Raw genomic sequence first — 55401 nt, forward strand, 5'->3', positions numbered from 1 at the left:
TTGCGCAACGTCAACGATGAGTTGATGCGCGAGTTGGGGATGCGTGTCCTGGGCAAGCCGGGAGGCCGTCAGGGAGGCAATGGAAGCAAGCCGATAGGTAGCAAGCCGAAAGACAGCAAGCCGATAAAGCCGGAAATATCGCTACTTCCTGCCGAGCGCAGGGCACGCAAAGAGGGCCAGTCCACCGACTCGACGGGCCTGGGCGTGGATGAATTAACAGCAATCACCTGGGCTGATTTTGCTCGCAAGCGCATAGATGAGCTGTGTGCTGATGAACGAGTAGCCGATGCCGAGGACCCGCTGACCAAGGCGCTAGAGGTTGCTGGCGACTACAACCTGTCCCTAAAAGTGCAGCCTAACTCAAAGACCGAGGGTGAATCGTTAACCGTGGCCCTGGTCGATGATGACGGAGAGGAGGCCTATTTCACGAACACCACGAAGGCAGGGCGTACCCGAAAGCGTAAAGCAGCTAAGGCCGGCTCGAAATTAGGCCGCAGCTATTCGCTAGAGGGTGTGACCGAGCGCGTTAACGAAGCTCAGGCAGCTCTCGTTGCGCGACAGGAGGTGGAACTCCAAGCTGATGCAATTGACGATGACCTGGAGGCGAAATACGGCTCCAGCCTTCTCGATGACGAGGAGGAAAACTACTACTCCCAGGAGGGATTTAATTATGGTCTCAGTGACCGAGATGACACAGATAGCCCAGGCAGCAGCGAAGGGCAAGATGGAAAGCGTCTTGAAGGTTTTCCATCCACGCCTGAACAAAGTGGAGAAGGCTATCAAGGCGACGCAGGAGAAACTGAAGAGTCTGCCGGAGAACGCGGGGGAGATTATCAACAGTCTGCCCAGCGACTTCTCGACGCGATTAGCGAAAGTGGAGACCGAATTAGGAAGCGTAAGGGGCAGGCTCGCCGAGAACAAGAACTACGTGAGCAGCAGTCACTTCCAGGAAACGATGATGGGAGTGCAACAGATGATCACCGGCCTGATAAAGAATATCGAGGCACTGCCCAGCGGCATGGACGGGGTCAAGGGAACTCTACTCGAGCTAAATCAGCAGATGTCGCAGCTCGTAAAGCTACAACGGGAGGTAATCAGGGCAGCACAAAGTCCCATCCAGCTCGACCGGTCTTCCAGCCAAGCAGTAGCCCAGAGCCTCAACAACCAGATGACGGCCAGCCTGACTACTGACCTGGAGCCACTGGTAGCAGTAGCGGTCTCCGAGGCAATGTCGAAAGAGTCGGAAAGCCTGCACAAGGCAGCAAAAGCCTCTGACAAGGCCCGCAACGCCTTGCTCCAGGAGAAGGAGGCCAACGAGAAGCTGCTGGAGGATATACGAGCAGAGCGCAAGAAGTATAACGAGGACATGGCAGCATCTAACAGGCACTTTATTAAGGCTTGCCAGTCTGCCGCGTGGATTGCAGCCAGTGTTCTCTTCGTTGCTATTGCACTCGTTGCTGTCGGAGCCTTGGGGAAGGGGCTGCTAAGTATGCTCGGCATACCCGACGGCGTGTCTGCCTTGTGGGGTCACGTCCAGGAGGCCGAAGGTGTTGCCCCAACACTGGGCTGGTTGGCGTTAACACTTATCGTCATAGGGGTTCTTATAGCGCTTATGACCTGGATGCTGTCCCAGGCTGCGCCGGGTATTGCTCACTTGGTCGAGGAATATCGTCGCAATCACCCGAGGAAAGAAACGAACCACTAACTCGAACACGTGCACCGTAAAAAAGTAAAAAGCCCCACAACACAGCGTAGCGGTTAACCGCTACGCTTCTTTTATGCTCTCTCTGGTGCTGTTGCAAAGTTGGGGCAGTAGGAAGGGCGACGTGAAATAATCACAGCCATGGGTATCTTCTCCCGCCGTCATTTCCCCCCGTGGCATCATTCTGTGGGCAGTAGGTGGTACTGCCGCTACGGGGTGAGCTACCGCGATCTGGAGGAAATGATGACTTCAACGGGGCGTGCCGGTTGATCACACCACGATCTACCGCTGGGTCTAGAAATACGCGCCTGAGCTGGATAAGCAAACACGGTGGTACCGACAGGTACCTGACTGGCAGGCCAGTTCCTGGCGGGTGGATGAGAGCTATATCCGGGTCAGCGGCAGGTGATGCTACCTCTATCGGGCGATCACCGCCGGTGGCCAGACCCTAGACTATTACCTCTCTCCGAAGCAGAACGTGGCCGCAGCGAAGCGTTTCCTAGCCAAGGCCGTCAGATCCAATGCGTCAGCCGGGTATCCCAGAGTGATCAACGGCGGTAAAGCACCCTCCCTAGTCAGGGCAATCGCCGAGTTGAAGTCAGTGGGAATCTGGCCGGCAATAGTGGAACACCGGCAGGTGAAATACCTCAACAACATCCTGGAAGGCGACCATGGTCGACTGAAGCGGATCCTCGGGCCGAAAGACGCGTGGGCCTGACCCCCGGAAAGTGGACACGTCGGGGGTTAGGCCCCTCGAATACGGGAACTATCGTAGACGACGATAAAACTTACACTGCGACTGTTAACACTAAACCGTTTAGAGAAGCATGCAAGGTTTAATAGGTAGAATCTTAAACAACAGTAACCAGGCTAGAATCTTTGTACTCTTTGCGCGTACGGACGCTACGTATGACGAGGAATTCGTCGGAATAGCTTTAACTAGGGAGCAGGAGCGTGCCATGGGCGAGCATGTTGATTCTTCAGATATAACCTGTTGGACTGAAGAAGTTCCCCTTCAAGGCTGGAAGGGGGAACTAAACAAGTGTCGTTTCCCGAGACTTGTTTATCTCGTTTTTAGGGAAGGGTATGCGCAACATTCCTCCGTGCGCTACCAGGAAATAGGCCCAGATATATTGGCCGCATTTACCACACGTGAAGCAGCTCAAGCTGATGTTGTTTCTCGGCAGAAAAAGGAGCCTGCATTCTTGCCGAGTGAGTTTCATATATGGGAAGTCGAGTTCGGGGCTTTGACCGAAAACTTCCGTGGCCAAGGTCCAGAAATCCCCATGTACTGAGCAGTCCGTCTCGGCGGCTTTAGACTCTGTTGCAGGGAAGAACGTAAGCATCTATACCGCTGCGAAATGGTGGAATGGACTTTGATAGAGGTTAATATAGAGCGCGCTTAGTGGGCCCTTGGAGTCGCGTATCTAGGGTGCGTAGGAAAGTACCAGAACGCAAAGCTTAAAAATTTATCTTAGGCTGTATACTGGTGAGACTTCAACAGTTGTGACTCTCTTGAATCAAGGCAGCGGTTTTATGCGTTGATTGGTATTAAGGTAAGGACTGACGAAGGAGAATGGCTCAATGAATTCCTATATCAGAATTGGGTTATCCGCAGTTTTAGGGATATGTCTTGTCGCCCTCTTAGCTCAATTTGAAGTGATTAGCTGGGGAAGCGGGGGGACGGCTGGAATATCAGCCATAGCAGTAGCAACACTTATAAATTTGCTCCGATACAGGTAGAAGCCTAAGCCCCGCCGATATCCGCGCTAGATACGATCCGTAGAAATACTGTCGGATGCGAAAAGTATCGCGTATACATTCCCTCCGCGCTCCGTCGCGTCTACGCGTTCTTCAGCGCCCGATACACCGTAGGGCGAGTGACCCCAAACTCCCGCGCCAGCGCTGCCTTCGCCTCCCCTGCTAGTGCGCGCTGCTTAATTTCTGTTACTTGGTCTGGGCTAAGGGCGGGTTTGCGGCCTTTGTACTTGCCGGCCTTTTTCGCCAACGCAATACCCTCCGCCTGGCGCTCGCGGATAATGGCCCGCTCAAACTCCGCAAACGAACCCAAAATACCCAGCATAAGATCCGCACGCGGATCCGCGGTGTCTTTTGTAAAAGTGAGATGCTCGTGCAGGAAGGTAACGGTTACGCCCTTGTCGACGAGTTCGTCGACAATACCGCGTAGATCTGTTAGTGAGCGGGCGAGGCGATCAATCGACGAGACGACGAGTTCGTCACCGTCGCGCACATAGGCCATACACTCCCTAAGCCCAGGGCGCTCGGTCTTAGTGCGGCCGGAAATCTTGTCCTCAAAGAACCGGTCAATACTTCCAGACACGGACAGTAGTTCTTTCTGGCGCTGATTATTTTGCTCCACCGTTGAAACGCGGATATACCCCACCCGCTGCCCACGCGAACCAGAACCACTAGCCGTCGACACCACAATCACCACTTTCTGTATAGATACGGCCTAGACCCCACTATACAAGTGTAAAATAATGCCCAAATCTACCTTATTTTACATGTAACTTACTGCCATAGGCGCACGTAACAATAGGGTGTACCCCAGGTGCCCCTACCAGCGCCCGCAGTTGAAGGCTTCACCTACCAAATGGTAAAGTTAGCTATATGCGAACCAGTCAGCGCTCCGAGATCCTGGAAGCTGCCCTCCGCGTCATGAACGCAGCGGAGGGTGGCGACATTACCCTTGACGCAGTGGCCCACGAGGCCGGGCTCACCAAACCGGGATTGCTATATCACTTCCGCAACCGCGACGTACTGCTCGCCGCGATCGTCGACCACGCTGCGGCCAACGTCGAGAACGACATGACTGCCACCCTTGGCAAGCCCCTCGAGAACGCCAACGCCACCGAGCGGCTCCTGAGCTACGTTCACGTCGCCGCCCACGGGGTCGCCAAGCGCGCCGAGTTCATCATCTGGGGCCAAGCGACGTATCGGCCCGAACTCACCGAACCGTGGACTACGCGGATGGGCCGCTGGCTCGAACTCCCGGACGATCTCGACGCCGCCACCCGAGCCAGGCTGACCACCGCCCGACTCGCCGCCGACGGACTCTGGGGCGCCCAGGCCACAGGTGTGTCCACCCTCCACGGCGCGGATCTCGAAGCCGTCGTCTCCAGCATTCGCTCCCTGATCGAAGGAACAACCCCATGAAGCAGTGGTTCCTGCTCGCTGGCGCCATCACTACCGAAGTGGCGGCGACGCTGTCTCTCAAGGCGGCGCTCAATCACCCATCCTGGTACATCGTGGTTGCTGCCGGATACATCGGCACTTTCGTCTTCCTCACCTTCTGCCTGCGCGAAGGAATGCAGATCGGCGTCGCCTATGGCATCTGGGGAGCCAGCGGGGTCGTGCTCGCCGCCGTGCTATCCGCCGCGATTTTCGGTGAACCTCTGACCGCTGTGATGGGTCTTGGAATGGTTGCGATCATCAGCGGTGTCCTCACCGTCGAACTCGGCTCCCAGAAAGCTCAGCAAACCGCAGCCCAGGAAGCAGGAGTCAACTCATGAGATGGATCTTCCTCGCAGGCGCCATCTTGTCCGAAGTCGTCGCGACCATGTCGCTACGAGCCTCCGACGGTGGCCGGGTGAAGAAATGGTTCATCGGCGTCATCGCGGGGTATCTCGTGGCGTTCGTCGCCTTAAGTCTCGCCTTGGCCGACGGCATGGCCCTTGGCGTCGCCTACGGCATCTGGGCAGCATCCGGCGTAGCTCTCACCGCGATCCTCGCCCGGGTCATCTTCCACGAACCCCTCACCCGAACCATGGCCCTCGGCATCCTCCTCATCGCCGTCGGAGTTCTCACCGTTGAACTCGGCGCCAACTTGGCGAACTGACGCATTTCCGCAGGTAAACCAGGCAGATTGGTGTGCTGCACCACGAGGCGCACAGACAAAGGCTCCCCAATGAGCGCCTGTGGGCCTAGCGTTGTGGATGTGATCACCTGTGTCGTCCACTACACCATCGACCCCGACCAGATCGCAGCCTTTGAACAGTTCGCCCGCGCTTGGATGCGGCATGTCGACGAACACGGCGGCACCCACCACGGGTACTACCTACCCGCGGAAGGTGTGAGTGACCGTGCGGAATCCCTGTTCAGCTTCCCCAGCCTGGCTGCCTACGAGCAGTACCGCACCTTGTTCGGCACCCACTCGGACTTCATCGCCGCTGACCGGATTCGAGACGAGTCCGAGTGCGTCCTGCGGTACGAGCGCACCTTCATGCGGCCGCTCCTACCCCAGGGACACTGAAAGGGACTCCGGCAGCACGCTCGGCACAACCCACAACGCCGCAGGTCAGCGCGTACAGATGGGTGTACTCTATCGGACTTTTATACTATGGTTCGGGGTCTTCCTCCTTAGTGAAAGTCGCACCTAAATCTTGTAAGCGTTGTTTCTGTTGTGGAGTCAACGCCAAGTTATCCTCTGGAAGAATGGTCTCGTGCAAAGTTGCAGTTTCAAGAATTGAAAGGTCTGTAGGAGTTCCCGATAGGTCCGCGTTGCTTAGATCCGCACCACGCAAATCGGCACCCCCTAATTGTGCTAGTTCAAGGATTGCACCTTGTAGATTCGCGTTTCTTAGATTCGCGCCGTCAAACTTCGCCTCTATTAAAACTGCGTTGCTTAAGTCTGCCCCTTCGAGGTTTGCTCCACTAAAGTTTGCACAATTAAGCCAAAGACCACTCAAATTTTGTTCCTTTAGGTCAAAGTCTTTAAAAGGCAGTTCAGGAATGGAAGGGTCTGGTTTATCTGTGGAAGATTTCGTAGTGGGCGTACCAGGGGTAAATATGGTCCCGTCAGCTGTTAGACAATGGGGTGATAGGTTAGCTGACGTCGCAACTTGAGCCCGATCTCGAACGTATCGCAGATTTTCGAGTCGCTCTGCTGTGTCTGCCTGATTGTTAGAGTCCCAAATCTGCGTCACCATAAAAATGGATCCCACCACTGTGGAGGCAATGAATGGTATTCCAATGTCGCGGAGCCATTCGGAGCGGGCAGGCGAAGCAGAACTTGTGCTTTGGGTGACTTCTTTTTCCTGTTCGGTATGGCTCTCTATAGAGGGGTTCCTATCTGGTGCATCTTGTTCTTTCGGAGAAGCGTCTTTTGGTGTGTTTTCTTCGTTAGGTGTATTTTTGCCATAACCCATTCATAAAGAATATGTATAATGTCGGGGTTTAGCACGCGTTGTCGTTGGTCGGAGGTTAAGGGGGGTAAAGGAATGGCTGACATTATTCATGAAGCCCAGGACACGCACCTGTGCGCGTTGTTTATTGGGGCGCACGGGGATACTGGAGACTACAAGTACGCACTAGACGCCGCCAACAGTGCCGCCAAGCACCTACAGGTAATACAAGCGGAGTTGCCTGCCACTTCCCCACTGGCCCGCGACGCCGGCACACTCGCCAAGTTCGTACGCGCAGCACAGAGGAATCTGTCCCAACAACGGCCCGCAGATAACCCAGACGAACTTCTAGACTTAGCCACCAGCCTCAAAGAACGACTGGAAGCTACACACTAAAGGAAACTCCCCTAGTGCTTCTCGTCGTTGGAAGCACTAGGGGAGAAGCCACCTGCGGGGGTGAACTGGCCCCCGAAAGTTGGACTGGTTTAACTCTAGGTGGTTAGGACTTCAAGGGTCTGATTTCGATATTGCATCGGGGTCAGGCCCTTGAGTCGTTGTTGGATGCGTTCGGTGTTGTACCACTGGATGTAGTCGTCGATCGCCTGGTTGAACTCTGCGACGGTGTCGAAGACTTCTCCGTGGTACATCTCGGTTTTCAAGTGGCCGAAGAAGTTCTCCATGACCGCGTTGTCGTAGCAGTTAGCTTTACGCGACATCGACTGAACACCGCCGTTGTCATGAATGAGGTTGCGCCAGGACGAATGCTGGTACTGGAAACCTTGATCGGTGTGCATCATCCACCCAGTCTCAGGCGCACACATTTTAATCGTCTGAGTTAAAGCATCGGCGGTAAAGGCTGTCGACGGTGATGTAGCCACGGTGTGGGCAACGATTGAACGGTCGAACAGATCCATCACCGGTGACAGGTAGACTTTGCGGCCTGCGATCCTGAGCTCGGTGACGTCGCTGACAAAGACGGCGTTTGGCTTATCTGGGGTGAACTTGCGGTCAAGTGTGTTCTCGGCAATGTGGCTGATCGTCCCGTTATAAGAAACATATGGCCTGCGCTGGCGGACCTTGGCTCGACGCCCCAACTCGCACATGAGTTTGTAGACGAGCTTGTGGTTGACCACCCACCCCTGGTTGCGCAGGTCAAGTAGCACTCGCCTGTAGCCGTAGCGATGCTTGTTACGTTCGAAGCTTTCCCGGATCGGGTCTTTGAGCGCAGCGTGCTTGTCCGGCTCGCTGAGTCGTTTCTGGTGGTAGAAGAACGTCGCTCTCGGCATGCCTGCCGCATCCCAAAGGTATTGCAGCCGATGCTGTGACTTGAGGATGACAATCGCCTGGACTTTCAGGCGTGTCCCTGATTTCTCAAGTCCCGCAATTTTTTTAAGTAAGCGTTTTCCGCTTCCAACCGCGCGATCTGGCGACGCAGCTTGTCCTCCTCCGTGAGCAGCTTCGGCGCGGCCAAACCTTTAGGCCTGCCTTTCGGCTTCGGTTTTAACGCGTCATCGCCACCTTTACGCCATTTCCACGACCACTGGCTGACTAGCTGCTCTGATGACAGGCCAAATTCACGCGCGAGATCCATCGCTGTCTCACCAGCAAGGTGGCGTTGGACAACTTCCTTCTTGATTTCGAACGAATACTGCTGCTTAGTCGGTTTCTCCACGAGACATAGCCTGCCATGCAGCGTAAACCGACGATAGAGCATACGGACGGCGTATTTGGAGACATCAAGAGCAGTGGCAGCAGCCTTAAAGCCCATGCCTTGCTCAAAAAGTTCAACCAACTGCTCGCGCTGATGCTCACTCAGCGAACTTCGAGCTCTCAATGAAAACTACCCCCCACTAGTCGGTAACTGATTTTCTCAGTCCAACTAATGGGGAGCAGTTCACCCTCGACCGCCCCTCGATCCTCGTCGCCGCGGACCTCGCCCCCGCGGAAACCGCCACCCTGGACCCGGCCCGGGTCCTCGGCATCGTCACCGAGGCCGGCGGCGCGACCTCCCACACCGCGATCCTCGCCGCCCAGCTGGGCATCCCTGCCGTGGTGCAGGCCAAAGGTATCCTCGGGGTCGCACCCGGGAGCTTTGTAGCTATCGACGGCACCTCAGGCGACGTCATCATCACCCCCAGCGACACTGACACCGCCGCCCTGGCCGAGCGGTCGCGCCGCCGCGCGGCTGCTTTGGCGGGCTCCACGGGCTCGGCGGAGCACAACCACAGGGTGACGCTGCTGGCCAACATCGGCACCGTCGCAGACGCCGCCGCAGCGTCCGGCCTGGACCTGGAGGGCTGCGGCCTGCTCCGCACCGAGTTCCTCTTCGTGGACCGGGAGAGCGCGCCGACCGTGACGGAGCAGGCGGAGATGTATGCGGGCGTGCTCAGGCGTTCGGGCGCCGCCGCGTGGTGGTGCGCACCCTGGACGCCGGCGCCGACAAGCCGCTGCGCTTCGCCGACCTCGGCGCGGAGCCCAACCCCGCCCTTGGCCGCCGCGGGCTGCGCCTCTCCATGGCGCGCGAGGCGGTCGACGGCTGCGACCTGCGGGTCATGGCCCCTATGGTGGCCACGCAGGAGGAGGCCGAGTGGTTTGTGCGCCGCGCCCGCTCCTTCGGCCTGCCCCAGGTCGGCGTGATGGTGGAGACCCCGGCCGCTGCCTTGACCACCGAACAGCTCCTGGGTGCGGCGGACTTCGCCTCCATCGGCACGAACGACCTGTCCCAGTACACGATGGCCGCCGACCGCATGCAGGGCGAGCTCGCCCCGCTGCTGTCCGTGTGGCAACCCGCCGTGCTCGCTATGATCCGCGCCGCCGCCGAGGGTGGCTGGGCCGCCGGCAAGCCAGTCGGGGTGTGCGGGGAGGCGGGCGGGGACCCGCTTGCAGCTCTGGTGTTGGTGGGGCTCGGGGTGGCGTCGCTAAGCATGGCCCCCTCCAAAATCGGGCCGGTGCGGGCCGCGCTCCGCGGGCACGACCTGGATACGTGCCGCGAGATGGCGCGCCGGGCCCTCGCCGCGCCCACGGCGGCGCAGGCCCGCGACGCAGCGCACGACCTACTCTGATATCCGAGGGCAATTGCTGTAAGAATAATCACCCTCTCGCGGTGCCTGTGGCGCATGGTGGCGGGTTTACACTTATTCCTGTACCGACCACTCGCCTGGGACATTCGCCCCGGGCACCTAGCCAGGGAAGGACTAACACCGTGACCACGGCAGCTCCCCAACAACAGGCCCCTGAGAAGAAGAAGAAGTTCGAGTTCCCGTCGGCCTTCACCATTCTCTTTTTCCTCACCGTCATCGCGGTGCTCTGTACCTGGTGGGTGTCAGCCGGCTCCTACTCCAAGGTGGAGTACAACGAGGGCGCCAGCGACCTCGTCGTCACCGCGCCGAGCGGCGAAACCAGCGACATGCCCGCCACCCAGGAAACCCTGGACCAGCTGGGCGTGCCGATCAACATCGACAGCTTCACCGGCGGGGACATCACCAAACCCGTCTCCATCCCTGGCACCTACGAGCACGTTGACCCGCACCACGCCGGCTTTATGGACATCCCGCTCAGCATGGTGCACGGCACCATCGAGGGCGTGGACATCATCGTGTTCATCCTGGTGCTCGGCGGCCTCATCGGCGTAGTGCGCGCAACCGGGGCGTTCGAATCCGGCTTGTTCGCGCTGACCAAGAAGACGAAGGGCCGCGAGTTCATTCTCGTCGCCGCGGTGTCGATCCTCATGGTGATGGGCGGCTCCTTCTGCGGCCTCGAGGAGGAGGCGGTGGCGTTTTACCCCATCCTCGCCCCCATCTTCATCTCGCTCGGCTTCGACGCGATCGTTGTGGTTGGCTCGGTGTTCCTCGCCGGCTCCATCGGCTCGGCATTCTCCACCATCAACCCGTTCTCGGTCATCATCGCCTCCAACTCCGCGGGCATTAAGTTCACCGAGGGTATCGGCTGGCGTGCCGCCGGCGCGGTGGTGGGCGCGATCGTGGTGATTACCTACCTGTACTGGTACGCCAAGAAGATTAAGAAGGACCCCTCGGCCTCCATCGCCTACGAGGACCGCGAGAAGTTCAACGCGCAGTGGCAGCTCGACACCGCGGAGGAGGACATCCGGTCGTTCGACCTGAAGCAGAAGGTCATCCTGATCCTCTTCGCCGCGGCCTTCCCCATCATGGTGTGGGGCGTGATGAGCCAGGGCTGGTGGTTCCCCACCATGGCAGCGTCCTTCCTCATCATCACGATCATCATCATGATCCTGTCGCTGTTTGGCAAGCACAAGCTCAGCGAGGGCGAGGTAGTTGAGGCCTTCTCGCAGGGCGCTTCCGAGATGGTGGGCGTGGCCCTGATCATCGGCCTCGCCCGCGGCATCAACTTGGTCCTCAACGAGGGCATGATCTCCGACACCATGCTCGACGCCGCCACCCGCCTCGTCTCCGGCATGCACGGCCCCGTGTTCATCCTGATGCTGATGGTGGTGTTCTTCTTCCTCGGCTTCGTGGTGCCCTCGTCCTCCGGCCTCGCCGTGCTGGCGATGCCGATCATAGCCCCGCTCGCGGACTCCGTGGGCATCCCCCGCTTCATCGCCGTGTCCGCCTACAACTGGGGCCAGTACGCGATGCTCTTCATCGCCCCGACCGGCCTGGTTATGGCCACGCTGCAGATGCTGCATATCAAGTACTCCCACTGGTTGAAGTTCGTCTGGCCGATGGTGGTGTTCATGTTCGTCTTCGGCGGCGCGATGCTTGTCGCGCAGGTGCTCATCTACAGCTAGGGCCGGCGCCCTCCCCCCGCCCTCGGCGGGGCAAGGAGTGGTTCACGGAGACGTACCGGCTACCGTCGCCGTAGATGAAGTGGAGGTGCGACGCCTCCCGAACGATGCGCAGGTAGCCGTCCGTCACCAGTGAATGGCACGCGGAACACAGGGGCAGCAGATTCTCCAGATCTGTGTGGCCCCGTTTTCCCATTCCTTAACGTGGTGGACCTCGATGAAGCGCGTGTGCGTGCACCCCGGCGCTCGGCACGCCGATGTTGTTGGGCAAGTAGGCGTGGCCAGGGTGGTTTTCGGGGTGGTGCGGGCGATGTGAACGATGCCCGTCAGCGCCTGCACCAGCTCCCGGCCGATCGGCAGACCGTACCCGGATACCGTCTGCCGCGGAGCGCACGCCGCCTCCGCCGCCCAGTAGCTCGTCGACGCCGTTGTACGCGATCTCCCCGATCTTTAACGCCGCCGGTAGTACCCGGGTTGCTTCTCGACGTCCTCCCCGCCGGTCTCGCCGTACGCGGTCAGCGCAATCTCGAGCTCGTGGTAGCCCAGCTCCCGCTCGTTGGCATTATAAAAATGCTTCCCACAGGCTTTCTATCAGCGGAAACGGCGCCTATAACGTGCGTGTTTTTGCCCATTACGTTGTTGGCAGTTCCGCTTGAAGGAACTCAGGATTCGTACTCCTAGCCCCATGCTGGGGCAGGCTATGTTTATCTGCGTTCCTTCTGCCTTGGGGCAGTGGAACTAGTCGCTGGCTTCGGTATGGCTTGTTTTCGTCCCTGTCTGAAAATGATCCGGGGGGTGATGCCGCCGAAGGCAGTGACATACTCCAGACTGCTAATAGGAACCTGACCCGCACAGAATGTGCGAGGTCTCAAAGTAATGTGGATGCCAGCGTGAAGTATGTCCGACCACCAGCGATGAAATAAGTCCCATACTCATTCAATTCGCTAGGAGGTCTAGCATGACCTACGACTATGTCATCGGCATGGACGTCGGCAAATACTTTCACCACGCTTGCGTCTTAGACATCGACGGCACCCAGGTGCTATCTAAGCGCATCAACCAAAACGAAAAATCCTTGCGCACGCTGTTTTCAACGTTCAGCGCACACGACCACAGGATCCTTGTCGTCGTGGACCAGCCAAATAACATTGGTCGACTAACTGTCGCGGTTGCCCAGGATATCGGAATCGACGTGCGCTACCTTCCCGGTTTGGCTATGCGTCAACTCTCACGCATCCACGCTGGCAATGCCAAAACTGATATCCGGGACGCCTATATCATTGCCCACGCTGCAAAGAACCTTCCGGAGTCCCTCCGCAGCGTCGACCGTGTCGAAGAAGCTTTCCTCCAATTGAAGGTCCTCAACGGTATCGACGAAGACTTAGCGCGGTCCTACACCAGGCTTATCAATCAGATTCGAAGTGCACTAGTAGGCTGCTACCCGCAATTCGAACAGGCCCTTCGCGGTCAGATAATCCACCGCAAGTGGGTTCTGCACCTACTTGCACGCTACGGCGGACCGACCAAGATAAAACGCCTCGGAAAAGCCAAGGCAGCTGCCTTTGCTCGACGATATAAGGCACGCAATCCCGAACCTGTCCTCGATGCCATATTCGCTGCTATCTCTGAGCAAACAGTCACCATTGCAGGTGCACACTATGCCGAAATGGGCATAGCAATGTCGGCGAAAGACGCACTCTAAAAACTCGAACATCGCAAACAAATCGAGCAGGAAGTCATCGAGCTCATCAACGACATCCCCACACCCAATTCCGGCTATCGATGCCGGGAATCGGGCCAAAGACGGCTGCCCAAATTCTCATGACCGCGGGCGATATGTCCGACTTTCCGTCAGCTGGGCACCTAGCCTCCTACGCTGGCTTATCGCCCCGAACGAATCAGTCCGGAACCTCAATCATGTCGAACTCACTGAACCGAGCCGGCAATAAAAAACTAAAGAACGCCCTATGGCAATCATCTTTTGCATCCATCAGATTCCACGAGCGTTCCCGGCAATTCTATGAACGAAAGCGCCGTGATGGCAAGAGACACAACGCAGCAGTAGTAGCACTAGCCCGCAGACGACTCAACGTCCTCTACGCCATGATGCGCAACCACCAGTGCTACCGCGATCCCGCCTTACAACAGGAAGGAATCGCAGCCTAAACACCAAGAACGAAACAGCCGACTGGGAAAACCCAGTCGGCTAGCAGGCATGCCCGAAAACCACACAACCAAACAACCCCGCAGAGAGAATCCGCCCCCGATTTCTCCACCCTCGAGGTTGACAACCTATATAGGAACACCCCCTCCGCGCCTCAAACCTCCGCATTGCGGACAAGTTGGTGCGCGCCAACTATTTGGCCACGAAAAACGGGGCGCGGAACCTTTCCAAGTTCCGCGCCCCGCGATTGGGCGGCGGGCTTAGCTCTTGATGGAGGTGCCCACGGTGCCGTTCAGGGCCTCGCCGGCGTTCTCCAGCGAGGTGATGATGGCGGTCCGCCCGGCGCCGCCCTCGACGTAGGAGACGCACGCCTCCACCTTGGGCAGCATGGAGCCGGGGGCGAACTGGCCGTCCGCCATGTGCTGCTTGGCCTCGTCGACGGTGATCTCGGTCAGGTCGCGCTGCTCGGACGTGTTGAAGTTGACTGCCACGTTCGCCACGGCCGTGAGGATGATCAGGTGGCTCGCGCCAACTTGGTCAGCCATGATCGCGGCGGAGCGGTCCTTGTCAATCACGGCGGGCACGCCCTCGAAGCCGCCGCCGTCGCGGCGGACAACGGGGATGCCGCCGCCGCCGGTGGAGATAACCACTGCGCCTGCGTTGACGAGCGAGGTGATGGCCTCGCCCTCGACGATCTCCGTCGGCTGCGGCGATGCCACAACCCAGCGCCAGCCGCGGCCGGAGTCCTCCACGTACGTCTCGCCGGTCTCCTCCATGAGGCGCTTCGCGTCCTCCTCGGAGTAGAAGGAGCCGACGGGTTTGTTCGGGTTGTTGAAGGCCGGGTCATCGGCCTGAACTAGTGTCTGGGTGATCAGCGACGCCACGGGCTTGGCAATGTCCCGCTTGTGGAGCTCGTTTTCCAGCGCCTGCTGCAGGTGGTAGCCGATGTAGCCCTGGCTCATGGCGGAGCACTCGGGGAACGGGATCTCCGGCGTGCCGCCGACCTTCTCGGCCGAATTGTCGGTGGCAACCTTGATCATGCCCACCTGGGGGCCGTTGCCGTGGGTGATGATCACCTCGTGGCCGCCTTCGATGAGGTCGACCAGCGCGGTGGCGGTGCCCTGGATCAGCTCGAGCTGCTCCTGGGGCGAGTTGCCCAAGGCGTTCCCGCCGAGGGCGACAACCAAACGGTGTCCCATGTCGATTCTGATTCTCCTAGCTGAGGGTGGCGTACATGACGGACTTGATGGTGTGCATGCGGTTCTCGGCCTCGTCGAAAACCTTGGACTGCGCGGACTCGAAGACCTCGTCGGAGACCTCCATCTCGGACACGCCGAACTTCTCGGCGATGTCGGCGCCGATGGTGGTCTTCGTGTCGTGGAAGGAGGGCAGGCAGTGCATGAAGATGGCGTCGTCGGCGGCCTTGGCCATGACGTCCTTGGTCACGCGGTAGGGCTCGAGGAGCTTGATGCGGGACTCCCAGATGTCGTCGGGCTCGCCCATGGACACCCAGATGTCGGTGTAGATCACGTGCGCGCCGGTGGCGGCCGCGTCCACGTCCTCGGTCAGGGTAACGGAGCCGCCGTTCTCAGCGGCAATCTCCTTGCACTGCTCCACCAGCTCGGCCTTGGGCATCTGCTCCTGCGGGCCGCAGGCGACGAAGTCCAGGCCCAGCTTGGCGCAGACGACCATGAGCGAGTTGGCCACGTTGTTCTGGGCGTCGCCCATGAACACGAACTTGAGGCCCTTGAGGCCCTGCGGGAAGTTCTCCTCCACCGTGAGCATGTCCGCGATCATCTGGGTGGGGTGGAACTCCGTGGTCAGGCCGTTCCACACCGGCACGCCGGCGTTGGCGGCCAGGTCCTCGACGATCTCCTGGGCGAAGCCGCGGTACTCGATGCCGTCGTACATCCGGCCGAGCACGCGGGCGGTGTCCTCGATGGATTCCTTCTTGCCCATCTGCGAGGAGCCCGGGTCCAGGTAGGTCACGCCCATGCCCAGGTCCATGCCGGCGACCTCGAAGGCGCAGCGGGTGCGGGTGGAGGTCTTCTCAAAGAGCAGGACGATGTTCTTGCCCTCAAGGTAGTGGTGCGGGGTGCCGGTGAGCTTCAGATTCTTGAACTCTTTGGAGAGCTTGATCAGGTAGCGGATTTCATCGGGGGTGAAGTCTAGTAGCTTGGTGAAGTTGCGGCCGCTAAGGCTGACAGGCATTGGAAACTCCTTTTCGCGTTGGGTAGAGGACAGTGGGAATTCCGTCCACTGTCGATGGTAACGCCGGGGCGGCTGCTTGTTCTATGCCCAACGCGTATGAGAATTATCACTGTTTGCTTATCGACGATCCCCAGCGAACGTCACCTCGCCCCGCAACACCGTCGCGGCGACGCGGGTGCTAAAGGTGTGGCCGCGGTACGGCGTGTTGCTGGACTTGGAGGCGAAGCCGGCCTCGTCCACCGCCCACGTGTCGTCCTCGTTGACCAGGGTCAGGTTGGCCGGCTCGCCCTCGGCGATGGGCCGGCCCTGGTCGGCGAGGCGGGTGATCTCGGCGGGACGCTCGGACATGACCTTGGCCACCCAGCGCCAGTCGGCGAGGCCGCCCTTGACAAAGATCTCGGCGATGATGGCCAGGGAGGTCTCCAGGCCCAGCATGCCGGGGCGGGCGAGCTCGAACTCGCATGCCTTGTCCTCGGGGGTGTGGGGTGCGTGGTCGGTGGCGACGACGTCCACGGTGCCGTCGAGAAGCGCCCTGCGCAACGCCTCCACATCGGTCTCCTCGCGCAGCGGCGGGTTGACGCGGTAGGTGCCGTCGTAGGTGTCCAGCAGGTCGTCGGAGAGCAGGAGGTGGTGCGGGGTCACCTCGGCGGTGATGTCCGCGCCCTGCTGCTTGCCCCATGCGATCAGCTCGACGGAGCCGGCGGTGGAGGCGTGGCAGAAGTGGACGCGGCCGTGGTAGTCGCGGGCAAGCAGGATGTCGCGGGCCACGATGGACTCCTCGGCGACGCGTGGCCAGCCGCCCAGGCCGAGGCGGCCAGCGTTCTCGCCCTCGTGGGCGCTGGCCCCCTCGGTCAGGCGCGGCTCCTCGCAGTGCTGGGCCAGCAACACGTCGGTACCGCGGGCGTACTCGATGGCGCGGCGCATGACGCGCGGGTTGTCAACGCACTTGCCGTCGTCGGAGAACATGCGCACCTTGGCGTCGGAGCGGGCCATGAGGCCGAACTCGGTGAGCGTCTCGCCCTCTAGGCCCTTGGTAACGGCGCCCACCGGGTGCACGTCGCACAGGCCCACCTGCTGGCCCTTGTGCCAGATGGCCTCGGAGATCACCGGGGAGTCGTTCACCGGGGTGGTGTTCGCCATGGCGAACACGGCAGTGAACCCGCCGCGCGCGGCGGCGCGGGAGCCGGTCTCGATGGTCTCGGCGTCTTCGCCGCCGGGCTCGCGCAGGTGCACGTGCATGTCCACCAGGCCCGGCAGGAGCACGGCGCCCTTGCCGTCGAGCGTGGAATCCGCCTGGGCGTCCGCGCCCGCGTTGACGGAGGCGATCACGCCGTTTTCCACCAGCACGTTAACCGGCTCGCCCTCGCCGTAGGGGCGGACGTTGGTGATGAGCAGGGAAGTCATAAAAGTCGTCCTTTCGCGGCCCGGTTAGGCCAGATCCTCGTTGGCAAGAAGGGTGTAGAGCACGGCCATGCGGGCGTGCACGCCGGTGGTCACCTGCTGCAGCACGGTGGACTTGTCCTGGTCCGGCACCACGTAGTCCATCTCCATGCCGCGCAGCATCGGGCCGGGGTGCATGACAATCGCGCCGGGCTTCATCGCGGCGGAGCGCTCCTCGTTCATGCCGAAGAGCGCGGAGTACTCGTGGTTGGACGGGAAGAAGCCGCCCAGCATGCGCTCGGCCTGCACGCGCAGCATCATCACCACGTCCGCGTCGGGCAGTTCCGCGTCGAAGTCGGCGGAGGTGCGCACCGGCCAGTTCTCCACGCCCACCGGCAACAGGGTCGGCGGCGCCACGAGCACCACCTCCGCGCCGAGGGTGGACAACAGGTCCACGTTGGAGCGCACCACGCGCGAGTGCAGGCAGTCGCCGCAGATGACAACCTTCTTGCCGGCCACGTCCCCGATGCGCGAGCGCATGGTCACCGCGTCCAGCAGGGCCTGGGTGGGGTGCTGGTGGCGGCCGTCGCCGGCGTTGATCACGCTCGGGCCCTTGCCGCCCGGGGCGACAACCTCGGCCAGGTGCTGGGGCGCGCCGGAGAGCGGGTGGCGGATGATGATCGCGTCGGCGCCCAGCGCCTTCAGCGTCAGGCCCGTGTCCCGCAGGGACTCGCCCTTCTTTACCGAGGAGGTGGAGGCGGCGATGTTCATCATGTTGGCCGACAGTGCCTTGCCCGCGGCCTCGAAGGAGGAGCGGGTGCGCGTGGAGTTCTCGTAGAAGAGGTTGAACACCATGCGGCCGCGCAGCGTGGGCAGCTGGGGCACAGAGCGGCCCTCGAGCGACTCGCGGAAGCGGTCGGCGGTGTCCATCAGGGCGACGATCTCGTCCTTGGACAGGTCAGAAATGCTCAGGAGGTGCTTCACGCTTCTTACGCTTCCTTTCGAGTGAGGATGACCGAGTCGCTGCCGTCAATCTCTTCCAGCAGCACAGCGACCTTTTCTTCGGTGGAGGTGGGCAGGTTCTTGCCCACGTAGTCCGCCCGAATTGGCAGCTCGCGGTGGCCGCGGTCCATCAGGACCGCCAGCTGGATGCGCGCGGGGCGGCCCAGGTCGCGCAGGCTGTCGAGCGCGGCGCGGATGGTGCGGCCGGAGTACAGCACGTCGTCCACCAGCACAACGGTGGCGCCGTCGATCCCCTCGTCGGGGATGGAGGTGGGCTGCAGCGCGCGGTGCGGGCGTCCGCGCAGGTCATCACGGTAAAGTGTGGTGTCAAGAGAGCCGGAGGGGATCGTCTTTCCCCCGTACTGCTCGATCTTGGTGGCGAGGCGCTTCGCCAAGGGAACGCCGCCGGAGGGGATTCCCAGAAGGACAACGCGGTCAGCGTCCGCGGTCTTTTCAATGATCTGGTGCGAAATGCGGTCGAGCGTGCGGTTGATATCCGCAGCGTCCATGAGTTCTCTCATTATTCTGCTCCTTCTCCGCGTCAGTGCGCGGTCCTTAAAGGATCTGTTGTGGCACCCTTTCGGGCTGAGGGAAACGGTAGCACAATGAACTGGCCCCCGAAAGTTGGACTGGTTTAACTCTAGGTGGTTAGGACTTCAAGGGTCTGATTTCGATATTGCATCGGGGTCAGGCCCTTGAGTCGTTGTTGGATGCGTTCGGTGTTGTACCACTGGATGTAGTCGTCGATCGCCTGGTTGAACTCTGCGACGGTGTCGAAGACTTCTCCGTGGTACATCTCGGTTTTCAAGTGGCCGAAGAAGTTCTCCATGACCGCGTTGTCGTAGCAGTTAGCTTTACGCGACATCGACTGAACACCGCCGTTGTCATGAATGAGGTTGCGCCAGGACGAATGCTGGTACTGGAAACCTTGATCGGTGTGCATCATCCACCCAGTCTCAGGCGCACACATTTTAATCGTCTGAGTTAAAGCATCGGCGGTAAAGGCTGTCGACGGTGATGTAGCCACGGTGTGGGCAACGATTGAACGGTCGAACAGATCCATCACCGGTGACAGGTAGACTTTGCGGCCTGCGATCCTGAGCTCGGTGACGTCGCTGACAAAGACGGCGTTTGGCTTATCTGGGGTGAACTTGCGGTCAAGTGTGTTCTCGGCAATGTGGCTGATCGTCCCGTTATAAGAAACATATGGCCTGCGCTGGCGGACCTTGGCTCGAAGCCCCAACTCGCACATGAGTTTGTAGACGAGCTTGTGGTTGACCACCCACCCCTGGTTGCGCAGGTCAAGTAGCACTCGCCTGTAGCCGTAGCGATGCTTGTTACGTTCGAAGCTTTCCCGGATCGGGTCTTTGAGCGCAGCGTGCTTGTCCGGCTCGCTGAGTCGTTTCTGGTGGTAGAAGAACGTCGATCTCGGCATGCCTGCCGCATCCAAAAGGTATTGCAGACGATGCTGTGACTTGAGGATGACAATCGCCTGGACTTTCAGGCGTGTCCCTGATTTCTCAAGTCCCGCAATTTTTTTAAGTAAGCGTTTTCCGCTTCCAACCGCGCGATCTGGCGACGCAGCTTGTCCTCCTCCGTGAGCAGCTTCGGCGCGGCCAAACCTTTAGGCCTGCCTTTCGGCTTCGGTTTTAACGCGTCATCGCCACCTTTACGCCATTTCCACGACCACTGGCTGACTAGCTGCTCTGATGACAGGCCAAATTCACGCGCGAGATCCATCGCTGTCTCACCAGCAAGGTGGCGTTGGACAACTTCCTTCTTGATTTCGAACGAATACTGCTGCTTAGTCGGTTTCTCCACGAGACATAGCCTGCCATGCAGCGTAAACCGACGATAGAGCATACGGACGGCGTATTTGGAGACATCAAGAGCAGTGGCAGCAGCCTTAAAGCCCATGCCTTGCTCAAAAAGTTCAACCAACTGCTCGCGCTGATGCTCACTCAGCGAACTTCGAGCTCTCAATGAAAACTACCCCCCACTAGTCGGTAACTGATTTTCTCAGTCCAACTAATGGGGAGCAGTTCAGGGATTGTGGCTTTTTTATTTTCCTTCCGTCCGACTATGCGCCGGGGGAAGCGCGTTGCGGACACCCAAAACCATACCGCCTTACAGCGCGCCCGCAACCGGAGTAATAACTAGGTAAAAGAAAAGTATACCCAAAAAATACAACAGCCCCTAGTACAAGGCTAGAGTTCGTAACAACAGGTCCTCAGGTTAGGGGTGAGGAACCGTTGTCTATGTAGCCCGGCTCCTTTTCACAGACTATGTGTACGTCGGACGTATTTCTGTTAGTCACATGATCGCGCGCCTTAGTTCCGGGAACATGAGGCACCTGAGGACGCCCTATATCTCCAGGTCGGATGAGGCTCGCTCTGCCACCAAGGCAAGGTTTTCGCCCTGATAGAACCATGCGGTGGTGGCGGCAAAGTTCCCCCTAGGTACTCCTGCCCGTTTAAACAACTCGTTACTGAGCCTAGTTGCTGTCCATTCTTGTTCCGGTTCAACGCCCCACTTAAATGGCTTTTGTGAGTGCGAATTCCACGTGAATTTCTGCCGAGCAGGATCCTGGTTCAGCCATGCCTTTAAAGTGGACACACTTTCTTGATTGACCTGGCCAGAAGGATCAAAATCAAGTGAGGCTCCGTGAGGAATCAGATCATGGTCTAGAATCCTCGACACTGATCGACGGCGTCTTGTCTTCTGTTGTTCCTTCGCGGCGGTCACCCGGGGTGACTGGGCCCGAAGACGAAGCTGACTGATGTCTTCTACTGGGAATGCACGGTTGAAGCTGACAACTAGATTTGCAACAGTTTCTCCAGTAGGCACAGTGAAAAGATGATACTGGTGACACTCGATCGTCAGATCCGGGGCGACCTCATTGAGCCACTGCACGGTGGTCAAGACCTGAGCCGGAAACTCCGGAGCCACCAGCATGATTTTAGGGAGCGCGAAAGCCAACTCTTCATCAAATTCGTCATCGACCTCCAGGAAGCTTTCCAACTCCTCCTTCGCCTGGACTTCTGTCATCCGATCGGTGGGTTGGAACTGCTTGTTGTACCAGGCAGCATGCTCTTGGGCGAGGACGTCAAGGGTGAAACTCGATGCTAACGCAGCGTAAGTCAAGGCCTGGAGATGTACCGTTTTGTCCTTGACTCGCTTGAGCTCAATGACGACCAGCTCACCGGAATCTGACAACCCGACAATATCGGGGCGTTCCAAGGCCGAGCCTTCTTCGGAAGCCCAGCGGTTGAACTGGGTCGTGACGATCTTCATCTTCGGGTCGATTACCTCGGGGTGGTGAACGATCCACGCCTCAAGATCGGTGACCTCACCCAGGCCTTGTTCAATCATGCTCGTCTGTTCGCATACCATCGAGGATTTACCATCGACTTGCAAGAGTTTTACCATACTGCCAATCTAGAGGAGGGTTGTCGCCCATGCATATTGCCTCAGGGGTAGCGGTAATTCGACCATCCGCAGCTTAGGCTTGACCCTTCAGCCAGCTCCTGTCGATGACCCGGTGTGCATAGGAAATCATCGCCATGGCGTCGAGGAAATCTTGTTCCTTTTCTTCCGATCTCAGACGTGCACGATGGGCATGATCGTTACGAAGATGTCCGTAGATTCCGTTGAGTAGATGGATGAATCCGAAATGCTCCGCCTCATCTGCCGGGCTGGAGAAATCGTTTATGAATCGTGGCCCAGGGTTATTGCGTGTACCGAACACGTACTGAGTGAGCTTCTCTCCGTCAAGCGCGCATTCTGCGGGCCGGATACGTTCTATCAGTGACTTCGTCGCCTCGGTTACGGCATGGAACATCGACTGATTGATCAGTTCTTCTTCACAAAATCTCAGTGCCTCTGCATGAGTGCCACGCAAGACAAGCTTCTCTTTTAACCGCCTGGTCAGGGCGTCGGCGCCGATGACGCCTTCAAGTGCAGGGACAATGTGTCCCTCGTCGGTGACGCTGAACTTATAGGTGCGAAGGATTGTGTCGACGTCGGAGATGATCCGTTGACGCTTCTGGGGCTCCTTCAAAAACCGAGCTGGAGCTAGAGCCTCCGAGACAAAACGTGCCAGTGGCCCACTCGACTGAGCGAATTGTTGCTCGTTCATCAATGCGTGGTAGGCGATATCAGTCTTGGAGACAAAATCCTTGATCATCGTGATACCAGCCGCGGCGAAAGCGTTATGCATCTCCGTAGCTGAGATTCCCTCCCATCCGGCTACGAGTGCCTTGCAGAGCGCGCGGGTCAGAGTAGGGTTAGCAACGGGAAGGTTATTTGCAGAAGACATTCTTCAAATTTAGCCAGTGTGCCTGCAGTGGGTGTCCATGAAAAAGGATGACCCCATAGAATATTCGCTACAGTGAAAATTCATTCGTTCCTGTTTGTGCGTCGCTCACCACTTGTAGGACTCGCTGGGGTCATATCCCTGATTACGTAAGTACTCATCAAGCTGACCCTGTACATCTTTTCGCTCTTGAAGCTTCCGAGGCTAAATCCACTCATATCGGCGTCATCGGGAACGCGAAAGATCATGCCGATTCCAAATGCATGGACGCTAATATGTGCCATTCTAGGGCTCCTATCGCTTCTTAGAAGATCGATCATACAGGCGATATTGGCACACGGAGTGTTCAACGAGATGACCCACCACAGCTCCAAGAACCCTTCTTCACGTGTAAAGGTCGACCCTCAATGTGGTACCTCTGCACGTATCTACTAACACTATTCCTGAGTCTATTTGGGTGTAACCCAATTAAAAATTAACGATCTCGGACAGTTAAGATATTCTTTCCAGCGCTCGACATGCGAGGCTGCGAGAGTTGTGTCTAATTTTTCCCAAAACGCTACGGTTGAGCGGTGCCGCCCCCGAGGAACATGGACAGATTGGTTGCCAGCTCTCGCAGCACTGCCTCGTAGAAGCGCTTTACAGACAGCTACTGTAGCCAGGTGATCTTCACGCGGTGCGGGTCGAATTTCTTAGCGCCAGGCTTGCCAGGCAGGATGTGAATTTCCATTAGCAGCCGAGTCAGCCGTCGCTTATCCTCAACAGAGGCACTGCCCCACCATTTGGCAAAGTCCGGCACGTCGGCAAGTTCTACAGCAAGGGGGTCAGCAGCATGACTGGTCGTTAGTTCACGCATTTTTCCATCAAGACCTGCAATCTGAGCTTCAATTTTCTTTGACATTCGCACGAATGTTGGCATGTCAATCTCTTCATCGATAGCAGAATTTTCAATCTGCTCACGCTTGGCCAACAGCGCGTTTCGCCGTCCTGAAAGTTCTTGGAGTCGTTCGGTAAGGGTGTTGTTCTCTGGCGCCAAGGCCTTACGCAACGCATCCACGGCGTCAGGTTGCTCCATGCGTTTAAGAATGACAGCTTCGATAAGATCATCAACCTCAGCACCGATAGAGACATGGGTACCGCCCGGCTCAGAGCGCTTGCAGGTATAGAAACGACGAGGTTTACCATCCTTGTTCCGCCGGCTACGCGAATACATCGGTTCTCCGCAGGTGCAGGTCAGGACAGAAGCGAGGAAATAGCGCGGTGCGTTACCGCTATGTGAGAGCCGCCGCGACGGGTCGCGCAAGATTGCATCGAGCTTTTCACCTGTAACCTCGTCGATAATCGCAGACCAGTTGCCTTTACCAATGATTTTGCGATCTTTAACAAGACGTTTCCCCGTATCCGGGTCAGTCGGGTTGAACGTACTCAAGCCGCGCACGCGTGGGTTGAGTAAAATGTCTCGCAGCGTTGGCGCCGACATAGGCCTGCCTGAAGTCGCAGTAAGACTGCGTGCATGAAAGACCTCGCGCACGGTTTCGCGCAGAGTCTTTCCAGCAATGACCATCGCGGCGGCGTCGAGAATAGCCTTGGCCTCTTCGTTGATGATGGTCTCAGCGTCAGCCTCGTAGCCGAACATACGCCGCCCGCCTGTCTTAGGCCGCCCTGTCCGGGCCCGGTCTTCGTAGGCAGCTCGGACACGTGCAGCACGATCAATAGACTCCTGCTCAGCAATCAGACCAAGAATCACGATAGTGAGCCGCGATGCAGGGTCTGAAGGGTCAATGTTGTAGCCACGGTTCGCTTTGACGGTGACGTTGTGCTTCTCGCACAACTCAAAGAGCGCCAGTGTGTCTTTGGTGCGACGGGTCAGCCTGTCGAGTGCGTAGACGTAAACAACGTCAATCTCGCGGTTCTCGATGGCGTGAATAAGCTTGTTGTAATCAGGGCGAGGGTCGCCTGAGAAGGCGGAGATGTTGTTGTCCACGTAGGTGGCGACCACCTTAGCCTCGTCAGCCTCAGCGTGCTTAGTGGCGAGGTGAATTTGCCGCTTCACACCGGCTTCTTCCTGCTTATCCAACGAAATACGTGCGTAAATCGCCGCACGCTGTGATGTAGTCGTTGTCATACGTCCTATCGTACCCCAAACCCACATTCCTTATTGCCGCTGCCGGTAGCCCCAATGCACAAGCCATGCGGGCCCATGCCGCCGTGCGCAGATTCCTTAAGATCCACCGTGACGGGTTGGCCGACCGTATCGATGCCGATGGGCACCATGAGGCGCGCCGAGCCTTCTCGGCCATGCCACATGCCGCTGGCCGCTAGCTCCTCCACATCGCGATAGCCTAAAAGGCCCATGAGGTCACTTCCATGGCGGCCAGAGGTGCTATCGGGCCGGCGAAAGGAAGCCATGCTGCGCGCAAGCAATGTCGCAGCGGCCACGCTCATTCCATCGGGAGCCCCTAGTTCTTCCACCCCGGCTGCGGTGACTACCTGCAAGTGCTCCCCTGCCACCAGGCTTAGGCCTTCGTGCTCGGCACGTACCCCCAGCGCCGAAGACGGCGCCCCTGCGACCTCGATGATGGTGGTGTAGGAATCATCGTGGAAAAAATCCTCGGTTCCCGTTGTCAGCACGCCGTCGACAATGAGAATGCGAAAGCGTGCCTTCTCCGGCGTGCGAGCGTGGGGCAGCCACTTTAGCCATTCCCACTGCCCACCACGAGCTTCAATGCCGCAAGCTTCTGGGCCATGCGCCAATGCCATCTGGAGGACCATAGCGCGCACCATATCGCGGGCGGGATCCGCAGGCTCTTCACCTCGCGTCGACGCCGTACCGGAAACAGAAAGAAAGCGAAAAGCCTGCAATTGAATAACCACCGGCATATCGGGCACGGTACCCACCGCTTTGATGGTCTGGCGCATGCTCACTGCGCACACTGGGTCTAAGTCCTCGGTGGCTCCAGAATCCGGCACGTTGATGGGAGTGCACAGCGTGGTAGGCCCAGTTCCTACGCGTACCTCGAGGGCGTCTGAGTCATCGGGGCCGCGCTCCCACATGCGACGCGAGCCTATCAGCGCACTTAGCTCTTCCGGTGCGGGGTGGCGATAGTTCTCATGTGCGCGCTGCGCAGAAGCGTTGCATAGGGCCTTTTCCCGTAAGGCTTTGATGTGGCGCAGGTAGGTGCGTCGGGTTTCATCAGGATCCTGCCCGCTGTTATTGGGCCCAAACATCATGGCCATGCTCGCCAGCATCATCAGCGGAAACATCAAGGCCATCGGGCTTATCTGCCGGGAATCTCCCGCACCAAGCACCATAAGGGCGACCATGCCAAGCATCGCCGCAATCATCACCACCGGAAGAAGCAGCCGCACCAGCGGCACCGGTTGTGGGCGTACTGCCTCTGGGACCTCCTCGGCCTCAATGCTCCCGGCGGGCAGCGGCGGTGCAGCATCCCGCAATGGCATGGTCAACGGCTCAATTACACGGGTATCCCCGATCCCAAGCATGCTTAGGTAACCTCCCCCGAGCCACGCGCCAGCGCCCTTAGCCCCCTGCCAAGATTCCCCGCGCTGCGGTGGACACGTCGCCACTAGTAAGCCACAATATGTGGCATTGGGCAAGGGGGACGCCCACAATCCATTGACTTTCGGGGGAATAATGACTACTGCTACAGCGCACCACCTGCGCCTTACCATCCGCATTCACGCCGGTACATTCCACAAAGAGGCGGACGTGGCACTACCGTTGAGTTCCAGCGTGGGCGAGCTTTTGGCTGAAATCACGGACTTAGTGGATGCGCCCACGATTTCCGAGCCCTGGCGCGCCAGTACTGTTTCTGGCCGCGCTATCGATCTCACCGCCCCGCTGGCCGCCACTCCACTTACCGAAGGTGCCATCCTGGTTATTAGTCCGCGCGAGCGCCGCCCTGCGCCGGTGATTCGAGATGCAGCGGAATCGCTTGCCGCCGCGGCCGAGGAGGATACTACCGCTGCCCTTCCTGTTGTTTGGGCGTGGGCAGGGCTACTTGCCGCCTTCGCTTTGCTCTGGGTTAGCACCCTTCCCCTTGCGGCGTGGGCGGCGCTGGCCGCAGGAGCGCTTTTGCTCGCCCTGTGGATCCGTGCCCTGTCGCTGGTGCACCTTAGCTTGGTGGCCGGCATGGCGTGCGGCTGGGTGATAATTTCGCCCTCGCTGGATGAGGCGCCTTTTGCCGCATTTACCGCCTGTTTCACCCTGCTCATCGTGCTACTTGCCTGCCACGTCACCGGGTTAAGCACGGTTCGCACCAGCTCTGCGGCACTCACTGTCTCGGCTCTCATCTTCATCGCGGCATTGGGGTATCTGCTGCCTGGACCAAAGGCAGGACTACACGCCAGCCACGGTACGGCGGCCGCTGCCTGTGTCATCATCGCCGGCATTATTATGCTGGCCACTGCCCCTGCATTGAGCATTGCTACTGCTGGCCTCAAGGTTCCGCAGCTGCCCACGGCCGGCCAAGATCTTGCGGTATCCGATGCTAGCCAGCCGGATGTCGATAGCCGCGCGTGCCGCGCCAGCAGCGCCTACGAGGGAATGTGCTGCGGCCTGTCACTCTGTCTTATTCCGGCGCTCATCGCTCTCTCGTTTACAGGCAGTGGTCCGGCCCTATCACCGACCCATGGCGCGCCTGATTCTCTCACCGAGTACATTTCGGTGCTTTTTGGAACTGAGGGCTCCGGCGCGGGCTTCGTCCAAGCACTCTGTGTTACTTCCGCGGGTGCCGTAATTATGCACGCCTCCCGGCACGGTCGTGCGCTAGCCAGTTGGGCACTCATGGTTTTGGCAATTGCCGCGTGCCTGGCTACTTGTCTCTGTGCCACCCACGCGATAGTAGATTCCGGGCTCGCACATGCTTGGGCACCAGCCTTGATTTCCGGTCTCGTTCTCATCGCTATGATTAGTGCCCCGCTGTGGGCGTCCAAGGTGGCGGGGCTAGAGCCCACCACCATCGCTTGGTTTGAGCGCATCGAATCCCTAGCTATTGCCGCCAGCTTGCCACTCGCCGCCCACCTAACCGGCGTTTTCATGCTCATCAGGGGTATCGGATGATGCGCAGTCTACCTACTACATTGTGGATAAGCCCGGCGCTTCTTGCTTGCGTAGCTGTGGCAATACTTCCCGTTACCTTAGGTGCTGCGGCATTAGTAACCGCTCCCGATGCGACCGCACGTGAACCGGACCGCGAATGCGCAATCGCGCATTCCTCACCGCTTTCGCCCCAACCTAGCGAGGATCAGCTCAACTACCGCGCCCGTCTGCACTCCTTTGCCACCGGGGAGGGCGTAAAGGTTGCCGTTATCGATACCGGCGTGGCTACCCACGATCAGCTGCGGCACCTCAGCGGTGGCGCGGACCTTATCGCGCCGGAGGAACCGGAGCCGCACCGCGACTGCGACCTGCACGGCACCGTCGTAGCCGGTATCATCGCCGGCCACGATATCGGTATCGCGCCACGGGCGGAAATCTACGCTGTGCGCCAAACCAGCGCGCATTATCGCCAAGAGCGAGAAGACAATACCACCGGCTCGCTAGATACCTTGGCCCAAGCGATTGATGACGCCGCCGATGCCGGCGCCCGCATCATCAATATCTCCGTTGTTTCTTGCGTCCCGCCGGATGTGGCCGCCCAGGTGGATACTTCCCGGTTGGACGGTGCTTTAGCACATGCGGAAGAATCTGGATCCGTGGTAATTGCCGCATCCGGCAACGCTTCTTCCGGTAGCTGCGAGATGGGTGACCGAGTATTTCCAGCGGATTCGCCCACAGTGCTCTCAGTAAGCGCCCAAGCGGATTCGCACGAGCTCGCTGACTACTCTCTGACTTTGGCGGATGGCCCACAACTGGCCGCGCAAGGATTTGTACCACTCGCGCTCAATCCCGCCGGCGGATGGGCCGACGGCAAAGAGGGTACGGACGGCACGTCACAATTTCACGGCACCTCCTTTGCCGCGCCGGTAGTCAGCGGCACGGCGGCCCTACTGGCGCAGCGTTTCCCCGATGACAGCCCGGCCGCCCTGCGTAAACGCTTAGAAGACGCCGCGGAGCCGGGACACGGATTCGTCGACCCGCTCACGGTGCTCACCCACGTGGAATCATCCACGCTCGGAGATACCCGAGCAATGGCTATCCGCCCCGCCGAAAAGAGCACATCACGCGCACCTATGCACAGTGCATGGGTACTCGGCGGGTTGGCGTTGGCGCTAGCCGCGTGGGCAACGTGGCGCGGGCTGTGGTCTAAGAGCTGACCTGCAGCGCCTGCTCCCGGCTAAGCGCCGAGCCTTCCGGCAGCAAACGCAGAATCTCCCAGGGCACCCGCGCGCCTACACCAGTGCCCAGCGCCTCTAAGGTCTCTTTATCCTTGACCTCGTGCCGCTGACCCGTCGGTGCAACCACGTGGTAGCCATGACCGCTATCTACTCCTACGCCTCCGCCGTTGAGACCACCAAAGCGCTGCGCCACCGCCTCACCAGCCAAGGCTACGGTACCCGCTTGGGCAGGTACCACTTCCCCGCCGCCCTCATTACTCGCACACATCCAACCATCGTCTGGGCTCACAAAGCGGAAAGTGGTGGAGGGAAGGTTGAGGTTTAAGGGGACGTCGGCAAGCGCAGCAATCTCCTGGGCCGTGGATGTCGCCGTCTTGGCGCCTAATCCAATAAGCATCTGCGCCTGCGTGGGCGTAAGCTCGGCGACGCCATCGGGTGTGCGCGCCCATAGGCCCTGGCCTGTGTCTACGACCTCCGGCGGCTGCGCCGGAAAATTCAGCGGAGGCAACTCCGCAAAAGCATTGAGCAGCTCAGGCGGCATGGGCCAGGCGTGGATGCCGTCGTCCACACCAATCGCGCGACGCACCACACGCCCCTGGGTGCTAGAGGGATCAGGCAACGCCACCCGGCCGTCCTGAGTAATAAGCCACTGCGTGCCTTCGGTCTCCACCAATGCGGCGCGCTCCGGCCCCAGGCCTTCCTGGTCGGGCTCGGCAAGCACGATGACCTCTTGTGCAGCAACCTGGTGGCCGCCGATGCTAGTCGGGTTTTCCGCCCCTGAGTACTCCTCTTTACCTGCCAAACAGGCCGCCCAGCGCTGCTGCGGAGTCTCGCTGGCAGCCGCAAGGTACCCCGGGGCATCCGCGATCCCTACCGGGGACCCCAGAAGCGCGTCGTGCAGGTGTTCATCCCCTATCGCCTGAGCCTCGGCAGCCTGACCAGCGATAATGCGCGCAGACGCCAGGTTAAAGACTGGGTGGTAGGTATCATTGACATCCACAAATAGCTGGCCCTGCTCCGAGCGCACTATGGGCGCATCGCCCGGTTGCGGGCTCGGTTGCAGCCATGCGAGCATGCCAGAGCCCACCGCGAGGAAGGCTATGCCCACTCCGCCGAAAAGCAGGGCCTTGCGCCGCCTTGCCAAAGGATCATGAATCATCCTGATATCGCCCAATACGAGCCCGTGCTCGACGCGGCGGCGCAGAAATTTATGCCCCGAAACTTGGGCCTTAGTAGTAGGCAGCGGACGTGCCATGATTTTCCCCCGAAAAGTCTGTGTACACCCAGCACACAGGCTATCCCAGGTGGGCTCCCACCGCCACCTGGAAAGCTAGTCGGCGCTGCGCCGTTCCCGAGTAGCCTCGGCGCGGGCGGCCATCTGATCCGCCGCCGGGTAATCTACGGCCACCAGAGAAAGCCCTTTCGCCGGAGCCACGGGGATGCTGGAGGAGCGTTTGGTCTCGTGGAGCAGCGCTGCGGCGAAGTCGGCATCGCGGCGCCCCTCCCCTACACGCAGGCAGCACCCCACCAAGGACCTAACCATCGACCAGCAAAACGCATCGGCGCTCACGCGGGCCTCGAAGAGCTCTGGTTCCTCAGGCGTTGAAATATCCCGCCAGGAGAACTCTTGCAGCTCACGAATGGTCGTGGCATTCGGCTTAGCTTTGCAGAAGGCCGCGAAGTCATGCAGGCCTACCAACGCGGTGGCGGCCTCCTGCATGGCATCGATATCCACTGGCTTTATCCACTCGGCGGTATCCCGCGCACGCGTCGGCAAAGCGCCCCGCGGGCTGGTAGTAATCCGGTATACATAATGCCTGCGCAACGCCGAGAAACGCGCATCAAAGCCCGCGGGCGCAAACTCGCAGCTATGTACCCGCACGTCTTCAGGCAAAAGCTTTGCTAACCGACGCACCAGCTTCCCCGGTTCCCCCGCCACTGAGCGCTGCTCCAGCATCTCTTTGGGAACGTCCACGTGGGCAACCTGGCCACGCGCATGGACCCCGGCGTCCGTCCGGCCGGCAACCGTTAGCGGTACCTTTGCGCGGGCAATCATCGCGAGTGTTTCTTCCAGCACGCCTTGCACGGTGCGCAGACCGCCTTTTTGCTTCGCCCAGCCGTGGAAATCCGTTCCGTCATAGGCCAAGGCCAAGCGCAGGCGCACGAAGCCGTCTGCCGGCCCTTCTGCGGTGGTAGATGCTGCAACAGTCATGGTGGGACTCATGCTACCGGAGGCACTTCCCTCGACCAGAGCCGGGCCCAGCTCCCCGTGCACCGTTCGGAAGAGTCCAGAAATAAAAAGCCGCCGCCCTCCCACAAGTGGGAAAGGCGGCGGCAAAGCGCTAAGGCCGAAGGGGAACTACTTCTCCTCGGACTCCTCAGCTGCGGTCTCCTCAGCAGGTGCCTCGGTTTCTGCAGCCTCGTCTGCCTTAGCTTCCTCAGCCTCGGCGGCCTTAGAAGCGGCAGCGCGGGTAGCGCGGTTAGCCTCGGAGGTCACGGTCTCCTCAAGAACGAGGGAGATCTGGGACATCGGGGCATTGTCACCGGTGCGGTTGTCCAGCTTGATGGTGCGGGTGTAGCCACCCTCACGGTTCTCAAACTTCGGTGCGACCTCGTCGAACAGGTAGGAAACGACATCCTTGCGTGGGATGAGCTTCAGCACTGCGCGGCGGTCAGCAACGGTGCCGGACTTAGCCTTGGTGATGATCTTTTCGATGTACGGGCGAAGAACCTTCGCCTTAGCATCGGTGGTCTTGATAGCGCCGTGCTCGATCAGGCTGGCTGCCAGGTTGCTCAGCATGTGAGCCTGCTGCTTGGCGGAGCCGCCGAGACGGGCACCCTTCTTAGGGGTTGGCATTGTGTACTCCTCGTATGCGGTAAAAGTTGAGCGCGCGGCAATTAGGTAATTGCCGCAAGTCAGCGGGGTTCTTTACTCGGAATCCTCAGCAGCCGGGTCCTTGAAGTCACCGGTTTCTGCGTCGTAGCCCTCGAGCTGGGTCGGGTCAAAGTCCTCAGGGGTGTCCTTGAGAGCCAGGCCCAGGTTAGCCAGCTTGATCTTTACCTCATTGATCGACTTCTGGCCGAAGTTGCGGATATCCAGCAGGTCGGACTCGGTGCATTCAGCGAGCTCGCCCACGGTGTGGATCTCCTGACGCTTCAGGCAGTTATAAGAGCGGACGGAGAAGTTCAGGTCCTCGATCGGCATGCCATAAGCAGCGATGTACTCGGTCTCCTGCGGGGAGGGTCCGATCTCGATGCCTTCGGCAGCGTTGTTCAGCTCGCGAGCCAAGCCGAAAAGCTCAACCAGGGTGCCACCGGCGGAAGCCAGTGCATCGCGTGCGGAGATCGAGTTCTTGGTTTCGACGTCGATGGTCAGCTTGTCAAAGTCGGTGCGCTGCTCAACACGAGTTGCCTCGACCTTATAAGAGACCTTCAGAACCGGGGAGTAAATCTGGTCGACCGGGATACGGCCGATCTCACCGGAGGTAGGAGCGGCTGGGACGTAACCACGGCCGCGCTCGACGACGAGCTCAATGTCCAGCTTGGCGGTGTCATTCAGGGAAGCGATGTGCAGATCCGGGTTGTGGATCTCCACGCCAGCCGGCGGCTGGATATCGCCCGCGGTGACATCGCCCGGGCCCTCCTTGCTCAGGTACATAACTACCGGCTCATCAGAGTCGGAAGAAAGCACCATGCTCTTGATGTTCAAGATGATCTCAGAAACGTCTTCTTTCACACCGTTGATGGTGGTGAACTCGTGGAGAACACCATCGATCTTGATGGAGGTTACTGCTGCACCCGGAATGGAAGACAGCAGGGTACGACGCAGCGAGTTACCGAGGGTGTAGCCAAAGCCCGGCTCGAGCGGTTCGATGACGAACTTGGAACGAGACGAGTCGATGAATTCCTCGGTGAGTTGAGGACGCTGGGAAATGAGCATTGCAATTCTCCTTTTCGGCGACCGCTATTTGACGCCGGTAGAGGGGTAAAAATCTTCGGGTTCGAAGATTCCTGGTTCTCCGCCAGGCCATTAAAGGCCTCGCGGAATAACAGTTTACTTCGAGTAAAGCTCGACGATGAGCTGCTCCTGCAGCGGAATGTCGATCTGAGCGCGCTCGGGCAGCTGGTGCACGAGGATGCGCAGGGTATCAGGAACAACCTGCAGCCATGCCGGTACGTTGGCATCGATGAGGGCGTCCTGAGCATCTTCGAACCATTCCATCTTCTTGGAGCGGTCACGGACATCGATGATGTCGTACTGGGTGACCTTGTAGGAAGGAACGTTGATGTTCTTGCCGTTCACGGTGAAGTGACCGTGGGAGACAAGCTGGCGAGCCTGGCGGCGGGTGCGTGCCAGACCTGCACGGTAAACTACGTTGTCCAGGCGGGACTCGAGCAGGATAACCAGGTTATCGCCGGTCTTGCCCGGGAGGCGGTTAGCCTCTGCGTAGTAGCGACGGAACTGACGCTCCAGCACACCGTAGGTGTACTTTGCCTTCTGCTTCTCCTGGAGCTGCAGCAGGTACTCAGATTCCTTGATGCGGTTGCGGCCAGCCTGTCCCGGTGGGTACGGGCGGCGCTCGAATGCCATATCTCCGCCGACCAAGTCGACGCGAAGACGGCGGGATACGCGGGTAGCGGGGCCAGTGTAACGAGCCATTTTCTTACCTCTTCCTTTCCCTTAAACCTTGCGGCGCTTGGTCGGACGGCAGCCGTTGTGCGGCTGTGGGGTGGCATCCGTGATCGAGGAAACCTCGAGGCCTGCGGCCTGCAGGGAACGGATGGCGGTCTCACGGCCGGAGCCCGGACCCTTGACGAATACGTCAACCTTCTTCATGCCGTGATCCATTGCCTTGCGTGCAGCGTTCTCAGCTGCCATCTGAGCGGCGAACGGAGTGGACTTACGGGAACCCTTGAAGCCAACGTGGCCGGAGGATGCCCAGGAAATAACAGCACCGGTCTGATCGGTGATCGAGACGATGGTGTTATTGAAGGTGGACTTGATATATGCGTGGCCGAGAGCCACATTCTTCTTTACGACGCGACGGCCGGAACGGCGCGCGCCGGAACGAGTCTTTGGAGGCATGAATTACTTCTTCTTTCCTGCGATCGTCTTCTTCGGACCCTTACGAGTGCGCGCATTAGTCTTAGTGCGCTGGCCACGTACAGGCAGGCCACGGCGGTGGCGCAGACCCTTGTAGCTACCGATTTCAATCTTGCGGCGGATATCAGCCTGAACCTGACGGCGGAGGTCACCCTCAACCTTCCAGGTAGCCTCAATTGCGTCACGGAGCGCCGACAGCTGGTCATCATCCAGGTTGTCAGTGCGCAGGTCAGGAGAAATGCCAGTCTTTTCTAGCAGTTCCTTGGCACGGGTTGGACCGATGCCGTAGATGTAGGTGAGAGCGACCTCCATACGCTTATTGCGTGGGAGGTCAACACCAGCTAGACGTGCCATATGGCGTGTCCTTTCGGGTTGTTACGGCGGTTTTCTCCCCATCCGTCCCACTCCATGCAACGCTTCGCCCGGACCGTGCCGGGAATCCTTGGGTTACTTACCAGTGTGGGCTCAGGCCACCGTAGCCTGAGGTGGACAGGGTGAACCTGAAGGTTCACCCTTGGGTGAGGAGGCTTACAGTTTTTACTTGTAGCGGTAGACGATGCGTCCACGGGTCAGGTCATAAGGAGACAGCTCTACAACCACGCGGTCCTCTGGGAGGATGCGAATGTAGTGCTGACGCATCTTGCCAGAAATATGTGCAAGAACCTTGTGTCCATTGTCGAGCTCGACACGGAACATTGCGTTGGGCAAAGGCTCGATAATGCGGCCTTCTACCTCGATTGCGCCTTCCTTAGCCATAACCTCTACTTTTCTGGCGACGGACAAGTGTGCCGTCACCTGCATGTTTGTTGTCTACTGCGGTGGCGTATCTGCGCCAGTCTCACTGGCGTAATACACCGACTTAACAGCATACGCTGCAGCGACACGTTTTCCAAACCAGTGCGCTTTTCGACGTCGAGTTATGCGATTCCCTCTCTCCCCTAGCCTTGTGCCCACAGTCAGCATTTTAAGACCGCCAGAGAGAAGAAATCCCCCACACCGGCCCTCCTTCACGGAGAACCAACGCGGGGGAATCAATTAGCGCAGTGGCGGGAGACTTTAGTAAATGAATACTTTATCGCCGACCTGCACGTTATCCCAGTAACGCTTTGCAGCGTCCGGCGGCAGGTGTACGCAACCATTGGAGTCAACGGCCGGGTCATCCAAGTGGAAAGCGTGGCCATTGTTGGTGAAGTAGATGGAGTACGGCATCGGCGCGTTATTGAACTCGCGGGAGATTTCGTGCTCTACCTTGCGGGTGACGTGGAAGGTGCCGCGTGGGGTTTCCTGACCTTGCATGCCAGCCGACATTGCCGGGGAGACATAGGAGACCTTGCCACCGTCCTGCAGCCAGGTGCGGCGACCGTTCAAGTCAACACACACCTTGGCGTCCGCTGGGCACGGACCACGGTCAAACTCGTTAGCGCGGCGCTGTGCTTCCGCCTTGCGTGCGGCAGCCTCGGAGCGAGCCTTCTCAGCGGCAACGCGCTCGGCATTAGCGCGGGCCGCAGCCTCGCGAGCCTTGCGTGCTTCCTCATTCTTCTGAGCAATCAGGCCTGGGAAGAGGAATTCAACGGCGCCATCCACCGCAGTCTGAACGCTAGGGGCCAGCTCAGGAGAGAACTTCTCTGCCTGGTCCAAAATCTGGTTGCGGGTGTTCCACGCCTGTTCGCGGGTCTGGCCGTAGAAATTATCCAGCTGTGCCTTTGCATCAGCGGTGAGCTTATCTAGGCCGGACTGAGAAGCGAGCTGTGCGAGGTCAGAGTTTGCCTTGGAGCTGAGCTGATCCAGGTTAGGAACCTCCTGGGCAGTAGCGGCTGGAGCCGCAACGGTGGCGCTCAAGGCCATCACGCTAGCGACTGCGGGCGCTGCAACCGTGGCACGGAACTTGCGGAAGCTAAATTTAGACATGGCTGTGAGTATAAACCTTTCGGGGGGTATCTGCCTAGTACAACAGGCAATATTGGGGAATATGTGTCAGTAGCGACGGGTGAGAATACGGGGACCATCGGCGGTGGCGGCCACCGTATGCTCCCAGTGGGCGGCAAAGGAACCATCGAGGGTAACGACCGTCCAGTCATCCTCTAAGACGGCGGAATCCTCTGTACCCAAAGTTAGCATGGGTTCGATGGCCAGTACGGAACCTTCTTGAATCAGCGGGCCCCGCCCGGGCCGGCCTTCGTTGGCTAGGTACGGTTCCTCATGCATGGTGCGGCCAATTCCGTGCCCGCCGTAGCCATCGACGATAAAAAGCTCCACACCGAACTTCTCCTCAGCACGGCGGGTGGCTTGTTCGAGGGCATAGGAGACATCGGTAAGCAGATTGCCTGGAACCATAGCTTGCATGCCTTCCATAAGGACCCACTCGGTGGCCTTATTGAGGGCTTCGACATCTGAGTCGAGCTCGCCCACGGCGAAGGACCAGGCGCTATCGCCGACCCAGCCGTCGAGCGTGGCACCACAATCAATGGAAACTAGATCACCTTCGGCGAGGACGGTTTCCTGGTCTGGGATTCCGTGGACGATGACATCATTAACGGAAGCGCAAATGGAGCCCGGGAAGCCTTCGTAGCCCTTGAAAGTGGGATAAGCCCCGGCATCGCGAATGATCTGTTCGGCCACTGCATCTAACTCGAGGGTAGATACGCCAGACGCCGCAGCAGCGCGGACTTCCTGCAGTGCCTTACCGACGATCTCGCCGGCGGCCTGCATGGCGTCTAGCTCACCCGGGGTACGGGCGAGGATGCGCTTACTGCGGCGTCGAAAAGCCATGCTTACTTACCCAGTGCTTCCATCGCACGGGCGTTGATCTCCTCCACGGTGCCTTCGGCCTTGATGGGGATAATGGCATCGCCGTAGTGCTCAATGAGCGGGAAGGTCTCCTCACGGTATACACCGAGACGGGTGCGAATGGTCTCCTCGTTATCGTCGGCGCGGCCGCGAGCCATCATGCGCTCGACAACTACGTCCTCAGATACCTCGAAGTTGAGCACGCCGTCGAGCTTCTCGCCCTTCTTGGACAGCAGCTCTTCCAGGATGTCTGCTTGCTCGGTAGTACGAGGGAAGCCGTCCAGCAGGAAGCCATTCTTGGCATCGTCCTGGTTGAGGCGATCCTCGACCATACGAGCGGTGACGTCGGTAGGTACCAGCTTGCCTGCATCGATATAAGACTTTGCTTCCACACCCAGCGGAGTGCCTTCGCCAATATTGGCGCGGAAGAGATCGCCGGTGGAGATATGCGGAACGTTTAGCTTCTCGCTGAGGATAGCTGCCTGGGTGCCCTTGCCGGCACCGGGAGGTCCTAGAAGTACAAGACGCATTACTTAAGTAGTCCTTCGTAGTTGGATTGCAGTAGCTGGGACTCGATCTGCTTGACCGTAGTCAAAGCGACAGAGACCATAATCAGGATGGCCGTACCGCCAAAGGCGGAGGTACCGCTGGCAGAAGCGCGGCCCACACCGAGATCCAAGAGGATATTCGGCAAAATGGCGATAACTGCCAAGTACAGGGCGCCCACGCACAGCAGACGGTTCATCACATAACCAAGGTACTCCGCGGTCGGACGGCCCGGGCGGATACCCGGAATGAAGCCACCATACTTCTTCATATTATCCGCCTGCTCTGCCGGATCGTACTGAACCGAAACGTAGAAATAAGCGAAGAAGATAGTCAGCACGAAGTACAGCACGATGTACTGCCAGGACGATGGCGCCTGCAGGTGTGCGATGACATTGCGCTGCCACCAGTTATCGGGGGTACCGGCGGAGCCAGAGTTCACGATCTGGGTAATGAGCACCGGCATGTAGATAAGGGAGGAGGCAAAGATGACCGGAATAACGCCGGCCTGGTTGACCTTCAGCGGCAGGTAGGTAGAGGAACCACCGTACTGACGGCGGCCAACCATGCGCTTGGCGTACTGGACCGGGATACGGCGCTGGCCCTGCTCGATGAAGGTGATGCCCACAACGAGGACAACCAAGCCAGCAACGACCATGGCAAAGACGAGTGCGCCGTTGTTCTGCATGATGCTCACGCCATCGGTAGGCAGGCGGGTAGCAATGCCGGCAAAGATGAGCAGGGACATACCGTTACCAATGCCCTTTTCGGTGATGAGCTCGCCCATCCACATCACCAGCATGGCGCCCGACGTCATGGTGATGACCAAGACGATGAGGGTAAAGAAGTTACGGTCTTCTGCCAAGACCTGTACGCCCTGGCCCAGCAGCTGCTCGCGGTCTGCCAGTGCGACGATGCCGGAGGATTGTAGCAACGCCAACGCCAAGGTCAGGTAGCGAGTGTACTGGGTCATCTTGGCCTGACCGGACTGGCCTTCCTTCTTCAATTCCTCGAAGCGGGGAATGACCACGGTCAACAGCTGCACGATAATCGAGGCCGTAATGTACGGCATGATGCCGATGGCGAAGATCGACAGCTGCAGCAACGCGCCACCCGAGAAGAGGTTAATGACGGAGTAAAGGTCTCCGGACTGCTCGGTCAGCTGGCGCAAGCGGCCAGCAATTGACGCATAGTCAACACCCGGGGACGGGATCTGTGCGCCGACGCGGTACGCGATGACCATCACGATGGTGAAGATGATCTTCTTACGTAGGTCGGCATCCTTAAAAGCCTGGATAATGGCGGACACTACAAAATCCTCCTGGCCTACCGCTGCCGAACGCGAAATCTAGGGAGGGTTTCGCGCTCATACACGGAGGTGGAAACTCATCTGCCCCTAGGAAACCGCACCCCTTAAGCCGGACGGCTAAGGGGAATTTTAGGCTTCTTTCAGGGACGGTTGAACACTTATGACCCCACAACCCTACCAGCCTTGTCCCCCATAGCCACATTAATACCCAATAGTGTGACCATCATTGCTTGTTCTTTCGCACGTTTTGCCTTCGGGGTTTACCATGAGGGGGTATTGCACACATGCAATCCCCTAGTAAAGTCTCCGACCTCACCGCCCCATGCGCCACGAGGCCGTTATTGGTGTGAACCAACTATTTTCGAAAGAAGTACTTATGAAAAAGAAATTCACGCCGATGACCGTAGCTGAGATCATCGACGTATTTGTCCCTAGCCCCAACCCCTTCCGCTGGGAAGCCTTCGATGGGTCCGCAACCGGACCCGAGGATGCCCAGTACAAGGTAACTATCAACAGCCTCGAGGGCCTTTCTTTTATTGCTACCCACCCCGGCGATGTGGGATTTGCTCGCGCTTATGTCACGGACGGCATCACGGTGTACGGCGATCACCCCGCCCATCCCTACGGAATTTTTGACGCCCTGCATGCCATGTACGACAAGTTTCAAAAGCCGGATGCGAAGACACTGACGCGCGTGGTGCGCTCGCTGGCGTCCATGGGCGCCTTCCAGATCCAGCCTGTTCCCGAGGTAGAGCGTGCCTCTTGGCTGCGCCGCAAGCTACACGACGGCCTATCCAAGCACTCGAAGCAGCGCGATGCTGATGTCATTTCTGATCACTACGACGTGGGCAATGACTTTTATGAGCTCTTCTTGGGCGATTCGATGACCTATACCTGCGCCTACTACCCTTCCCCAGACGCCACTTTGGAGGAAGCGCAGGAGAATAAGTACCGCCTCATCTTTGACAAGCTGCGCCTCCAGGAGGGCGACCGCCACTTGGACGTGGGCTGTGGCTGGGGCGGCATGGTGCGCTACGCGGCGCGCCGCGGCGTGAAGTCCATTGGCGTCACCCTATCCAAGGAACAGGCCGAGTGGGGCCAGCGCAAGATTGAGGAGGAAGGCCTCCAAGACTTGGCGGAAGTACGCTTCATGGATTACCGCGATATCACCGAAGAGGGCTTCGATGCTATCTCCGCCATCGGCATTATCGAGCACATCGGTGTAAAGAATTACGATGACTTCTTCAAGTTCCTCCATGGCAAGTTGAAGGTGGGCGGCCTGATGCTCAACCACAACATCACCTACCCGGATAACCACAAGACGCCCAAGGGCGGCTTCATTGACCGCTATATCTTCCCGGACGGCGAGCTCACCGGCTCCGGCAATGTCACCAAGGCGATGCAAGACAATGGCTTCGAAGTCATCCACACCGAGTCCCTCCGGTTTGATTACATGCGCACGCTGCATGACTGGTGCGAGAACCTGAAGGACAATTGGGACGAGGCCTGCGCAACCGTGGGCCTACCCACCGCTCGCCTCTACGGCATTTATATGGCCGGATCCGAATGGGGCTTTGAGCGCAATATCATCAACCTTTATCACTTCCTCGGCGTCAAGCTGGGCGAGGCCGGCTCCCGCGCCGGTGTGCCTGAGCGCCGCTGGTGGGAAGATAGCCGCTTTTAAGGAGGGGTGCCATGACTCTCATTGATAATCTGCGCGAACGCCTCGCCGCTGCCCAACCGCGACCGGTGGATGCCATGCCCATTGAGCCGGTGGGATGGACGGCGCACCAAGAGGGCGTCGACAAGCTGCTGGCGAGTTTCCGTGCTGTCCCGGCCGGAAAGCGCGTGCGCCTAGCCAAGAAGACCTCCAATCTCTTCCGTAGCCGCAGCGAGGCGCAGGAAGGCCTCGACGTATCCGGCCTTAGCGGCGTCATTGAGGTCGATCCAGTTGCCCGCACGGCCGATGTGCAGGGCATGTGCACCTATGAGGACCTCGTCGATGCCACCCTTCCCCATGGCCTGATGCCGTTTGTGGTGCCGCAGCTGAAGACCATTACCTTGGGCGGCGCTGTTACTGGAATGGGTGTGGAATCCACCAGCTTCCGCAATGGCCTCCCGCACGAATCCGTAATAGAGATGGATGTACTCACCGGCACCGGCGAGATCCTCACCTGCTCCCGCGAAGAAAATGTCGACCTTTTCCGCCTCTTCCCCAACTCCTATGGCTCGCTGGGCTATGCGGTGCGCCTGAAGATCGAGTTAGAGCCCGTGCCCGCCTATGTGGAATTGCGCGAGGAGCGTTTCCACACCGTGGAGGAGGCGAGCCGCGTGCTTGCCGACGTCGCCTCTTCCCACACGCACCGCGGCGAGCCCGTCCATGGCCTCGACGGCGTGGTCTTCTCCGAGGACGAGGCCTACCTCGTCTTCGCCCGCTTTACCGACGAGGAGGGCCCAACCTCCGATTACACGCGGGACAAGATTTACTACCGCAGCCTCCAGCACGACTCTGGGATCCGCCGCGATCGCCTCACCATTCGCGACTATATCTGGCGCTGGGATACCGACTGGTTCTGGTGCTCGCGCGCCTTTGGCGCGCAGAACCCGAAGGTGCGCAAGGTGTGGCCGCGCGAATTGCGCCGCAGTTCTTTTTATTGGAAATTGGTCCGGCTCGACCGCAAATACGAGCTGGAATATAACTTCATCAAAAAGCCCCACGGCAAGCCACGTGCTGAACGCGTGGTCCAAGATATCGAGGTCACTCCAGAAAACCTGCCGGAATTCCTCCATTGGTTCTTTAATGCTTCCGATATCCAGCCGGTGTGGCTCTGTCCAATCCGACTTCGCGATGGCGTGGAAGAGCTAGTAGGCACCGGCGACCTCGCCTCTAACTCGAGCGACCCCTGGCCGCTCTACCCGCTTCGCCCCGGGCAGACCTGGGTCAATGTTGGCTTTTGGTCCGGCGTAGAAGGCGACCACGTCGACCCTTCCGCCCCGAATAATGGCGCTTTCAACCGCGTCATTGAATCCAAGGTCAACGAGCTTGGCGGACACAAGTCCCTCTACTCCGAAGCCTTCTATTCCCGGGAAAAATTCGAAGAACTCTACGGTGGCAACCTTCCCGCCACCATCAAAGCGGTTACCGATCCGGATGACCGCTTCCCTGGCCTGTACGAAAAAACCGTAGACGAGGCCTAGGCCTTCCCTCCCCCGCGCCTACCCTGGTTGGAAAAGCATAAAGGGTGGAACGCCCTCCCCGAGCGTTCCACCCTCTTTTTCGTCCCGAAGTCTTGGGACACTCGCGCTTTAGTAGGCCGCGGTGATGTTGTCGTAGCCGTTGATCTTCAGGGCGTCCATGACGCGCTGCACAGCTGCCTCATCCTTCTCCGGGTTATAGGTCTCCGGGAAGGTCAGGTGAGCAGAGTGGTCGTCCTTAAACTCGATGTTCATGAACTCGTGGCCGGCCTCCTGGGTAGCTAGGGCCAGCTCACGCTGCACGGCCAGCTTACCGCTCTGCAGGTTGCCACCGTTGAACCCTGGATCGACCTCTTCGGCACCCTCTGCGTCACCGTTGATGACGTCTTCCTTGTCACCGGTGATACGGCCCTTCTCAGCGTGAGCGCCGGGCTGCTGGTCCTGTGCGTTCTGCTCGCCAACTTCGGCAGGCGCGGTCTGAGTGGTCTCAGCAGGATCCGGCTGGGAGAGCTGTTCCTGGGCGTCGACTGGGCCGGTAGAGCCGGCAAATGGCATGATGGCAGCGACTGCGGTTGCGAGCAGCGAAGAAATAGACGACATGAGAGTCTCCTTAACGGTAGATGATTTTCAACTAAGATTGACTTTAACACTCATGAATATATATCGCCATACCGGCAACCTTATTTATTAATAAAGGTTTCCTGTCAGCTATTTCCAGCACCAATTGTGTCCATAACCAAGGTACTGCGCTCTATACCGGCACCAGGGCGCTTACCAAACGAAATCATCCCCCTGCTCCGCTGGTGCGGAGAGGGGGACGAAAATTTACTTGAAAGAGATTACTTGGTGTTGGCGGATCCGCCAGCAGCCTCGATCTTCTCTACAGCAGACTTGGAGAACTTATCAGCGGTGACGTTCAACTTAACGTTGATGTCACCGTTGCCCAGAACCTTGACCGGCTTATTAGCGCGGACCAGGCCAGCAGCTGCGATGTCAGCAACGGTGATGTCGCCGCCATCTGCGAACTTCTCAGCCAAGTCAGCAACGTTAACTACCTGGTACTCAACATGGTTCGGGTTCTTGAAGCCCTTCAACTTAGGCAGACGCATGTGGATCGGCATCTGGCCACCCTCGAAAGCAGCGGAAACCTGCTTACGAGCACCGGTACCCTTGGTACCGCGACCAGCGGTCTTACCCTTGGATGCCTCACCGCGGCCGACGCGGGTCTTAGGCTTGTTTGCTCCTGCGGTTGGGCGCAGGTCGTGCAGCTTGATGATATCAGCCATGGTTTACTCCCCTGCCACTTCTTCGACGGTGACCAGGTGGCGAACCTTGTGAACCATACCGCGAACGATCGGGGTGTCCTGCTTAACTACGGACTGACCGATGCGCTTGAGGCCAAGAGCCTCAATGTTCTTGCGGTGGTTCGGCTTGGTGCCCACCAGGCCCTTTACCTGTGTAATCTTCAGAGCCATTGCTTATGCCTCCTGACCTGCGCGCTTGCGCAGCATACGGGCCGGGGTGACCTCTTCGATGGACTTGCCACGACGTGCGGCAACCTCTTCAGGGCGGACCAGCTGCTTGAGGCCGTCCACGGTAGCGCGGACGACGTTGAGTGCATTGTCGGAGCCCAGGGACTTCGACAGGATGTCCTGCACGCCAGCGCATTCAAGCACTGGACGAGCAGCACCACCGGCGATAACACCGGTACCAGGTGCGGCAGGCTTCATCATAACGATGCCAGCTGCGTCGCGACCCTCAACCGGGTGGGTGATGGTGCCGGCAATCATCGGAACGCGGAAGAAGTTCTTGCGAGCCTCTTCAGCACCCTTCTGGATTGCGGCCGGGACTTCCTTGGCCTTGCCGTAGCCAACGCCAACCTGACCCTGGCCGTCACCAACGACGACGAGAGCGGTGAAGGACATGTTGCGGCCACCCTTAACGGTCTTGGAGACGCGGTTGATGGTCACAACGCGCTCGATGTACTTATCGCGCTCGTTGTCCTGGTGGTTACGACGATCGTTGCGGCGGCCGTTGCCACCGCGGTTGTTCTTGTTGTTCTCGGCGGAGCGTCCGCCGTCACGCTGTTCACGGTCCGACATTAGGCGTTCCTTCCGTTGATGTTTCCGTTGACGATGATCATTAGAACTTCAGACCACCTTCACGTGCGGCGTCAGCCAGCGCAGCGACGCGGCCGTGGTACTTGTAGCCTGCGCGGTCAAATACGACGTGCTCGATGCCAGCGGCCTTTGCGCGCTCGGCAACCAGCTCGCCTACCTTGGCAGCCTTGGCCTTCTTATCGCCCTCGAGTGCACGAACGTCCGCCTCCATGGAGGATGCGGAGACCAGGGTGTGGCCTGCCAGGTCATCAATGACCTGGACGTGCATGTGACGGGAGGAGCGGTGAAGAACCAGACGCGGTGCCTCAGGGGTGCCGCGCAGGGTCTTACGGATACGGAAGTGACGGCGTGCGCGTGCTTCGCGACGACGGGAGGAGATGTCCTTGCCGACTGGAGTGCGCTTGGTGTTTTCAGTGTTTGCCATTGCTTACTTACCCGTCTTTCCGACCTTGCGACGGATCTGCTCGCCTTCGTAGCGAATACCCTTGCCCTTATAAGGATCGTCCTTACGCAGACGACGGATATTAGCGGCGATCTGTCCGACTAGTTGCTTGTCAATACCGGTAATGGACAGCTTGGTTGCGCCGTCCACTGCGAAGGTAATTCCCTCCGGAGCCTCGATGAGGATCGGGTGGGAGTAGCCCAGGCTGAATTCCAGGTCCTTGCCCTTCTGCTGGACACGGTAGCCGACACCGAAGATTTCCATCTTGATGGTGTAGCCCTCGGTCACGCCGATAACAGCGTTGTTCAGCAGGGAGCGGGACAGACCGTGCAGAGCACGGTTCTTGCGGTGGTCATCAGGGCGGGAGACGGACAGTACGCCGTCTTCCAGGTTGATGGCGATAGGCTCTGGAACGTTAACGCTCTGGGCGCCCTTTGGGCCCTTAACCTCAACGTCTTGGCCGTTGATCTTGATTTCGACGCCGTTTGGTACGGCGATTGGTGCTAGACCGACTCGAGACATGTGTCAAACCTCCCTTTACCAGACGTAGGCGAGAACTTCTCCGCCTACGCCCTTCTCCTCAGCCTGACGGTCAGTCAGCACGCCGTGGGACGTGGAAATAATAGCCACGCCCAGGCCGCCCAAAACCTGCGGCAATTCGGTGGACTTTGCGTACACACGCAGACCCGGCTTAGACACGCGACGCAGGCCAGACAGGGAGCGCTCGCGGTTGTTGTACTTCAGCTCGAGGGACAGGGTGTGGCCCTCGACGGTGTAGTCAGCGATGTAGCCTTCCTGCTTCAAGATGTCGGCAATATTTGCCTTCAGCTTGGAGGTAGGCATCGACACGGTGTCATGGTGCGCATTACTTGCGTTGCGCACGCGCGACAGCATGTCGGCAATAGGATCAGTCATAGTCATATGAGTGACCGTGTACCTTTCTCGTTGCGGTTCCCGTGCTCACCAAAGCGTTCTCCGTGTGATTTCGGGCTACTCACGCTCCCCACGGTCAGTACCGTGAGGCACTCGCCACCCTTTAATTCAGACAACGGTCCGCTATCTACGGCGAGGGGCCTACAACAAAGTTGATGTTCAGTTCTTGCAACGGCTCGGCGCTTTCTGCAGCTCAGCGTGCCCAAATTCGCAATGATCGAGGCACGCCGAAGCCTCGGCGCAAGCACGAGGTACTATGCTACGCCATAACCTGGGGTTTTCCAAATAGTCCCGCCCAGTCATTAGAGTCAAGACCAGCACGAACATAAATAAGGAGATGGCTATGACCCAAACTCACGAGGACCCCATCCAATCCGCCCACGAGTGGCTGGAAGAAGCCGCCCGTCACCTTGGCCTCGACCCACAAGAGGCAACCGCGCTCACCCGGGAAATCCTGGACTTAACCAAAGACGTTGCACATAATCGCTCCCGCCCGGCGGCCCCGCTGACGGCCTTCCTCGTCGGCCTCGCTTCTAGCGATGTAGACGAAGCACGTAGCAATATTGCCGCCCTAAAGCAGGTGCTGCAGTAGTGGCCGGCCGCAAGAATTCCACCTTCGCCGTCACCAAGGTCCGTTTGGGAGAAAGCCTGCAGGTCGATACCCGCGCCGATACTGTCGCCGGCGAGGAGCCCCTGGAAATCCGCGTGGGCGGCCAGACCATTACTACCACCATGCGCACTCCCGGCCATGACATCGAGCTGGCGCACGGTTTCTTGCATTCGGAAGGCCATATTGCCTCGCTTGGCGACGTCACGGAGGCCCGCTACTGCGCCGGCTCCACCGTCGACGGAATGAATACTTATAACTTGCTCGACGTCGACCTGGCGAAAAAGAATGTGCTTGACCTAAGTGATCTGCGCCTGACCACCACAACTTCTGCCTGCGGCGTCTGCGGTACCTCCTCTATCGAGGCGTTGACCAAGCAAACGCGCTACCCGATTCCCCAAGTGCCGGTGGATCCCTATGTCGTGGCCAAGCTGCCCGAAGCACTTCGCGCCGAACAGAAGCAATTTAAAAAGACCGGCGGCATTCACGCCGCCGGTGCCTTCACCTTGGCCGGTGAACCGGTTGTCATCCGCGAAGATATCGGCCGACACAATGCCGCCGATAAGGTCATCGGTCACCTTCTGCTAGAAGATCGTCTGCCTGCGGACGATCTCATTTTGGTAATGAGCTCGCGCGCCAGCTTTGAGCTCGTCCAAAAGGCCGCAATGGCCGGCTTCGGAATGCTGGTTGCCGTCAGCGCCGCCTCCTCCCTAGCGGTGGAAACGGCCCGTGAGACCGGCATGGCGCTCGTGGGATTTGCTCGCGGCGACCGCTTTAATGTGTATTCCGGCGAGCTCGCCTAGTCGCGGTAGGCCTCTGGGCCACGGTTGAGCCACGAGTAGACTCCGCCCACCAAAAGGCCGCCGCCAATGAAGTTGCCGATCCACACCAGGATCCAATTGAGCGCCACGTTGCCAACAGTCAGGGTTGCCGGCACTGGGTCGGAAGCGAAGAGCGTGATGCTAAACAGGCAGAAGTTCGCAATAACGTGTTCCAACCCCAACGCTACGAAGGCACCGATAATCGGGATAATCACGAAGAACTTCGAAGCCGCATCCTTGGCAAAAATGGCTCCCACGATACCCATATTGACCACGAAGTTCGCGGCAATTGCCTCTACCAACATGCCTTGCGGGGACTTGGTGAGCTTGCCTTCAGAAACCGTCACCAAGAGGTGCGAGGGATCTAGGTCAGCGAACTTGGCAGACATCGCCATAATGGCGGCAAAAATGATCGCGCCCACCAGGTTGAAAATGGTGGTGATAAGCAGCAGGTACAGGGCCTTGCCCCACGTCACGTGCTTATTGCTGGCGGCATAGACCATGTACATCATGTTGCCGGTAGCCAGATCGGCTCCCAGGAGCAGAATGGCGAAGAGGCCTACGCCGAAAAATAGGGCGAAAGCCACGGAGCCCATTCCCGGCGCAACGCCGTTGACGGCCTGGCCTACCACACCGGCAAAGGCGGTACCGATGCACAGGTACACACCCGCCAAGGTAGCGCGCACTGCAAAGCGAGCGAAGGATTCATCTAATAAGGTGACCTTCTTGACAGCCGCCGCCTTGGCGGCATCATTGAGAGACATTTCAACCTCATTAATTAAAGAGAATTTAATTCCTCTAATCTTATCCTGACCACCCGATTCCGCGTCAATTCCGGGTATGCATGCCCCTGCGTTGTAAGCTAGAGCTTTCCTATTACCCGTAATTTCTCTTCGGAGGTCGCATGGATTCCCAACCCCGGCCGCGGAGGGAACCGAATCGGCTGCCCACTAACGGACGCCGGAGCGTTCCATCGCGATCCGCCCGCACAAATGCTGATCGCCAGTGGCGCCAGACCGAAACGCGCACCCGCCAACAACAGCGCCGCCGCCCACCACGCCTCATTGAGGACACCTCACTTCCCCGCCACCGTCGCAAACCCACCCTGTGGGAGCGAATCAAAAAGGTATGGAAGTCCTCCGGCATCCTTCGCGTGGTTATCGGCATCGTTGCTACCATGTTACTCGCCAGCACAATCAACCGCGTGGTCAACCCACCAGAGGGTCTAGAGACCAATGAGGTCACCGCAGAAGAGGCACCTGCCATCGACACTTCACCTGCGGTCGAGCTCTTCATCCCCGCTATTGAGGCCCATGCCGATTTTCAGGACGGCTCCTGCCTCGTAGCCAACGGTGCCATCAATCAGGATTCCATGAATAAGGCCTGCACCTACACTGCCGAAGACCGCCATTATTCACTGCCGGCCACGACGGCTCAAGACATCGTGGTCATCGCCAGCCATACCGGTGTGGGCGTACCGGGCGTGTTTAATAATCTCTAGATGGCTCCACGAACGAGCAAAAGGTCCATCTGGGAGACAAGCTCTACGTGCGCACGCAGAATTCCGGCCAGAACTGGCTCATCTATACCGGTACCGACTTACACGACCCAGATAAACAGGGGCTTTCTGACGACGCCTCTATTTGGGGCGAGGGCCCATGCCCGGCCGTTGTCTCACCATCAGTTGCATTCAACTTGCCAACCCTTTGGAGCCGGGAGTGCGCAACGCGGTCGTCGGCTGGCAGTATGAGGGCACTACGCACACCGAGACCGAAAGCGCCTAAGCCGCACTGGCAGGAGCCAGCGCCTTCGCCCCGTGGAATTCGAAGCGCTCGGTAAAACTACAAAATCCCAACGCCCCTTTTCGGGGAGTTGGGATGTCTTAGCGCTCTATTTACTTGAACGGGAAGCCGAGCTCGCGCAGGAGCTTGCGGCCCTCGTCGTCGTTAGTAGCGGTGGTAACGACGGTGATGTCCATACCACGAGGGCGGTCGATCTTGTCGATGTCGATCTCGTAGAACATAGACTGCTCGGACAGGCCGAAGGTGTAGTTGCCGTGGCCGTCGAACTGCTGATCAGACAGACCGCGGAAGTCACGAATACGTGGCAGCGCGATGGTCAGCAGGCGGTCTAGGAACTCCCACATGCGGTCGCCGCGCAGGGTAACGCGTGCGCCAATGGGCATGCCCTCACGAAGCTTGAAGTTCGCGATGGACTTCTTAGCGCGACGCAGCTGCGGCTTCTGACCGGTAATAGCGGTCAGATCCTCGAGTGCGCCGTTGATGACCTTGGAGTCACGTGCGGCTTCGCCAACACCCATGTTGACAACAACCTTGGTGACACCAGGGATCTGCATGACGTTGTCGTACTTGAACTCGTCATTCAGGGTCTTGCGGATTTCCTCGCGGTAGCGAGTCTTCAGACGCGGGGTGTAGTTCTCGCTCATTTTTAGATGTCCTTCCCGTTGCTACGCGCGATACGGACCTTCTTGCCGTTCTCGTCGAAACGGTAGCCCACGCGGGTCGGGTTGCCTTCGGAGTCAACGATCGCAACGTTGGACACGTGGATCGGTGCTTCCTGGGTAACGATTCCGCCGGACTCGGCGCCACGCTCGGCAGCAGAGTTTGCGACGTGCTTCTTGATGCGGTTAACGCCCTCTACGAGGACCTTGTCACGCTTTGGGTATGCCTCGATGACCTTGCCCTTCGCGCCCTTATCTGGGCCCGAAATGACGATCACCATATCTCCCTTATGGATCTTCATAAGACTAGATCACCTCCGGTGCGAGAGAAACGATCTTCATGAAACGCTTGTCACGAAGTTCGCGAGCAACCGGTCCGAAGATACGGGTACCACGAGGCTCGCTATCGCCCTTGAGAACAACCGCAGCGTTCTCGTCAAAGCGAATGTAGGAGCCGTCTGGACGACGGGTTTCCTTCTTCGCGCGGACGATAACTGCCTTTACAATGTCGCCTTCCTTGACGTTGCCACCTGGGACAGCGTCCTTGACAGTCGCGACGATAACGTCGCCGATGCCAGCGGAGCGTCGGACAGAGCCGCCGAGAACGCGGATGCACAGCAGTTCACGTGCACCAGAGTTGTCGGCGACGCGCAGACGCGATTCTTGCTGAATCACTATGGGTCTCCTGACCTGGATTGATGTGCGGTAAGATTTCCGTCCTTGCCGCACGCGGTCTACAAACTTGCGATGCTCAAGCCTTTACAACGGACTATGCCGAAGGGTCTCGGACCGGCGGTTCGGAAACGCACCACTACGGGCCGACCAGCTTTTGCAACCTGTACATTCAACCACACGCCAGCGCCCATACCAAAACGCCGGTTAGTGATTACCGACGCCCCCCCACCTCCACATATATTTCCGTCAGTACACCCACCTACCCCTCGGCCTCTTATTTCGAATACTACGACACGCATAGGCTCCAAAATCATCGCCACAATTTGCACATATGAACCACACTTTAACAACGCTCAGTGCAAAGTCCATCGCGCAGCCATTCTAATGGTTTGCTCTTTCACTGCTGTAACGCATGAGAATTACAGTTAACTTCTGATTTTCATGCAACAACTGCAAATTCTGTGACTACTGGTATTTGCCCACGAAGGACGTTTCTTTGCTCTTTCCCATATTTCCCGAAGGAGAAACACATGAAGCGTTTGCCACAGACCCTGACTGCTGCTGTACTGACCGGCGCACTCGCCTTTGGCGGCGCAGCTATTGCCCAGGCTCAGATGCCACTACCGGCTTCCATCGAGACCAATGGCATTACCTACGACAAGCAGCCCGACGGCAGCTACGCACCACGCAACCACTTTGAGAACCCAGCCGGCGAGGACACCGTACCTACCCTCACTGAGGATCAAGCTCGCGCCATCTGGGAGCGTCAGCAGTCAAAGGATGGTGAAAGCGCTGATCCTGAGTCCCCTGGAAACGAGACTGACACTGAAGGCGCAGCCGACGCCGAGGGTACTGACTCCGAGAGCTCCAACAAAGAAGGTATCCCTGCTCCAACTACGAAGAAGGACGCTGAGGGCAACGAGTGGTACCAGAGCCTGAAGGATCCGAAGGTATACGTCAACGACCCAGCTCTGGTGAATGAAGAGATCACCGACGAGATGCGCAATGCTTACGCTGAGGCGTTCCCGTCTGAGGATTCGAAGCCTGAATTCGACAAGAATAAGCTGGCTTGGTTGGCACTGCCAGCTGCACTGATCATCGGTGGCATCACCTGGTACCTCTCTCAGGACGGCAAGACCTACGTCAAGGACGAGGCACGCAAGAACCAGGAACCGACCGCTGAGGAAAAGACTGCTTCCGAGCAGATGCTGAACGCTAACAAGGACGAAGTTATCGCCCAGGTCGGTCAGCTCGCTAAGGGCGACGCTGCCCAGGCTGAGGTTCCTTCCGCACTATCTGCCCCGGCAACTGGCGAATCTGCAGACTCCGCACGTGGTATGTCCGCTGAGACCGGCTCCAACTCCGTTGCACAGGCTCTGGCTGCTCTGGCCGTAGCTGCAATGGTTGCTGCTGGCGCTTTCACCGCACGCCGCAAGTTCTTCGCTTAAGCAAGAGCCTTCCTAGTAAATAGGAAACTGAATTGAGACTGGCTGCGCCGGTCGGGCTTCGGCCCGGCCGGCGCAGTTTTGTTTCGTCAAAAACAGGATCCACGTAAACGGAAAACGAAGCCCCTACAAGATTGAAATGCCCGGACGCCGGGTAATTCTTAGTACAGTTTCCAGTATGACCTACACCAAGCGCACCCTGTGGCTGCACTCCGCGCTCTTTATCCTCGCGTTTCTCGCGTTTATCCTGCCCGTAGTCTTTGGCACCTCCGCTCTACTTCCTGTTTGGTTGACCGGCGGGCTGAGTCTGGGGCTAGCGGCTTGCGCGCTTGTCGACGCCGCCTATAAATTCTTCGCCCCTACCTCCCCTCGTAGCCTCCGCCTGCTCTCTGGTCTTGCCGGCCTCGTTCTGCTCATCGGCTGGGGCATCTGGGTCTATATCTACGGCAATATGGCGGCCGTGGGCACAGGTTCCTATCGAATCGGTACCCTTTTGCTCGGCGCGGGAAGCGTGCTCAATCTTTTTGTAGTGGCAATTTCCTTTCTAGATATACAAAGAAAGGTCAACTAGAGCGACTGGGCAACAGCCACAATTGGCAGGTTTCCACTAATGCGCCGCTACGACGCGGCGGGGAACAATGATGGGAGCATCGCCGAGCGGATCCTCCCAGGCTTCAGCCTCGATGCCATAGGCCTGCTCCAATACCTTCGGGGATAGCGCTTGTTTCGGCGCCCCGCGAGCGATAATTTTGCCGGCTTTCATCACCACCATGGAATCAGAATAGTGGCCGGCCAGCATGAGATCGTGCAGGACTACAACCACTGTTTTTCCCACCTGCGCCTGTGCGCGAGCCAACTCCAGCATGCGCATGGCATGGGCGGGGTCGAGAAAGGTCGTGGGTTCGTCGAGAAGCAGCACAGGCGTATCTTGTGCCAGTGCCAACGCCAGCCAGACGCGTTGGCGCTGCCCACCCGATAGCGAAGCGATATCACGATCGAGGAAGTCCACAATGTCGGTAGCCTCGCAGGCCTGCGCGATAGTCTCCCGATCCGTAGCGGAAAGGCCGCGCATCCTCCCCTGATAGGGATGACGCCCGCGCGCGACCAACTCGCCTACCCGTAGCCCATCGGGGGCCACGGGGTGCTGCGGCAGCAGCGCCACTTGCTGCGCGGCATCCTTCGCGGACAGCGCATGTAGGTCAGCGTCCCCGACCATGACGCTGCCCTGCCGCGGGGCCAGGATTTTCGAGAGAGTTTTCAGCAGCGTGGACTTGCCACAGCCATTGGGCCCAATGAGCGTGGTGACTTCGCCGGCACGGGCGTGCAGATCGACGCCGGCAAGGATGTCCTCGCCATCCTTATATCCCGCATGAATGCCGGTGGCGTGGAGACTGCACCGAGGCTTCGCGCTCGTGGGCTGTTTAGGCTGATTAGGCCGATTATTCGTCATATCTTTTCCTTCATCCACGTACGACTATCTAGCACCATCCGGCGCTGTGTTTGTCCGTTTCCCCCGCTGTGCCGCGGCGCAACGTTTAGCTGCGCCCGGCCGCATTCCACACCACTATCACCAAGGCGCAGCCGCCGATGACCGAGGAAACCGCACCCACCGGCGCGTTTACCGGGATAGCGCCAGCGATGACGGCGCACACGGGAAGCAACGCCGCGCCCGCGGCTGCCGACGCCAGCGGCGATGGCGTGGGGGTGCGCGCCACCATCCGCGCCAGGTGCGGCGCTAGCAGCGCGATAAACCCAATGGGTCCCACCACCGAGACCACCACGGCGCTGATACCGGTTGCCGCGATAAGCAGAAGAGCGCGCTGGCGGGAGATATTCACGCCCAGGGTGGTTGCGGAGGAATCATCGTGGGCAAGCAGCGGCAGCTCCCGCGCGCACCAGATGCCTATAGCGAGAAACGGCGCTAATGCCGCCAGCAAGGGAAAGATGACCTCCATGCGCACAAATCCAGTCGATCCCGCAAGCCACGTTTGCGCCTCCGCAGCGCGCAGGACCTGGGCGCTGCGCATCAAATACGCCACGATGGCCTGAAACATCAGAGATAAGGCGATACCGACGATGACGATGCGGTTGCTCGTACCGATGCCACCAAGGGCGGCGAGGAGGAGGACAACGAGGAGGGCGCCGATCGTCGCCAAGCATGCCCGCCACCAAAACTCCGGGATGCCCTCAGCGAAACTGGGGCGCGAATGCACGGTACCCAGGACCACCAACACCGATGCCCCGCCGGTAACGCCTAAAATATCCGGCGAGGCGAGCGGGTTGCGGGCCATGGTTTGCGTCCAAGAACCGGCCAGGCCGAGGGCGGTGCCCACGATGACGGTGGCGATAGCAACCGGCAGGCGCAAGTCCCACACCACCCTGATGTGGCTCTCGCTGCCGCCGCCGGTGAGAACATCGATGACTTGACGTGGGCTCAGTTCCACGGAACCTTGCCCCAACAATACTAAGTACGCGATAAGGGCGATAAGGATAAATGCCAACGTGGAAGCGAACACGCGCGCGTGCCGGCGGCGTTGCTGCGCTTGTAAAATAGTGCTGATTGCGGCCATGCGTTATTGCCCCCACGCTCTGCCCACGCCGCGGTGGGCACCCCAAATGAGGAAGGGTGCACCCACTATCGCGAGGACGATGGACATCTCCAGCTCCGAGCTGCCCACAATGAGGCGGCCAATGATATCGGCAGCAAGCACGGCACAACCACCCAAGAGCGCGGAGGGCAAAAGCATGGTAGCAACGCTAGGGCCCACCACCCGCCGCACGATGTGGGGAATGGCAAAGCCGACGAAGGCAATGGGACCCGTTGCCGCCGTTGCACTGCCGGCCAGCACCACGACGCTGAGCGCCGCGCCCACCCGCGCGGTGGTGGGTGATCCGCCCAAGGCGAGGGAGGACTCCTCCCCCATAGCCAAAAGGTCGAGGGGTCTGGCCGCCATCGCCGCACACGCTAGGCCGAGAACAAGCCCTATGCCCGCGATCGCGACGTCTTCTGGGCCGCGGCCAAAGGTGGATCCGATGGTCCACCGCCGCATGCTATCGAGGACGTCCGTGGAATAAAGGCCGATGATCATCGCGCCCGATCCCAAGGCGGCGGAGACGCCGGCACCTACCAGAACGAGCGTCAGAGGATCCTGAAACCGCCGCGATACGGCTAAGACCAGCAGCGTGGTAATACCCGCGCCAGCGAGCGCGAGGGTAGTCCGCATACCGGTGGAGGTAGCAATGCCGATGGCCGTGCCTATGGCAACAAAGAATGACGCACCCGCGGTAACGCCAATAAACCCTGGATCCGCCAGCGGGTTTCTGGTCCACGATTGCGCCAGTACACCGGCCACAGCAAGGGCCGCGCCGGCGAAATAAGCCAGGAAGGTGCGCGGCATGCGCAGGTTCCACACGATATCGTGGATATCCTGCTCCCCTGCTCCGTGCAGGGCGGCGATGACCTCCCCGGGCGGAATCGAGCGGGATCCTAGCGTCAAGGACGCCACCGCCAACACCAGGCTGGCGAGGATGAGAGCAACAAGGAGCAGCTTGTGACTCTGTGCCCGCGTCATTACCCGTGCGGCGGCGCCGGTGGCGGTAGGACTATCTGCGGTGTTATCCGTCTGGATTTTTTGGCCGACTTTCGTGGTTGCTGACAATTACAGCTTCTCTTCAAACTTATCTACTGCCCAGGGGATGGTCACCGGGTTCGGCATACTCATGGCATTACCGGTATCCGTATCCAGGTAGCGCACGCGACCATCCTTGACAACGTCGAGGCCTTGGAAGGTCTTATCCTTCTTCAAGGCTTCGGAGGAACCGTTGTAGTCCAGGACAAAGAGGTAATCAACCTGGTTAAGTTTTGCGTAATTTTCTGGGGCAATGTCAACGAAGAAGCTGCTGCCATCGCCCTGCAAGGCATCGGGGATCTCCATGCCAAGATCCTCGATGAATTGTCCGCGCCCGTCCTCCTCGG

At 59.0% G+C, this 55401-nt stretch carries 56 protein-coding genes and 5 pseudogenes (2 of these 61 cut by a window edge); 21 read left to right on the forward strand and 40 right to left on the reverse strand.

Going from position 1 to position 55401, the window contains the following annotated elements:
- From RAE07_RS02635 to RAE07_RS02650, 4 genes and pseudogenes are all read left to right on the forward strand, one after another.
- Positions 1-1191 carry the 3' portion of a relaxase/mobilization nuclease domain-containing protein gene (locus tag RAE07_RS02635; RefSeq protein WP_316327660.1) on the forward strand. The gene continues 486 nt to the left of window position 1, outside the view, so 1191 of the gene's 1677 nt are visible here — the last part of the coding sequence; its start codon lies beyond the left edge, outside the window; its stop codon occupies positions 1189-1191.
- Positions 1169-1705, forward strand: coding sequence for a hypothetical protein (locus tag RAE07_RS02640; protein ID WP_316327659.1), 537 nt, complete (start codon positions 1169-1171; stop codon positions 1703-1705). The genes RAE07_RS02635 and RAE07_RS02640 overlap by 23 nt, the downstream gene beginning before the upstream one ends.
- A 138-nt stretch (positions 1706-1843) precedes the next feature.
- Positions 1844-2414: pseudogene (locus tag RAE07_RS02645) on the forward strand (IS6 family transposase); the annotation flags it as partial.
- Positions 2415-2661: 247 nt separating this feature from the next.
- Positions 2662-2997, forward strand: coding sequence for a hypothetical protein (locus tag RAE07_RS02650; protein WP_317001272.1), 336 nt, complete (start codon positions 2662-2664; stop codon positions 2995-2997).
- Positions 2998-3545: 548 nt separating this feature from the next.
- Here the strand turns inward: RAE07_RS02650 and RAE07_RS02655 are convergent.
- Positions 3546-4154 (reverse strand): recombinase family protein, encoded by a 609-nt coding sequence (locus tag RAE07_RS02655; protein WP_317001273.1) that lies wholly within the window; start codon positions 4152-4154, stop codon positions 3546-3548.
- A gap of 179 nt (positions 4155-4333) precedes the next feature.
- Between RAE07_RS02655 and RAE07_RS02660 the strand changes: the two genes are divergently transcribed.
- From RAE07_RS02660 to RAE07_RS02675, 4 genes are all read left to right on the forward strand, one after another.
- Positions 4334-4879: a TetR/AcrR family transcriptional regulator gene (locus tag RAE07_RS02660; RefSeq protein ID WP_144013056.1), complete on the forward strand. Its 546-nt coding sequence runs from the start codon at positions 4334-4336 to the stop codon at positions 4877-4879.
- Positions 4876-5235, forward strand: a complete 360-nt coding sequence (locus RAE07_RS02665) for a DMT family transporter (protein ID WP_048733039.1) — start codon at positions 4876-4878, stop codon at positions 5233-5235. The genes RAE07_RS02660 and RAE07_RS02665 overlap by 4 nt, the downstream gene beginning before the upstream one ends.
- Positions 5232-5561 carry a DMT family transporter gene (locus tag RAE07_RS02670; RefSeq protein ID WP_003849969.1) on the forward strand — a complete coding sequence of 110 codons (330 nt, stop codon included), beginning with the start codon at positions 5232-5234 and terminating at the stop codon, positions 5559-5561. Before RAE07_RS02665 ends, RAE07_RS02670 begins: the two co-directional genes overlap by 4 nt.
- Positions 5562-5660: 99 nt before the next feature.
- Positions 5661-5975, forward strand: a complete 315-nt coding sequence (locus RAE07_RS02675; RefSeq protein ID WP_174232238.1) for an NIPSNAP family protein — start codon at positions 5661-5663, stop codon at positions 5973-5975.
- Positions 5976-6060: 85 nt separating this feature from the next.
- Here RAE07_RS02675 and RAE07_RS02680 read toward each other — a convergent pair whose 3' ends face one another.
- Positions 6061-6870, reverse strand: coding sequence for a pentapeptide repeat-containing protein (locus RAE07_RS02680; protein WP_317001274.1), 810 nt, complete (start codon positions 6868-6870; stop codon positions 6061-6063).
- Between the two features lie 72 nt (positions 6871-6942).
- On the opposite strand from RAE07_RS02680, the gene RAE07_RS02685 reads away from it, so the two are divergent.
- Positions 6943-7242: a hypothetical protein gene (locus tag RAE07_RS02685; RefSeq protein ID WP_317001276.1), complete on the forward strand. Its 300-nt coding sequence runs from the start codon at positions 6943-6945 to the stop codon at positions 7240-7242.
- Between the two features lie 95 nt (positions 7243-7337).
- On the opposite strand, the pseudogene RAE07_RS02690 reads toward RAE07_RS02685, so the two are convergent.
- Positions 7338-8634: pseudogene (locus RAE07_RS02690) on the reverse strand (IS3 family transposase).
- Between the two features lie 168 nt (positions 8635-8802).
- On the opposite strand from RAE07_RS02690, the pseudogene RAE07_RS02695 reads away from it, so the two are divergent.
- The 3 genes and pseudogenes from RAE07_RS02695 to RAE07_RS02705 all read left to right on the forward strand — a co-directional run bounded on the left by RAE07_RS02695 (position 8803) and on the right by RAE07_RS02705 (position 13774).
- Positions 8803-9908: pseudogene (locus RAE07_RS02695) on the forward strand (putative PEP-binding protein).
- A 140-nt stretch (positions 9909-10048) separates the two neighbouring features.
- Positions 10049-11611 (forward strand): YfcC family protein, encoded by a 1563-nt coding sequence (locus RAE07_RS02700; protein WP_316328812.1) that lies wholly within the window; start codon positions 10049-10051, stop codon positions 11609-11611.
- Positions 11612-12566: 955 nt separating this feature from the next.
- Positions 12567-13774 (forward strand): annotated as a pseudogene (locus RAE07_RS02705) (IS110 family RNA-guided transposase).
- 258 nt (positions 13775-14032) lie between these two features.
- On the opposite strand, the gene arcC reads toward RAE07_RS02705, so the two are convergent.
- From arcC to RAE07_RS02755, 10 genes and pseudogenes are all read right to left on the reverse strand, one after another.
- Positions 14033-14971: a carbamate kinase gene (arcC, locus tag RAE07_RS02710; protein WP_316328773.1), complete on the reverse strand. Its 939-nt coding sequence runs from the start codon at positions 14969-14971 to the stop codon at positions 14033-14035.
- A gap of 16 nt (positions 14972-14987) precedes the next feature.
- On the reverse strand, positions 14988-15983 hold the full coding sequence (gene argF, locus RAE07_RS02715; protein WP_316328771.1) for an ornithine carbamoyltransferase: 996 nt from the start codon (positions 15981-15983) through the stop codon (positions 14988-14990).
- A gap of 117 nt (positions 15984-16100) precedes the next feature.
- On the reverse strand, positions 16101-17387 hold the full coding sequence (locus RAE07_RS02720; protein WP_316328770.1) for a dihydroorotase: 1287 nt from the start codon (positions 17385-17387) through the stop codon (positions 16101-16103).
- 24 nt (positions 17388-17411) lie between these two features.
- Positions 17412-18347 (reverse strand): aspartate carbamoyltransferase catalytic subunit, encoded by a 936-nt coding sequence (locus tag RAE07_RS02725; protein WP_239208128.1) that lies wholly within the window; start codon positions 18345-18347, stop codon positions 17412-17414.
- 5 nt (positions 18348-18352) lie between these two features.
- Positions 18353-18910, reverse strand: a complete 558-nt coding sequence (gene pyrR, locus RAE07_RS02730) for a bifunctional pyr operon transcriptional regulator/uracil phosphoribosyltransferase PyrR (RefSeq protein ID WP_239208176.1) — start codon at positions 18908-18910, stop codon at positions 18353-18355.
- A 95-nt stretch (positions 18911-19005) separates the two neighbouring features.
- Positions 19006-20302: pseudogene (locus RAE07_RS02735) on the reverse strand (IS3 family transposase).
- A gap of 427 nt (positions 20303-20729) precedes the next feature.
- The gene (locus RAE07_RS02740; protein ID WP_239208129.1) at positions 20730-21794 is read right to left on the reverse strand and encodes a PDDEXK family nuclease; all 1065 of its coding nucleotides are present in this window, start codon (positions 21792-21794) and stop codon (positions 20730-20732) included.
- 73 nt (positions 21795-21867) lie between these two features.
- Entirely contained in the window at positions 21868-22683 is an 816-nt protein-coding gene (locus tag RAE07_RS02745; RefSeq protein ID WP_239208130.1) for a TIGR02391 family protein, read from the reverse strand.
- Positions 22684-23329: 646 nt separating this feature from the next.
- Positions 23330-24832, reverse strand: a complete 1503-nt coding sequence (locus RAE07_RS02750; RefSeq protein WP_524535615.1) for a recombinase family protein — start codon at positions 24830-24832, stop codon at positions 23330-23332.
- On the reverse strand, positions 24811-26184 hold the full coding sequence (locus tag RAE07_RS02755; RefSeq protein ID WP_317001279.1) for a cell division protein FtsK: 1374 nt from the start codon (positions 26182-26184) through the stop codon (positions 24811-24813). The genes RAE07_RS02750 and RAE07_RS02755 overlap by 22 nt, the downstream gene beginning before the upstream one ends.
- 151 nt (positions 26185-26335) lie before the next feature.
- Between RAE07_RS02755 and eccD the strand changes: the two genes are divergently transcribed.
- The gene (gene eccD / locus RAE07_RS02760) at positions 26336-27763 is read left to right on the forward strand and encodes a type VII secretion integral membrane protein EccD (RefSeq protein ID WP_301732284.1); all 1428 of its coding nucleotides are present in this window, start codon (positions 26336-26338) and stop codon (positions 27761-27763) included.
- Entirely contained in the window at positions 27760-28959 is a 1200-nt protein-coding gene (locus tag RAE07_RS02765) for a S8 family serine peptidase (protein WP_317001280.1), read from the forward strand. Before eccD ends, RAE07_RS02765 begins: the two co-directional genes overlap by 4 nt.
- On the opposite strand, the gene eccB is transcribed toward RAE07_RS02765, so the two are convergent.
- The 12 genes from eccB to secY form a co-directional block, all read right to left on the reverse strand.
- Positions 28949-30235: a type VII secretion protein EccB gene (gene eccB / locus RAE07_RS02770; RefSeq protein ID WP_301732283.1), complete on the reverse strand. Its 1287-nt coding sequence runs from the start codon at positions 30233-30235 to the stop codon at positions 28949-28951. The genes RAE07_RS02765 and eccB overlap by 11 nt on opposite strands.
- Positions 30236-30310: 75 nt before the next feature.
- The gene (gene truA, locus RAE07_RS02775) at positions 30311-31192 is read right to left on the reverse strand and encodes a tRNA pseudouridine(38-40) synthase TruA (protein WP_436406958.1); all 882 of its coding nucleotides are present in this window, start codon (positions 31190-31192) and stop codon (positions 30311-30313) included.
- A gap of 147 nt (positions 31193-31339) precedes the next feature.
- A complete protein-coding gene (gene rplQ, locus RAE07_RS02780; protein ID WP_023020595.1) occupies positions 31340-31837 on the reverse strand; it encodes a 50S ribosomal protein L17 in 498 nt (165 codons plus the stop codon).
- A 72-nt stretch (positions 31838-31909) separates the two neighbouring features.
- Entirely contained in the window at positions 31910-32920 is a 1011-nt protein-coding gene (locus RAE07_RS02785) for a DNA-directed RNA polymerase subunit alpha (RefSeq protein WP_005322760.1), read from the reverse strand.
- A gap of 114 nt (positions 32921-33034) precedes the next feature.
- Positions 33035-33640 carry a 30S ribosomal protein S4 gene (gene rpsD, locus RAE07_RS02790; protein ID WP_005322762.1) on the reverse strand — a complete coding sequence of 202 codons (606 nt, stop codon included), beginning with the start codon at positions 33638-33640 and terminating at the stop codon, positions 33035-33037.
- A 21-nt stretch (positions 33641-33661) separates the two neighbouring features.
- The gene (rpsK, locus tag RAE07_RS02795) at positions 33662-34066 is read right to left on the reverse strand and encodes a 30S ribosomal protein S11 (protein WP_005322764.1); all 405 of its coding nucleotides are present in this window, start codon (positions 34064-34066) and stop codon (positions 33662-33664) included.
- Positions 34067-34069: 3 nt separating this feature from the next.
- Positions 34070-34438: a 30S ribosomal protein S13 gene (gene rpsM / locus RAE07_RS02800; protein WP_005322765.1), complete on the reverse strand. Its 369-nt coding sequence runs from the start codon at positions 34436-34438 to the stop codon at positions 34070-34072.
- A 183-nt stretch (positions 34439-34621) separates the two neighbouring features.
- A complete protein-coding gene (gene infA, locus RAE07_RS02805) occupies positions 34622-34840 on the reverse strand; it encodes a translation initiation factor IF-1 (protein ID WP_004566852.1) in 219 nt (72 codons plus the stop codon).
- Positions 34841-35140: 300 nt separating this feature from the next.
- Entirely contained in the window at positions 35141-35992 is an 852-nt protein-coding gene (locus tag RAE07_RS02810) for a L,D-transpeptidase (protein ID WP_248100330.1), read from the reverse strand.
- 66 nt (positions 35993-36058) lie between these two features.
- On the reverse strand, positions 36059-36853 hold the full coding sequence (map, locus tag RAE07_RS02815) for a type I methionyl aminopeptidase (RefSeq protein WP_301732281.1): 795 nt from the start codon (positions 36851-36853) through the stop codon (positions 36059-36061).
- A gap of 2 nt (positions 36854-36855) precedes the next feature.
- The gene (locus RAE07_RS02820) at positions 36856-37401 is read right to left on the reverse strand and encodes an adenylate kinase (RefSeq protein WP_023020592.1); all 546 of its coding nucleotides are present in this window, start codon (positions 37399-37401) and stop codon (positions 36856-36858) included.
- Positions 37401-38726 (reverse strand): preprotein translocase subunit SecY, encoded by a 1326-nt coding sequence (gene secY / locus RAE07_RS02825; RefSeq protein WP_317001282.1) that lies wholly within the window; start codon positions 38724-38726, stop codon positions 37401-37403. The genes RAE07_RS02820 and secY overlap by 1 nt, the downstream gene beginning before the upstream one ends.
- 376 nt (positions 38727-39102) lie before the next feature.
- On the opposite strand from secY, the gene RAE07_RS02830 reads away from it, so the two are divergent.
- Both RAE07_RS02830 and RAE07_RS02835 read left to right on the forward strand, forming a co-directional pair.
- A complete protein-coding gene (locus RAE07_RS02830) occupies positions 39103-40410 on the forward strand; it encodes a class I SAM-dependent methyltransferase (RefSeq protein ID WP_317001283.1) in 1308 nt (435 codons plus the stop codon).
- 11 nt (positions 40411-40421) lie between these two features.
- Positions 40422-41924, forward strand: a complete 1503-nt coding sequence (locus RAE07_RS02835) for an FAD-binding oxidoreductase (RefSeq protein ID WP_317001285.1) — start codon at positions 40422-40424, stop codon at positions 41922-41924.
- Positions 41925-42032: 108 nt separating this feature from the next.
- On the opposite strand, the gene RAE07_RS02840 is transcribed toward RAE07_RS02835, so the two are convergent.
- The 7 genes from RAE07_RS02840 to rpsH form a co-directional block, all read right to left on the reverse strand.
- Positions 42033-42521 (reverse strand): hypothetical protein, encoded by a 489-nt coding sequence (locus RAE07_RS02840; RefSeq protein WP_023020588.1) that lies wholly within the window; start codon positions 42519-42521, stop codon positions 42033-42035.
- A 239-nt stretch (positions 42522-42760) separates the two neighbouring features.
- Complete coding sequence (gene rplO, locus RAE07_RS02845; protein ID WP_005322777.1) at positions 42761-43207, reverse strand: 50S ribosomal protein L15; 447 nt, start codon at positions 43205-43207, stop codon at positions 42761-42763.
- Positions 43208-43210: 3 nt separating this feature from the next.
- Entirely contained in the window at positions 43211-43396 is a 186-nt protein-coding gene (rpmD, locus tag RAE07_RS02850) for a 50S ribosomal protein L30 (protein ID WP_023020587.1), read from the reverse strand.
- Between the two features lie 3 nt (positions 43397-43399).
- Positions 43400-44023, reverse strand: a complete 624-nt coding sequence (rpsE, locus tag RAE07_RS02855; protein ID WP_023020586.1) for a 30S ribosomal protein S5 — start codon at positions 44021-44023, stop codon at positions 43400-43402.
- A gap of 40 nt (positions 44024-44063) precedes the next feature.
- Positions 44064-44465 carry a 50S ribosomal protein L18 gene (rplR, locus tag RAE07_RS02860; protein ID WP_005322788.1) on the reverse strand — a complete coding sequence of 134 codons (402 nt, stop codon included), beginning with the start codon at positions 44463-44465 and terminating at the stop codon, positions 44064-44066.
- Between the two features lie 3 nt (positions 44466-44468).
- Complete coding sequence (rplF, locus tag RAE07_RS02865; RefSeq protein WP_239204633.1) at positions 44469-45005, reverse strand: 50S ribosomal protein L6; 537 nt, start codon at positions 45003-45005, stop codon at positions 44469-44471.
- Positions 45006-45020: 15 nt separating this feature from the next.
- A complete protein-coding gene (gene rpsH / locus RAE07_RS02870; RefSeq protein WP_005322799.1) occupies positions 45021-45404 on the reverse strand; it encodes a 30S ribosomal protein S8 in 384 nt (127 codons plus the stop codon).
- Between the two features lie 355 nt (positions 45405-45759).
- Between rpsH and RAE07_RS02875 the strand changes: the two genes are divergently transcribed.
- Complete coding sequence (locus RAE07_RS02875) at positions 45760-46008, forward strand: DUF6457 domain-containing protein (RefSeq protein WP_317001288.1); 249 nt, start codon at positions 45760-45762, stop codon at positions 46006-46008.
- Positions 46008-46826 (forward strand): formate dehydrogenase accessory sulfurtransferase FdhD, encoded by an 819-nt coding sequence (fdhD, locus tag RAE07_RS02880; protein ID WP_317001290.1) that lies wholly within the window; start codon positions 46008-46010, stop codon positions 46824-46826. The genes RAE07_RS02875 and fdhD overlap by 1 nt, the downstream gene beginning before the upstream one ends.
- Here fdhD and RAE07_RS02885 read toward each other — a convergent pair.
- Positions 46823-47608 carry a formate/nitrite transporter family protein gene (locus RAE07_RS02885; RefSeq protein WP_317001292.1) on the reverse strand — a complete coding sequence of 262 codons (786 nt, stop codon included), beginning with the start codon at positions 47606-47608 and terminating at the stop codon, positions 46823-46825. The two genes, fdhD and RAE07_RS02885, sit on opposite strands and share 4 nt — an antisense overlap.
- 140 nt (positions 47609-47748) lie before the next feature.
- Here RAE07_RS02885 and RAE07_RS02890 point away from each other — a divergent pair, with 140 nt between their 5' ends.
- Positions 47749-48345 carry a hypothetical protein gene (locus RAE07_RS02890; protein WP_317001294.1) on the forward strand — a complete coding sequence of 199 codons (597 nt, stop codon included), beginning with the start codon at positions 47749-47751 and terminating at the stop codon, positions 48343-48345.
- A 393-nt stretch (positions 48346-48738) separates the two neighbouring features.
- Here RAE07_RS02890 and rplE read toward each other — a convergent pair whose 3' ends face one another.
- From rplE to rplN, 3 genes are read right to left on the reverse strand one after another with little or no spacing between them, the layout of a single operon-like run.
- Positions 48739-49290, reverse strand: coding sequence for a 50S ribosomal protein L5 (gene rplE, locus RAE07_RS02895; protein ID WP_023020566.1), 552 nt, complete (start codon positions 49288-49290; stop codon positions 48739-48741).
- Positions 49291-49292: 2 nt separating this feature from the next.
- A complete protein-coding gene (rplX, locus tag RAE07_RS02900) occupies positions 49293-49607 on the reverse strand; it encodes a 50S ribosomal protein L24 (RefSeq protein WP_023027809.1) in 315 nt (104 codons plus the stop codon).
- Between the two features lie 4 nt (positions 49608-49611).
- Positions 49612-49980 (reverse strand): 50S ribosomal protein L14, encoded by a 369-nt coding sequence (rplN, locus tag RAE07_RS02905; RefSeq protein ID WP_049378875.1) that lies wholly within the window; start codon positions 49978-49980, stop codon positions 49612-49614.
- Between the two features lie 530 nt (positions 49981-50510).
- Here rplN and RAE07_RS02910 point away from each other — a divergent pair.
- Positions 50511-51428, forward strand: a complete 918-nt coding sequence (locus RAE07_RS02910) for a hypothetical protein (RefSeq protein ID WP_317001297.1) — start codon at positions 50511-50513, stop codon at positions 51426-51428.
- A gap of 175 nt (positions 51429-51603) precedes the next feature.
- A complete protein-coding gene (locus RAE07_RS02915) occupies positions 51604-51996 on the forward strand; it encodes a multidrug transporter (protein WP_317001299.1) in 393 nt (130 codons plus the stop codon).
- A 36-nt stretch (positions 51997-52032) separates the two neighbouring features.
- On the opposite strand, the gene RAE07_RS02920 is transcribed toward RAE07_RS02915, so the two are convergent.
- From RAE07_RS02920 to RAE07_RS02935, 4 genes are all read right to left on the reverse strand, one after another.
- Complete coding sequence (locus tag RAE07_RS02920; RefSeq protein ID WP_248100349.1) at positions 52033-52875, reverse strand: ABC transporter ATP-binding protein; 843 nt, start codon at positions 52873-52875, stop codon at positions 52033-52035.
- Between the two features lie 85 nt (positions 52876-52960).
- Complete coding sequence (locus RAE07_RS02925) at positions 52961-53995, reverse strand: FecCD family ABC transporter permease (RefSeq protein ID WP_317001302.1); 1035 nt, start codon at positions 53993-53995, stop codon at positions 52961-52963.
- Positions 53996-53998: 3 nt separating this feature from the next.
- The gene (locus RAE07_RS02930; protein ID WP_317001303.1) at positions 53999-55084 is read right to left on the reverse strand and encodes a FecCD family ABC transporter permease; all 1086 of its coding nucleotides are present in this window, start codon (positions 55082-55084) and stop codon (positions 53999-54001) included.
- Positions 55085-55401 carry the end of an ABC transporter substrate-binding protein gene (locus RAE07_RS02935; RefSeq protein ID WP_317001304.1) on the reverse strand. It continues 631 nt past the right edge of the window, so only the last 317 of its 948 coding nucleotides appear in the window; the start codon falls outside the window, past its right edge; its stop codon occupies positions 55085-55087.

Source organism: Corynebacterium nasorum (assembly GCF_032821635.1).
Taxonomy (GTDB): domain Bacteria; phylum Actinomycetota; class Actinomycetes; order Mycobacteriales; family Mycobacteriaceae; genus Corynebacterium; species Corynebacterium kefirresidentii.

Coding starts and splice junctions, on each gene's coding strand:
- RAE07_RS02640 (WP_316327659.1), top strand. CDS start 1,169: ATGACGGCCAGCCTGACTACTGACCTGGAGCCACTGGTAGCAGTAGCG.
- RAE07_RS02650 (WP_317001272.1), top strand. CDS start 2,662: ATGGGCGAGCATGTTGATTCTTCAGATATAACCTGTTGGACTGAAGAA.
- RAE07_RS02660 (WP_144013056.1), top strand. CDS start 4,334: ATGCGAACCAGTCAGCGCTCCGAGATCCTGGAAGCTGCCCTCCGCGTC.
- RAE07_RS02665 (WP_048733039.1), top strand. CDS start 4,876: ATGAAGCAGTGGTTCCTGCTCGCTGGCGCCATCACTACCGAAGTGGCG.
- RAE07_RS02670 (WP_003849969.1), top strand. CDS start 5,232: ATGAGATGGATCTTCCTCGCAGGCGCCATCTTGTCCGAAGTCGTCGCG.
- RAE07_RS02680 (WP_317001274.1), bottom strand. CDS start 6,870: ATGGGTTATGGCAAAAATACACCTAACGAAGAAAACACACCAAAAGAC.
- RAE07_RS02685 (WP_317001276.1), top strand. CDS start 6,943: ATGGCTGACATTATTCATGAAGCCCAGGACACGCACCTGTGCGCGTTG.
- arcC (WP_316328773.1), bottom strand. CDS start 14,971: ATGGGACACCGTTTGGTTGTCGCCCTCGGCGGGAACGCCTTGGGCAAC.
- argF (WP_316328771.1), bottom strand. CDS start 15,983: ATGCCTGTCAGCCTTAGCGGCCGCAACTTCACCAAGCTACTAGACTTC.
- RAE07_RS02720 (WP_316328770.1), bottom strand. CDS start 17,387: ATGACTTCCCTGCTCATCACCAACGTCCGCCCCTACGGCGAGGGCGAG.
- RAE07_RS02740 (WP_239208129.1), bottom strand. CDS start 21,794: ATGGTAAAACTCTTGCAAGTCGATGGTAAATCCTCGATGGTATGCGAA.
- RAE07_RS02745 (WP_239208130.1), bottom strand. CDS start 22,683: ATGTCTTCTGCAAATAACCTTCCCGTTGCTAACCCTACTCTGACCCGC.
- RAE07_RS02750 (WP_524535615.1), bottom strand. CDS start 24,832: ATGTGGGTTTGGGGTACGATAGGACGTATGACAACGACTACATCACAG.
- RAE07_RS02755 (WP_317001279.1), bottom strand. CDS start 26,184: ATGCTTGGGATCGGGGATACCCGTGTAATTGAGCCGTTGACCATGCCA.
- eccD (WP_301732284.1), top strand. CDS start 26,336: ATGACTACTGCTACAGCGCACCACCTGCGCCTTACCATCCGCATTCAC.
- RAE07_RS02765 (WP_317001280.1), top strand. CDS start 27,760: ATGATGCGCAGTCTACCTACTACATTGTGGATAAGCCCGGCGCTTCTT.
- eccB (WP_301732283.1), bottom strand. CDS start 30,235: ATGGCACGTCCGCTGCCTACTACTAAGGCCCAAGTTTCGGGGCATAAA.
- truA (WP_436406958.1), bottom strand. CDS start 31,192: ATGACTGTTGCAGCATCTACCACCGCAGAAGGGCCGGCAGACGGCTTC.
- rplQ (WP_023020595.1), bottom strand. CDS start 31,837: ATGCCAACCCCTAAGAAGGGTGCCCGTCTCGGCGGCTCCGCCAAGCAG.
- RAE07_RS02785 (WP_005322760.1), bottom strand. CDS start 32,920: ATGCTCATTTCCCAGCGTCCTCAACTCACCGAGGAATTCATCGACTCG.
- rpsD (WP_005322762.1), bottom strand. CDS start 33,640: ATGGCTCGTTACACTGGCCCCGCTACCCGCGTATCCCGCCGTCTTCGC.
- rpsK (WP_005322764.1), bottom strand. CDS start 34,066: ATGCCTCCAAAGACTCGTTCCGGCGCGCGCCGTTCCGGCCGTCGCGTC.
- rpsM (WP_005322765.1), bottom strand. CDS start 34,438: ATGGCACGTCTAGCTGGTGTTGACCTCCCACGCAATAAGCGTATGGAG.
- infA (WP_004566852.1), bottom strand. CDS start 34,840: ATGGCTAAGGAAGGCGCAATCGAGGTAGAAGGCCGCATTATCGAGCCT.
- RAE07_RS02810 (WP_248100330.1), bottom strand. CDS start 35,992: ATGTCTAAATTTAGCTTCCGCAAGTTCCGTGCCACGGTTGCAGCGCCC.
- map (WP_301732281.1), bottom strand. CDS start 36,853: ATGGCTTTTCGACGCCGCAGTAAGCGCATCCTCGCCCGTACCCCGGGT.
- RAE07_RS02820 (WP_023020592.1), bottom strand. CDS start 37,401: ATGCGTCTTGTACTTCTAGGACCTCCCGGTGCCGGCAAGGGCACCCAG.
- RAE07_RS02830 (WP_317001283.1), top strand. CDS start 39,103: ATGAAAAAGAAATTCACGCCGATGACCGTAGCTGAGATCATCGACGTA.
- RAE07_RS02835 (WP_317001285.1), top strand. CDS start 40,422: ATGACTCTCATTGATAATCTGCGCGAACGCCTCGCCGCTGCCCAACCG.
- RAE07_RS02840 (WP_023020588.1), bottom strand. CDS start 42,521: ATGTCGTCTATTTCTTCGCTGCTCGCAACCGCAGTCGCTGCCATCATG.
- rplO (WP_005322777.1), bottom strand. CDS start 43,207: ATGGCTGATATCATCAAGCTGCACGACCTGCGCCCAACCGCAGGAGCA.
- rpmD (WP_023020587.1), bottom strand. CDS start 43,396: ATGGCTCTGAAGATTACACAGGTAAAGGGCCTGGTGGGCACCAAGCCG.
- rpsE (WP_023020586.1), bottom strand. CDS start 44,023: ATGTCGGACCGTGAACAGCGTGACGGCGGACGCTCCGCCGAGAACAAC.
- rplR (WP_005322788.1), bottom strand. CDS start 44,465: ATGGCAAACACTGAAAACACCAAGCGCACTCCAGTCGGCAAGGACATC.
- rplF (WP_239204633.1), bottom strand. CDS start 45,005: ATGTCTCGAGTCGGTCTAGCACCAATCGCCGTACCAAACGGCGTCGAA.
- rpsH (WP_005322799.1), bottom strand. CDS start 45,404: ATGACTATGACTGATCCTATTGCCGACATGCTGTCGCGCGTGCGCAAC.
- RAE07_RS02875 (WP_317001288.1), top strand. CDS start 45,760: ATGACCCAAACTCACGAGGACCCCATCCAATCCGCCCACGAGTGGCTG.
- RAE07_RS02885 (WP_317001292.1), bottom strand. CDS start 47,608: ATGTCTCTCAATGATGCCGCCAAGGCGGCGGCTGTCAAGAAGGTCACC.
- RAE07_RS02890 (WP_317001294.1), top strand. CDS start 47,749: ATGGATTCCCAACCCCGGCCGCGGAGGGAACCGAATCGGCTGCCCACT.
- rplE (WP_023020566.1), bottom strand. CDS start 49,290: ATGAGCGAGAACTACACCCCGCGTCTGAAGACTCGCTACCGCGAGGAA.
- rplX (WP_023027809.1), bottom strand. CDS start 49,607: ATGAAGATCCATAAGGGAGATATGGTGATCGTCATTTCGGGCCCAGAT.
- RAE07_RS02910 (WP_317001297.1), top strand. CDS start 50,511: ATGAAGCGTTTGCCACAGACCCTGACTGCTGCTGTACTGACCGGCGCA.
- RAE07_RS02915 (WP_317001299.1), top strand. CDS start 51,604: ATGACCTACACCAAGCGCACCCTGTGGCTGCACTCCGCGCTCTTTATC.
- RAE07_RS02920 (WP_248100349.1), bottom strand. CDS start 52,875: ATGACGAATAATCGGCCTAATCAGCCTAAACAGCCCACGAGCGCGAAG.
- RAE07_RS02925 (WP_317001302.1), bottom strand. CDS start 53,995: ATGGCCGCAATCAGCACTATTTTACAAGCGCAGCAACGCCGCCGGCAC.